The sequence below is a fragment of the Labrys sp. ALF-8 genome (assembly GCF_059699065.1).
In genome coordinates this window covers 1-49,638 of the sequence record NZ_AP048542.1, presented here as the reverse complement: position 1 = coordinate 49,638, position 49,638 = coordinate 1, and the positions used below count along the sequence as shown (strand labels likewise).

79 protein-coding genes (1 of these 79 only partly in view) are annotated in these 49,638 nt (G+C 60.5%); 30 read left to right on the top strand and 49 right to left on the bottom strand.

Features of this window, described 5'->3' with window-relative positions:
• The 21 genes from AC6H34_RS33300 to AC6H34_RS33200 form a co-directional block, all read right to left on the bottom strand.
• Positions 1–297, bottom strand: the 5' portion of a protein-coding gene (locus tag AC6H34_RS33300) for a phage baseplate plug family protein (RefSeq protein ID WP_497541950.1). 9 nt of this gene lie to the left of the window's left edge; only the first 297 of its 306 coding nucleotides appear in the window; its start codon is at positions 295–297; its stop codon lies beyond the left edge, outside the window.
• The gene (locus tag AC6H34_RS33295) at positions 297–929 is read right to left on the bottom strand and encodes a hypothetical protein (protein ID WP_497541949.1); all 633 of its coding nucleotides are present in this window, start codon (positions 927–929) and stop codon (positions 297–299) included. Before AC6H34_RS33295 ends, AC6H34_RS33300 begins: the two co-directional genes overlap by 1 nt.
• A gap of 6 nt (positions 930–935) precedes the next feature.
• Positions 936–3,179, bottom strand: a complete 2,244-nt coding sequence (locus AC6H34_RS33290) for a hypothetical protein (protein ID WP_497541948.1) — start codon at positions 3,177–3,179, stop codon at positions 936–938.
• A gap of 119 nt (positions 3,180–3,298) precedes the next feature.
• Positions 3,299–3,814 (bottom strand): hypothetical protein, encoded by a 516-nt coding sequence (locus AC6H34_RS33285; protein ID WP_497541947.1) that lies wholly within the window; start codon positions 3,812–3,814, stop codon positions 3,299–3,301.
• A 12-nt stretch (positions 3,815–3,826) separates the two neighbouring features.
• Entirely contained in the window at positions 3,827–4,258 is a 432-nt protein-coding gene (locus tag AC6H34_RS33280; RefSeq protein ID WP_497541946.1) for a phage tail fiber protein, read from the bottom strand.
• Positions 4,259–4,289: 31 nt separating this feature from the next.
• A complete protein-coding gene (locus AC6H34_RS33275; protein ID WP_497541945.1) occupies positions 4,290–6,245 on the bottom strand; it encodes a DUF3383 family protein in 1,956 nt (651 codons plus the stop codon).
• Between the two features lie 12 nt (positions 6,246–6,257).
• Positions 6,258–6,986 (bottom strand): phage neck terminator protein, encoded by a 729-nt coding sequence (locus AC6H34_RS33270; protein ID WP_497541944.1) that lies wholly within the window; start codon positions 6,984–6,986, stop codon positions 6,258–6,260.
• Between the two features lie 11 nt (positions 6,987–6,997).
• Positions 6,998–7,381, bottom strand: a complete 384-nt coding sequence (locus tag AC6H34_RS33265) for a hypothetical protein (protein WP_497541943.1) — start codon at positions 7,379–7,381, stop codon at positions 6,998–7,000.
• Positions 7,378–7,824 (bottom strand): hypothetical protein, encoded by a 447-nt coding sequence (locus AC6H34_RS33260; protein WP_497541942.1) that lies wholly within the window; start codon positions 7,822–7,824, stop codon positions 7,378–7,380. Before AC6H34_RS33260 ends, AC6H34_RS33265 begins: the two co-directional genes overlap by 4 nt.
• Positions 7,824–8,177 (bottom strand): hypothetical protein, encoded by a 354-nt coding sequence (locus AC6H34_RS33255; protein ID WP_497541941.1) that lies wholly within the window; start codon positions 8,175–8,177, stop codon positions 7,824–7,826. Before AC6H34_RS33255 ends, AC6H34_RS33260 begins: the two co-directional genes overlap by 1 nt.
• Positions 8,178–8,189: 12 nt before the next feature.
• A complete protein-coding gene (locus AC6H34_RS33250) occupies positions 8,190–8,615 on the bottom strand; it encodes a DUF4054 domain-containing protein (RefSeq protein ID WP_497541940.1) in 426 nt (141 codons plus the stop codon).
• 16 nt (positions 8,616–8,631) lie between these two features.
• Positions 8,632–9,051, bottom strand: coding sequence for a hypothetical protein (locus AC6H34_RS33245; RefSeq protein WP_497541939.1), 420 nt, complete (start codon positions 9,049–9,051; stop codon positions 8,632–8,634).
• A gap of 2 nt (positions 9,052–9,053) precedes the next feature.
• Positions 9,054–10,100: a major capsid family protein gene (locus AC6H34_RS33240; protein WP_497541938.1), complete on the bottom strand. Its 1,047-nt coding sequence runs from the start codon at positions 10,098–10,100 to the stop codon at positions 9,054–9,056.
• A 20-nt stretch (positions 10,101–10,120) separates the two neighbouring features.
• Positions 10,121–10,624, bottom strand: a complete 504-nt coding sequence (locus AC6H34_RS33235; RefSeq protein ID WP_497541937.1) for a structural cement protein Gp24 — start codon at positions 10,622–10,624, stop codon at positions 10,121–10,123.
• Between the two features lie 12 nt (positions 10,625–10,636).
• Positions 10,637–12,439, bottom strand: coding sequence for a DUF2213 domain-containing protein (locus AC6H34_RS33230; protein WP_497541936.1), 1,803 nt, complete (start codon positions 12,437–12,439; stop codon positions 10,637–10,639).
• A gap of 63 nt (positions 12,440–12,502) precedes the next feature.
• Positions 12,503–12,763, bottom strand: a complete 261-nt coding sequence (locus tag AC6H34_RS33225; RefSeq protein WP_497541935.1) for a hypothetical protein — start codon at positions 12,761–12,763, stop codon at positions 12,503–12,505.
• Positions 12,764–12,881: 118 nt separating this feature from the next.
• Positions 12,882–13,709: a phage head morphogenesis protein gene (locus AC6H34_RS33220; RefSeq protein WP_497541934.1), complete on the bottom strand. Its 828-nt coding sequence runs from the start codon at positions 13,707–13,709 to the stop codon at positions 12,882–12,884.
• Between the two features lie 14 nt (positions 13,710–13,723).
• Positions 13,724–13,915 (bottom strand): hypothetical protein, encoded by a 192-nt coding sequence (locus AC6H34_RS33215; protein ID WP_497541933.1) that lies wholly within the window; start codon positions 13,913–13,915, stop codon positions 13,724–13,726.
• A 126-nt stretch (positions 13,916–14,041) separates the two neighbouring features.
• On the bottom strand, positions 14,042–15,637 hold the full coding sequence (locus AC6H34_RS33210; protein WP_497541932.1) for a DUF1073 domain-containing protein: 1,596 nt from the start codon (positions 15,635–15,637) through the stop codon (positions 14,042–14,044).
• 19 nt (positions 15,638–15,656) lie between these two features.
• Positions 15,657–17,210 (bottom strand): phage terminase large subunit, encoded by a 1,554-nt coding sequence (gene terL, locus AC6H34_RS33205; protein ID WP_497541931.1) that lies wholly within the window; start codon positions 17,208–17,210, stop codon positions 15,657–15,659.
• On the bottom strand, positions 17,110–17,565 hold the full coding sequence (locus AC6H34_RS33200) for a hypothetical protein (RefSeq protein WP_497541930.1): 456 nt from the start codon (positions 17,563–17,565) through the stop codon (positions 17,110–17,112). Before AC6H34_RS33200 ends, terL begins: the two co-directional genes overlap by 101 nt.
• 597 nt (positions 17,566–18,162) lie before the next feature.
• Between AC6H34_RS33200 and AC6H34_RS33195 the strand changes: the two genes are divergently transcribed.
• A complete protein-coding gene (locus tag AC6H34_RS33195; RefSeq protein ID WP_497541929.1) occupies positions 18,163–18,372 on the top strand; it encodes a helix-turn-helix domain-containing protein in 210 nt (69 codons plus the stop codon).
• A gap of 894 nt (positions 18,373–19,266) precedes the next feature.
• On the opposite strand, the gene AC6H34_RS33190 is transcribed toward AC6H34_RS33195, so the two are convergent.
• The 11 genes from AC6H34_RS33190 to AC6H34_RS33140 all read right to left on the bottom strand — a co-directional run bounded on the left by AC6H34_RS33190 (position 19,267) and on the right by AC6H34_RS33140 (position 24,066).
• Complete coding sequence (locus AC6H34_RS33190; RefSeq protein WP_497541928.1) at positions 19,267–19,980, bottom strand: hypothetical protein; 714 nt, start codon at positions 19,978–19,980, stop codon at positions 19,267–19,269.
• Positions 19,977–20,159, bottom strand: coding sequence for a hypothetical protein (locus AC6H34_RS33185; RefSeq protein WP_497541927.1), 183 nt, complete (start codon positions 20,157–20,159; stop codon positions 19,977–19,979). The genes AC6H34_RS33190 and AC6H34_RS33185 overlap by 4 nt, the downstream gene beginning before the upstream one ends.
• Entirely contained in the window at positions 20,159–20,371 is a 213-nt protein-coding gene (locus tag AC6H34_RS33180) for a hypothetical protein (protein WP_497541926.1), read from the bottom strand. The genes AC6H34_RS33185 and AC6H34_RS33180 overlap by 1 nt, the downstream gene beginning before the upstream one ends.
• 190 nt (positions 20,372–20,561) lie before the next feature.
• Entirely contained in the window at positions 20,562–21,065 is a 504-nt protein-coding gene (locus AC6H34_RS33175) for a hypothetical protein (RefSeq protein WP_497541925.1), read from the bottom strand.
• Positions 21,066–21,161: 96 nt separating this feature from the next.
• Entirely contained in the window at positions 21,162–21,800 is a 639-nt protein-coding gene (locus AC6H34_RS33170; RefSeq protein WP_497541924.1) for a hypothetical protein, read from the bottom strand.
• The gene (locus AC6H34_RS33165; protein WP_497541923.1) at positions 21,797–22,288 is read right to left on the bottom strand and encodes a DNA N-6-adenine-methyltransferase; all 492 of its coding nucleotides are present in this window, start codon (positions 22,286–22,288) and stop codon (positions 21,797–21,799) included. The genes AC6H34_RS33170 and AC6H34_RS33165 overlap by 4 nt, the downstream gene beginning before the upstream one ends.
• 67 nt (positions 22,289–22,355) lie before the next feature.
• Positions 22,356–22,670 carry a hypothetical protein gene (locus AC6H34_RS33160; RefSeq protein ID WP_497541922.1) on the bottom strand — a complete coding sequence of 105 codons (315 nt, stop codon included), beginning with the start codon at positions 22,668–22,670 and terminating at the stop codon, positions 22,356–22,358.
• Positions 22,667–23,308, bottom strand: coding sequence for a hypothetical protein (locus AC6H34_RS33155; protein ID WP_497541921.1), 642 nt, complete (start codon positions 23,306–23,308; stop codon positions 22,667–22,669). The genes AC6H34_RS33160 and AC6H34_RS33155 overlap by 4 nt, the downstream gene beginning before the upstream one ends.
• A gap of 46 nt (positions 23,309–23,354) precedes the next feature.
• The gene (locus AC6H34_RS33150) at positions 23,355–23,588 is read right to left on the bottom strand and encodes a hypothetical protein (protein WP_497541920.1); all 234 of its coding nucleotides are present in this window, start codon (positions 23,586–23,588) and stop codon (positions 23,355–23,357) included.
• A gap of 29 nt (positions 23,589–23,617) precedes the next feature.
• Entirely contained in the window at positions 23,618–23,863 is a 246-nt protein-coding gene (locus tag AC6H34_RS33145; protein WP_497541919.1) for a hypothetical protein, read from the bottom strand.
• Entirely contained in the window at positions 23,863–24,066 is a 204-nt protein-coding gene (locus AC6H34_RS33140; RefSeq protein WP_497541918.1) for a hypothetical protein, read from the bottom strand. Before AC6H34_RS33140 ends, AC6H34_RS33145 begins: the two co-directional genes overlap by 1 nt.
• Before the next feature lie 90 nt (positions 24,067–24,156).
• Between AC6H34_RS33140 and AC6H34_RS33135 the strand changes: the two genes are divergently transcribed.
• Positions 24,157–24,435, top strand: coding sequence for a hypothetical protein (locus tag AC6H34_RS33135; protein WP_497541917.1), 279 nt, complete (start codon positions 24,157–24,159; stop codon positions 24,433–24,435).
• Between the two features lie 397 nt (positions 24,436–24,832).
• Here AC6H34_RS33135 and AC6H34_RS33130 read toward each other — a convergent pair whose 3' ends face one another.
• The 16 genes from AC6H34_RS33130 to AC6H34_RS33055 all read right to left on the bottom strand — a co-directional run bounded on the left by AC6H34_RS33130 (position 24,833) and on the right by AC6H34_RS33055 (position 34,960).
• A complete protein-coding gene (locus tag AC6H34_RS33130) occupies positions 24,833–25,264 on the bottom strand; it encodes a hypothetical protein (protein ID WP_497541916.1) in 432 nt (143 codons plus the stop codon).
• Positions 25,261–25,554: a hypothetical protein gene (locus AC6H34_RS33125; protein WP_497541915.1), complete on the bottom strand. Its 294-nt coding sequence runs from the start codon at positions 25,552–25,554 to the stop codon at positions 25,261–25,263. Before AC6H34_RS33125 ends, AC6H34_RS33130 begins: the two co-directional genes overlap by 4 nt.
• The gene (locus tag AC6H34_RS33120) at positions 25,551–26,480 is read right to left on the bottom strand and encodes a DUF7146 domain-containing protein (RefSeq protein ID WP_497541914.1); all 930 of its coding nucleotides are present in this window, start codon (positions 26,478–26,480) and stop codon (positions 25,551–25,553) included. The genes AC6H34_RS33125 and AC6H34_RS33120 overlap by 4 nt, the downstream gene beginning before the upstream one ends.
• Positions 26,464–29,034 carry a DEAD/DEAH box helicase family protein gene (locus tag AC6H34_RS33115; RefSeq protein ID WP_497541913.1) on the bottom strand — a complete coding sequence of 857 codons (2,571 nt, stop codon included), beginning with the start codon at positions 29,032–29,034 and terminating at the stop codon, positions 26,464–26,466. Before AC6H34_RS33115 ends, AC6H34_RS33120 begins: the two co-directional genes overlap by 17 nt.
• Complete coding sequence (locus tag AC6H34_RS33110) at positions 29,031–29,621, bottom strand: YdaU family protein (protein ID WP_497541912.1); 591 nt, start codon at positions 29,619–29,621, stop codon at positions 29,031–29,033. Before AC6H34_RS33110 ends, AC6H34_RS33115 begins: the two co-directional genes overlap by 4 nt.
• A gap of 11 nt (positions 29,622–29,632) precedes the next feature.
• A complete protein-coding gene (locus AC6H34_RS33105) occupies positions 29,633–30,247 on the bottom strand; it encodes a TRM11 family methyltransferase (protein ID WP_497541911.1) in 615 nt (204 codons plus the stop codon).
• Entirely contained in the window at positions 30,244–30,552 is a 309-nt protein-coding gene (locus AC6H34_RS33100; RefSeq protein WP_497541910.1) for a hypothetical protein, read from the bottom strand. Before AC6H34_RS33100 ends, AC6H34_RS33105 begins: the two co-directional genes overlap by 4 nt.
• Positions 30,549–30,890 (bottom strand): winged helix-turn-helix domain-containing protein, encoded by a 342-nt coding sequence (locus tag AC6H34_RS33095; RefSeq protein ID WP_497541909.1) that lies wholly within the window; start codon positions 30,888–30,890, stop codon positions 30,549–30,551. Before AC6H34_RS33095 ends, AC6H34_RS33100 begins: the two co-directional genes overlap by 4 nt.
• Positions 30,891–30,937: 47 nt before the next feature.
• Positions 30,938–31,774, bottom strand: a complete 837-nt coding sequence (locus tag AC6H34_RS33090; protein WP_497541908.1) for a hypothetical protein — start codon at positions 31,772–31,774, stop codon at positions 30,938–30,940.
• Positions 31,771–32,697: a 5'-3' exonuclease gene (locus tag AC6H34_RS33085; protein ID WP_497541907.1), complete on the bottom strand. Its 927-nt coding sequence runs from the start codon at positions 32,695–32,697 to the stop codon at positions 31,771–31,773. Before AC6H34_RS33085 ends, AC6H34_RS33090 begins: the two co-directional genes overlap by 4 nt.
• Positions 32,694–33,227 (bottom strand): hypothetical protein, encoded by a 534-nt coding sequence (locus AC6H34_RS33080; RefSeq protein WP_497541906.1) that lies wholly within the window; start codon positions 33,225–33,227, stop codon positions 32,694–32,696. The genes AC6H34_RS33085 and AC6H34_RS33080 overlap by 4 nt, the downstream gene beginning before the upstream one ends.
• Before the next feature lie 11 nt (positions 33,228–33,238).
• On the bottom strand, positions 33,239–33,763 hold the full coding sequence (locus AC6H34_RS33075) for a hypothetical protein (RefSeq protein ID WP_497541905.1): 525 nt from the start codon (positions 33,761–33,763) through the stop codon (positions 33,239–33,241).
• A 38-nt stretch (positions 33,764–33,801) separates the two neighbouring features.
• Positions 33,802–33,978: a hypothetical protein gene (locus AC6H34_RS33070; protein WP_497541904.1), complete on the bottom strand. Its 177-nt coding sequence runs from the start codon at positions 33,976–33,978 to the stop codon at positions 33,802–33,804.
• Entirely contained in the window at positions 33,975–34,244 is a 270-nt protein-coding gene (locus tag AC6H34_RS33065; protein WP_497541903.1) for a hypothetical protein, read from the bottom strand. Before AC6H34_RS33065 ends, AC6H34_RS33070 begins: the two co-directional genes overlap by 4 nt.
• A 378-nt stretch (positions 34,245–34,622) precedes the next feature.
• A complete protein-coding gene (locus AC6H34_RS33060) occupies positions 34,623–34,754 on the bottom strand; it encodes a hypothetical protein (RefSeq protein ID WP_497541902.1) in 132 nt (43 codons plus the stop codon).
• Positions 34,751–34,960 carry a transcriptional regulator gene (locus AC6H34_RS33055; protein WP_497541901.1) on the bottom strand — a complete coding sequence of 70 codons (210 nt, stop codon included), beginning with the start codon at positions 34,958–34,960 and terminating at the stop codon, positions 34,751–34,753. The genes AC6H34_RS33060 and AC6H34_RS33055 overlap by 4 nt, the downstream gene beginning before the upstream one ends.
• Between AC6H34_RS33055 and AC6H34_RS33050 the strand changes: the two genes are divergently transcribed.
• Genes AC6H34_RS33050 through AC6H34_RS33040 form a run of 3 tightly spaced genes read left to right on the top strand, consistent with a single transcriptional unit; the run spans position 34,959 to position 36,621 of the window.
• Positions 34,959–35,393 (top strand): helix-turn-helix transcriptional regulator, encoded by a 435-nt coding sequence (locus AC6H34_RS33050; RefSeq protein ID WP_497541900.1) that lies wholly within the window; start codon positions 34,959–34,961, stop codon positions 35,391–35,393. The two genes, AC6H34_RS33055 and AC6H34_RS33050, sit on opposite strands and share 2 nt — an antisense overlap.
• A 6-nt stretch (positions 35,394–35,399) precedes the next feature.
• Entirely contained in the window at positions 35,400–35,666 is a 267-nt protein-coding gene (locus tag AC6H34_RS33045) for a hypothetical protein (RefSeq protein WP_497541899.1), read from the top strand.
• A gap of 58 nt (positions 35,667–35,724) precedes the next feature.
• Positions 35,725–36,621, top strand: a complete 897-nt coding sequence (locus AC6H34_RS33040) for a glycosyltransferase family 2 protein (protein WP_497541898.1) — start codon at positions 35,725–35,727, stop codon at positions 36,619–36,621.
• Here AC6H34_RS33040 and AC6H34_RS33035 read toward each other — a convergent pair.
• The gene (locus AC6H34_RS33035; RefSeq protein ID WP_497541960.1) at positions 36,597–37,349 is read right to left on the bottom strand and encodes a cephalosporin hydroxylase family protein; all 753 of its coding nucleotides are present in this window, start codon (positions 37,347–37,349) and stop codon (positions 36,597–36,599) included. The genes AC6H34_RS33040 and AC6H34_RS33035 overlap by 25 nt on opposite strands.
• A gap of 287 nt (positions 37,350–37,636) precedes the next feature.
• On the opposite strand from AC6H34_RS33035, the gene AC6H34_RS33030 reads away from it, so the two are divergent.
• The 25 genes from AC6H34_RS33030 (at position 37,637) to AC6H34_RS32910 (ending at position 49,563) form a co-directional block, all read left to right on the top strand.
• On the top strand, positions 37,637–37,993 hold the full coding sequence (locus AC6H34_RS33030) for a hypothetical protein (protein ID WP_497541897.1): 357 nt from the start codon (positions 37,637–37,639) through the stop codon (positions 37,991–37,993).
• On the top strand, positions 37,993–38,205 hold the full coding sequence (locus tag AC6H34_RS33025; protein WP_497541896.1) for a hypothetical protein: 213 nt from the start codon (positions 37,993–37,995) through the stop codon (positions 38,203–38,205). The genes AC6H34_RS33030 and AC6H34_RS33025 overlap by 1 nt, the downstream gene beginning before the upstream one ends.
• Before the next feature lie 4 nt (positions 38,206–38,209).
• The gene (locus tag AC6H34_RS33020) at positions 38,210–38,836 is read left to right on the top strand and encodes a helix-turn-helix domain-containing protein (RefSeq protein ID WP_497541895.1); all 627 of its coding nucleotides are present in this window, start codon (positions 38,210–38,212) and stop codon (positions 38,834–38,836) included.
• Positions 38,833–39,063 carry a hypothetical protein gene (locus tag AC6H34_RS33015; RefSeq protein WP_497541894.1) on the top strand — a complete coding sequence of 77 codons (231 nt, stop codon included), beginning with the start codon at positions 38,833–38,835 and terminating at the stop codon, positions 39,061–39,063. The genes AC6H34_RS33020 and AC6H34_RS33015 overlap by 4 nt, the downstream gene beginning before the upstream one ends.
• Positions 39,050–39,256, top strand: a complete 207-nt coding sequence (locus tag AC6H34_RS33010) for a hypothetical protein (protein ID WP_497541893.1) — start codon at positions 39,050–39,052, stop codon at positions 39,254–39,256. Before AC6H34_RS33015 ends, AC6H34_RS33010 begins: the two co-directional genes overlap by 14 nt.
• Positions 39,257–39,499, top strand: a complete 243-nt coding sequence (locus AC6H34_RS33005) for a hypothetical protein (protein WP_497541892.1) — start codon at positions 39,257–39,259, stop codon at positions 39,497–39,499.
• Positions 39,500–39,521: 22 nt separating this feature from the next.
• A complete protein-coding gene (locus AC6H34_RS33000) occupies positions 39,522–40,445 on the top strand; it encodes a hypothetical protein (RefSeq protein ID WP_497541891.1) in 924 nt (307 codons plus the stop codon).
• Between the two features lie 7 nt (positions 40,446–40,452).
• Entirely contained in the window at positions 40,453–41,604 is a 1,152-nt protein-coding gene (gene bet, locus AC6H34_RS32995) for a phage recombination protein Bet (protein WP_497539919.1), read from the top strand.
• Positions 41,601–42,062: a hypothetical protein gene (locus tag AC6H34_RS32990; RefSeq protein WP_497539920.1), complete on the top strand. Its 462-nt coding sequence runs from the start codon at positions 41,601–41,603 to the stop codon at positions 42,060–42,062. Before bet ends, AC6H34_RS32990 begins: the two co-directional genes overlap by 4 nt.
• Positions 42,059–42,412, top strand: a complete 354-nt coding sequence (locus AC6H34_RS32985; protein ID WP_497539921.1) for an HNH endonuclease — start codon at positions 42,059–42,061, stop codon at positions 42,410–42,412. Before AC6H34_RS32990 ends, AC6H34_RS32985 begins: the two co-directional genes overlap by 4 nt.
• Positions 42,409–42,741 carry a hypothetical protein gene (locus tag AC6H34_RS32980; protein WP_497539922.1) on the top strand — a complete coding sequence of 111 codons (333 nt, stop codon included), beginning with the start codon at positions 42,409–42,411 and terminating at the stop codon, positions 42,739–42,741. The genes AC6H34_RS32985 and AC6H34_RS32980 overlap by 4 nt, the downstream gene beginning before the upstream one ends.
• Positions 42,734–43,009 carry a hypothetical protein gene (locus tag AC6H34_RS32975; protein WP_497539923.1) on the top strand — a complete coding sequence of 92 codons (276 nt, stop codon included), beginning with the start codon at positions 42,734–42,736 and terminating at the stop codon, positions 43,007–43,009. The genes AC6H34_RS32980 and AC6H34_RS32975 overlap by 8 nt, the downstream gene beginning before the upstream one ends.
• Entirely contained in the window at positions 43,006–43,317 is a 312-nt protein-coding gene (locus AC6H34_RS32970; RefSeq protein ID WP_497539924.1) for a hypothetical protein, read from the top strand. Before AC6H34_RS32975 ends, AC6H34_RS32970 begins: the two co-directional genes overlap by 4 nt.
• A gap of 167 nt (positions 43,318–43,484) precedes the next feature.
• A complete protein-coding gene (locus AC6H34_RS32965) occupies positions 43,485–43,964 on the top strand; it encodes a hypothetical protein (protein WP_497539925.1) in 480 nt (159 codons plus the stop codon).
• Positions 43,961–45,439 carry a DUF4942 domain-containing protein gene (locus AC6H34_RS32960; RefSeq protein WP_497539926.1) on the top strand — a complete coding sequence of 493 codons (1,479 nt, stop codon included), beginning with the start codon at positions 43,961–43,963 and terminating at the stop codon, positions 45,437–45,439. The genes AC6H34_RS32965 and AC6H34_RS32960 overlap by 4 nt, the downstream gene beginning before the upstream one ends.
• Positions 45,436–45,663 carry a hypothetical protein gene (locus AC6H34_RS32955; RefSeq protein ID WP_497539927.1) on the top strand — a complete coding sequence of 76 codons (228 nt, stop codon included), beginning with the start codon at positions 45,436–45,438 and terminating at the stop codon, positions 45,661–45,663. The genes AC6H34_RS32960 and AC6H34_RS32955 overlap by 4 nt, the downstream gene beginning before the upstream one ends.
• 39 nt (positions 45,664–45,702) lie before the next feature.
• On the top strand, positions 45,703–46,146 hold the full coding sequence (locus AC6H34_RS32950; RefSeq protein ID WP_497539928.1) for a hypothetical protein: 444 nt from the start codon (positions 45,703–45,705) through the stop codon (positions 46,144–46,146).
• A gap of 2 nt (positions 46,147–46,148) precedes the next feature.
• Positions 46,149–46,379 carry a hypothetical protein gene (locus AC6H34_RS32945; RefSeq protein ID WP_497539929.1) on the top strand — a complete coding sequence of 77 codons (231 nt, stop codon included), beginning with the start codon at positions 46,149–46,151 and terminating at the stop codon, positions 46,377–46,379.
• Positions 46,379–46,804 carry a hypothetical protein gene (locus tag AC6H34_RS32940; protein ID WP_497539930.1) on the top strand — a complete coding sequence of 142 codons (426 nt, stop codon included), beginning with the start codon at positions 46,379–46,381 and terminating at the stop codon, positions 46,802–46,804. The genes AC6H34_RS32945 and AC6H34_RS32940 overlap by 1 nt, the downstream gene beginning before the upstream one ends.
• A gap of 1 nt (position 46,805) precedes the next feature.
• Positions 46,806–47,066, top strand: a complete 261-nt coding sequence (locus tag AC6H34_RS32935) for a hypothetical protein (protein ID WP_497539931.1) — start codon at positions 46,806–46,808, stop codon at positions 47,064–47,066.
• A 175-nt stretch (positions 47,067–47,241) separates the two neighbouring features.
• A complete protein-coding gene (locus AC6H34_RS32930) occupies positions 47,242–47,448 on the top strand; it encodes a hypothetical protein (RefSeq protein ID WP_497539932.1) in 207 nt (68 codons plus the stop codon).
• Entirely contained in the window at positions 47,445–47,621 is a 177-nt protein-coding gene (locus AC6H34_RS32925; protein ID WP_497539933.1) for a hypothetical protein, read from the top strand. The genes AC6H34_RS32930 and AC6H34_RS32925 overlap by 4 nt, the downstream gene beginning before the upstream one ends.
• A 4-nt stretch (positions 47,622–47,625) precedes the next feature.
• Positions 47,626–48,165, top strand: a complete 540-nt coding sequence (locus AC6H34_RS32920; RefSeq protein WP_497539934.1) for a GIY-YIG nuclease family protein — start codon at positions 47,626–47,628, stop codon at positions 48,163–48,165.
• Entirely contained in the window at positions 48,162–48,452 is a 291-nt protein-coding gene (locus AC6H34_RS32915) for a helix-turn-helix transcriptional regulator (RefSeq protein WP_497539935.1), read from the top strand. Before AC6H34_RS32920 ends, AC6H34_RS32915 begins: the two co-directional genes overlap by 4 nt.
• The gene (locus AC6H34_RS32910; RefSeq protein ID WP_497539936.1) at positions 48,421–49,563 is read left to right on the top strand and encodes a tyrosine-type recombinase/integrase; all 1,143 of its coding nucleotides are present in this window, start codon (positions 48,421–48,423) and stop codon (positions 49,561–49,563) included. The genes AC6H34_RS32915 and AC6H34_RS32910 overlap by 32 nt, the downstream gene beginning before the upstream one ends.
• Positions 49,564–49,638 lie beyond the last annotated feature (75 nt).

The following is a 49,638-nucleotide window of genomic DNA, read 5'->3' as shown; positions in this document are numbered from 1 at the left end:
GAAATCACCATCTTCCAGATAGAGCAGGCTGTATCTGGTCCCCAGGCCGTCGTAGGTCGGATTGCTGTTACCCTGGTTATCGAGAAAGGCGAGATCCCCCGTGAACGCGAGATAGGCGGAACGCACGATCGCGTTCAGGTTCTCGCAGATGACCCCGCCGATGATCAGGACGCTGTCGACGAAGAGGTCGAGATAGAGATCGCCCGCCTTGGTATAGACGTTGATCTGGCAATTCTGGCCACCAAGCTGGAGCGTCACTGCCTGGTTCGGGACGGCCTGCAGCGGCACGATCTGCATCAGACCTTGTTCCCGTCATTAAATGGTAGCGCTTTTGCCGTCTGCGCCGCGCTCGGCGTCGTCGCCTGAACCGGGCCCGTGTTGACCTGTGGCGATGCGCCAGGATCTTGCGTGCCTTGCGTCGACATTCCGGCCGTGACACGAACTTCCTCGAGCCAGACGTCGATCACGATAAGACCGGCGCCGCGCTCTGCGCTTCGGCTGTAATCGTAGTGCGTGATATTGCAGCTCGAGTGTACCGTTTCCGGCGTCACGACGTCATAGAGAAGCAGATTGCCAGCGATAGCAGCGATGGAAGCGAGCAGCGCCTCTCGGTTCGAGGCCGAGCCTCCCGCCGAAAATCTGACGCGCGCCTCGAATGGCGTCGAGACCTTGTCATAGGTTTCGAAGGCGCCTTCCTCGACCGGATAGTCTGAGAGGTTCCACTGCTGCCGATAATCGACCGACACGACATTGTCGCAGAGCACAATCGGCGCTCCAGCAAGGTAGATTCCCCATTGCTGGAATCCAAGGAGGCCGAGCAAGACAGACGCGCCATCGGTGGACAGCAAGCTAAGACCCGTGCTCACGATGCTCGCGAACGATACAGAGGGCACCCCCGGAACGTTGGGAACATTGACCGGGAATGCCATCTGAAATCATCCTGGACCGTAGTTCGCGGCCGAAGCCGTCAGCGTGCGATGAAGGGCATCCTTCAACGACGCGGCGATACCAGGGCTATCGGTAGCCTTGGTGTGGATGGTGATCGGGCCAGTAACGTTGGTCTGCACTTGGCTTGACGAGGTCGATGACCGACGATTGTCGGTCCTGGCTCCTGCGCCGTAGAGAGCGGAGAACCTGGCGCCCGCGACGCTTCCACCAACCTGGCCAGCCATGCCAACATTGGGATGCTCGTACGGTGCATAGGGACCGCGCGCCACCCTGGGATTATATGCAAATCGATTTCCTCCGATCACCGGAGCATCTCGATGTCGTTGACCCCAGGGCCCATTATACCAGCCAGCGCGGTATTCGTTCGCGCCATTGGTAATGTCCGGAACGCTGCCAGATGCAATGGCCCGAATACGATCTCGGATGAAGGCCGCTCGCTCTGCCCCGGCCTTCCGGAATCGGCTTGCTGCGTATTGACCTGGTGCCAACGCGACTTGACGCAGGTCTCCACTGGGTCCGTACCCCTTCGTGCCAAGCCGGTTGAACATGTTGTTGATGACAGCGTCAACGCTCTGTTGAGATGAGGTGGCCTCGCCCGCGATGATATTCACGACGTCGTCGCTCAGATCGGCGCCGGATAAGGTGTAGACCGGCCGATACTGGCCTGGCTTGCCAGGAACCGGATTGTAGCTGCCATTCCCGCCGCCAAACATGGTCTTGACGGCGCCACCGACGGCACTGAGGAAGCCACCACCGCCGCCAGAACCGCCGGCACCTGGGGCCGAGCCACCTCCGTTGTCCACTCCCAGCCATCGGCCAAGGGTCTGGAGCCAGTTCTCGCCGCCGCCATGATCGCCGGAGAGCGTGACCGGCACCGGGTTCCCCCGATCGACCTTGCGACCATCAACCGCGAGATCTGATCCGAAAGCGCTGTTCGGCAGAATGGTGCCGCTCGTGTTCGGAATGAACGGCTCCGGGCCATGCTCGCCAACCAGGTAGGCCTGGCCGCCCGTGACGGGGCCGCCAGTGGCGCGCCCGGTCTTCGGTTCCTCGACCCAGTCGTGATTGAGCAGGGTCGTGCCCATGAAGCCCTTGTAATACGTGCCGGGCTTGGACTGCTCGTAGGAATCGTACGGGTCTTCCCTGCTGCCTTTGCCGGACTGCGGGATATCGGCCCCGGTGATATGGCGGCTGGTGGTGCCGTCGCCGTTGTCGACCTTCTGGCCCTGGACGGCCCTGATCGCGTTGTCGGCGATTTTTGCCATCTGGGCGATGGCGCCCAGAATATCCATGACGGTCTGGCCGAACTGCTTCAGGCTGGCTTTGCCATCGTCGCTCGAGATCCACTTCATGAACGCATCGAAGGCGTCCTTGATCTCGGTGGCGTATTCGTCGACTTTCTGGTTGAGCCAACCTTTGTTCGCCTCGACCCAGTCCGACATTCCCTTCGCGATCCGGACGAGGATCGGCTCGACCTCTCGGAACCCCTTCTGGAATAGGCTGCCGATCGCATTGGCGAACTCGTTCCAGGCCTTCTGAAACTCCTGGGCGTTCTTGACGTCGGCGTCCGATGGCGCCAGGTCCTTATTGAGATCGATGACCTTGGACAGCTGGGAGCCGTACTGGATCATCAACTGCAGCGTGCCGCTGTCGATATGCAGGGCGTTCGCATAGAGCGCCGCCTTCTGCGGATCCTGCTGGTAGAGTTTCTGGAGCGCGGCCGACAGCCCGTCGATATAGGCCACCATGCCCTTATCAGTCGGGATGTCGATCTGGGCATCGGCTTGGAGGCGCCAGAACTCCGGAGGGAAATTCGTACCGTTGACCCGGAAATCCGTGACAGCCTGCGACAGAGCAGCGATGGTCCGGGCCGTTGCCTCCGCTGTTCCACCGACCGAACCGACGAGCTTCTCGAAGGCCCCCACATACTGAGGGGTGAGGCCGGCGGTCTTGCTGAAGCGGCCCAGCGCCGCATCTGCGGTGATCAGGCTGGTTGCGAAATCGGCGATGCTCCGGGAGCCGGTGAAGATGGCAAACAGAGCGAGGGCCTCAATCGCGATCTTCTTGATGCTGTCGGCAGCCTTCTGCGCGGATTGTTCGATATCCTTGCCGCTCTTGGTGACCTCCTCCTTCGTCTTCTTGAAGGATTCCGTGGCCTCCTTCTGCCCCTTCCGAAACTGCGTCGGATCGAGGCCAAGCTCGACATAGAAGGCATCAATCAGCGTCGGCATGCGTCAGTCCTTGTTCTCGTTCTCGGCCTCCGCAAGCAGATTGCGATTGTGCGCGTCGATCGTCGCCACCTCGAGGATGTCGTAGACGTCCTCAACCGACAGGTGTTGCTGAAGGTCGATCAGCGCGGCCGTCTTGTTGGTGGAGAGCGAGAGAACTGCACCGATGCTGGCGGGGAGGTTTCGGTACTCGGCGAGGATGATGTCGGGCCCGGCGCTGGCGAGGTCGATTCCGAGCTCTTCGCGCCGAAAGAAAAACCCGTGTGGAGCGTCAGCACCTCCTGGCGCAGCCGGAAGCGGGTCGCGACCTCCTCGATGTCGACGTCGTCCATCAGAGACCTGATCACGTCGGGGTTTCTCGGATCCGGTTTGATGGAAATGCAGCCCATCATCTCGTCGAGAAGAGGCTCGGCGTCCTCGAAGCTGATCCGCATCAGGGCCTGCATGCCGACAACGGCAAGATTGCGCATGCCACCTTGGGCGAAGCCCTCCGGCAGATCGACGCCGGAGCGGGCAACAGCGAGCAAGGCCCGCATCGCCCATTTCTCGGCCTGAGAGGACGGCATTTCCCGGATATGGAAGACCTTGTCCTTGTCGCGGCCCTCGTCGGTGATCCTGATGTCGATTTCCTTACGCATCTAGATCTCCGATCAGTTCGGCGACGCCTGGATTTTCTCCCAGGTCACCGTGTATTTGCGGGGCGTGATCAGCTTCTTGATCGTGGGCAACGTCGTGAACGAAGTCAGGAAGCCATTGGTCATCGTGTAGCGCCGGCCGGTGGCACGAACGTTCGTGGTGCCGTTGGCCGGGTAGGCATCAAGACCCTGTTTCTGCTGGGCGGCCCAGGTCTCGAACAATTGGTTCGAGTCCGAGTCCGCCTGGAGACTGAAAGTCTGCCGCACCGCGACCCAGACGAAGCCGCCCGACAGTTTTCCATCAACGCCCATCTGGGTTTCGACGATTTCCTGCTGGTCGGCATCGTAGACGTCGTCCGCGGCGAACCCTTGCAACTGGATCGGCGCGTTGAACAGGTTCGGGATCGTGAGCGTGATGATCGCGCTCGCGCCGGTAAGCGTAGCCATTGAGGTTTCTCCGAAGTCTTGGATTTGCCGCTTACTGGACCAGCGTGCTGTTCAGCGTGATCTTCTGGATGCTCTCGCCGTCGGCGTACCAGAAGTTGATAGGAGGAGACTGGCGCGCCTGCCTGGTCTGCGGGGCGGCATCCACCACTTGCAGATACCACCCCTGGGCACTCACGACGGCGGCGACGTCGATCCCGGTCGCGCCGGCGGTGTTGTTGATCTCCGCCTTCTGCGCGCTGGAAAGCGTCACGCCAGCCCGGATTGCCCCGAAGTTCAGGCCCGCGTTGATCGGGTCGGCGCAAGCCGCCTTCACCAGGTCGTAGCCAGGCGCGGTATAGGGGATCGAGTTGACGTTGACTTCCAGCTGCATCAGGGCGAGCTGCAGTTCATTGTTCAGCCAGATCTGGTTGATGAAGCTGTCCAGCCACTGGAATTCGCCGGAGACCGTACCTTCCTGGAAGAGCAGGAACTGCTGGTTTGCCGTCGCGTAGGCGCCATAGAAGTTGTAGCCGTTCGCGATCAGGTTGTTCGCAACCGTGGCGCTGGTGACCGCGGCGACAAGGCCGTCCTGTCCGCGATAGGCGAAGGTTATCCGCCCGTTGGCCGCATCGAAGTTGATCGAGGCCGTGGTGCCGCAGACGAAGGCGGCAAGGCCGGCACCGTCGTTGTTGTCCCAGATCGCCGCGGTGCCGTTGAGCGCCTGCGACTGGATGATGTTGCCGAAGCTCGACGCGGCATCGTCGCTCTGGGTCGGCGTGATATCCGTATCCCAGGCGACGTAGCAGTACCGCTTGTTCTGGTTGTTGGTCCAACCAGCGAAGGCAAGCTTCTGGGCATTCCCGTTCCCGCCGTCGGGATCGAACATCGTCATGAAGGTCGCCCAGTTCTGGGTGACCTGGGTGAGAGCGGTCATGAAGGCGTTCGGAGAAGCGGCATCCGCCCCCTGCGACAGGATCGCGCCCGTTGCTTCAGTGAGGAAGATCTGGCTGGCGATCGACCCTGTCGCAAACGCGGCACCAGAAGCCCAGCCGGCGACACCAGAAGTGATGACGAAGCCGCCGGACACGGAGTCGAAGCTGACATCGATCGGGGCGGGCTCTGCGGTGATGGTGCCGCTCGCTGCGGTCTGGGAGGTCTGGACGTAGTAGGTCCCGAGGAGGCCTTCGCCGGTACCGAGCCCGGTGATTATCGTGCCGGCCGTTACCCCTGTGCCAGACAGGACCTGACCAATAGAGACCGTGCCCGATGCTACGGCGGTGACGGTCAGGAGACCATAGGTCGCCGTGAAGGCCACATTCGAGACCGACTGAGCGACTGACACGGCGTAGTCGCCCACACCGCCCGGCGTGCCGCTGATCTGGGAGGTGATCTGGGTCCCGTTGATCACGCCGGCGCCCGCCAGGATCGCTCCGGGGACGATATTGCCGGAGGTCACGGCGTTGACGCTGAGCACGTTGCCGGCGATCGTGCCGGAGAAGGCAGCGGTCTGCGCGGCAATCGATCCCGTAACGGTCGCCAGCGTAGCCGGACTCGCGTTGAGATCCTGCTCGATGATCGCAGCCGCAGCGCTGAAGCTGGTGGCGGTCGCAAGATCGATGTTCGCGGCCGATCGTACATAGCCGTCAATCGCGACCGACAAGGCGCCGGACAGCCCCTGCAACTGCAACAGAGAGAGCTTGTTGACCGGTCCGCCGCGCAGATAACCCTTGGCTGCCGCCGAGTTGTACTGCGTGAACAGGATGGTCGCCGGCTTCTTGGTCGAGTTGTTGAAGCCGTTGAAATAGATCGCCGCGACTCGGGCTTCCTGGGAGGAGGGGCCGAAGTAGCTGGCGACGGAAACACCATCGTTGGGAAACGACAGGACCGCCCCGACAGGTACGCGAGAACTGTTCGTCAGCAGGATGCCGTTCATGACGAGGGCGCTGCCACCCGCGTTCAGCACGTTCGGGATCACGCTCACAAGCTGTGAGGCGGGAATCGTAGCCATGTCTATGTTTCCTCAGGGGGTGGCGTCGGCGTCGATGTGGTGGATGCTGTTGAGCCTGAGCTCGTCGGCGAACTGCTGCGGCACCGTCACGGTCGCATTGACCTGGAGAACGGCGTCGATGATCCAGCGCCATTCGTATTGCTGCTCGGCGTTGACGAACGGCATTTGCCGCGGATCACTGGTGTAGAGCGGGGCGATGTCGAAGCCCGTTGCCGCGAAGAGGTCGACGCCATAGGGATCGCGAAACATCGTCGTGATCGTCTGGGCATTGTCGCCGCTGTTCGGACCGTGCACGTCCAACTGGATCGTGACCTGTGTCGACTGCAGCAGGACAGCGGACCCGCTCGCAAGCTTTCCGGAGGCCAAACTCTGCGCCTGGCTGACGATATAAGTGCCTAACCCGCCGGAGCCAGTGCCCAAGGCGGCTATCGCGGTTCCCATGGCGACGCCTGGACCGAACAACGTCTGTCCGACCGCGATCTCGCCGAGGAGCATGGCGGTGACAGTCAACACCGTTCCGTCAATCGAGCCGATGAAACTGACATCGTTTGGCGTCCGGACGTTGGTTGACAGACGCGCTCGAAGCGTCGGCACCATCAGGACGTAGTCGTTGACCTGCGGCTCCGGCACCCTGTTGTCCTGACCCTGAACGACTTCCACCCCGGCGGGAAGGACGGCCAGCAGGAACGAGCGCAGCGCAACGAAGATGTTGGACTGCGTCGGTACAGGCGCCAATGGCACGGGCTGAGATCCTATTCGTTCTGCAGGGTGATCGCGACCTTGCACCAGTCCGGCCATGCCTCGAGGACGAGGGACGCCAACCAGGTATTCCCCTCCGGGAGCGTGCCGGCCGGGAAGACAATGAGATCGCCGCCGCGCTGATCGGCGCGAACGATGCCCATGACGTTGCCGGTGAGATAGATCGCTCGCCTGACGCCCTGGATGCCTTGGGCATCAAGCAAGGTGATATCGGTATAGGTCAGGGCCTGGACCTGCGCTCTGATCTGGAATTCCGTATAGGTCGGAACCCTGTTGCCATCGTCCTGCGTGGCGTAGCCCGTCGATCGCCGGACAGTGGCCCCCACGAACGGATTGACGATGCCGATCGCGGGGGCGACGATACCGTGCAGATTCATGATTTCACCACGTAGTCGGCGCTGTTCAGCATGTGACCGGAGTCGACGAGCTGTTTCTCGTTGCCCTTCTTGGCGATCGTGACGGGAGAGAGCGGCACGGCGTCGTAATCGATGATCGCCTGTTGCAACTGGCCCTTGATGCCTTCTCCGACACGTCCGAGCGTCTTCTCGGCGTCGTATTCGGTATCCTTGAGCTGAGCAGCAATGGCTTTCGGCCATTCCGGGCTCTTGTCCTGGATCATGCCGCGAAAGAAGGGTCGGGGCGGGATGTTGGAAGCCGGCGCTCCGAACTCCTGGATCGCCGCTACCATTGCGACAGGAGTTCCATCTGGGTAGGTGGCGTCCTCAAGAAACCCGATGTCGACGGCCGAAGCCTTGGATAAGTTCTGGGCGATCTGTGCGAGGGCAGCCTCGAGCTTGTCGCCCCCGCGGACCTTCACCATCACTTGCCGTCCGTCTTGGCCGCGTCGTTGCCAGTCTTCGCGTCCGCATCGTTCGGCTGGGTCTCGGCTGGCGCGGGCTTATCTGCCTCCCTTGGAGGTTCCTTGGCGGGTTCCGTCGCGGCCGGCTCGGCGGCCTTGGGTGCCGGCGGGCTGACTTCAGTGGGCGAGGGATTCGTCGGGGTGGCGGCTGGCGCGGGTGCGCTCGGCGCAGGAGCGCTCGGAACGGGAACCGACGTGCTGGCCTTGCTCTCAAGGGCGGCAAGGCGGGTTTCCAGATCCTCGATCTGGGCACCCATGTTCTGGTTTGCAATCAGAAGGTCACGTACCTTCCGATCCATCGCGTCGATGTCCATCGAGCGGTCTCCTCAATAGCGGGGGTAGGGGTATGGTGTCGGCGGAGGTGCCGGGAAGCTGAACCCGCCGAGCCAATACGGCCGGGCGAGTTGCCAGAACAGGGCGCCGTACTGGGTCTGCGAATACCAGGCCTGGTTTTGCGTCGCGGTGAAATCAAGCTGGACCGAAACGCTGCCTTCTGTCGCCCCGGAGACCCGGCCGACTAGGCCAGCCGACGGCGACGTGGCGGTGCCAAATGAGAGCTGGCAGAGGTGGGCAACCATCAGCCAAAGGAAATTCGTCTGCTGCTGAGGGTCGCTGACGCACCCGATAAAGCCCGCAATTGCCTGTTGAGCCAGGGGCAGTATGCGCCCGTTGACCTGAGCTTCGGTGACGTTCGAAAATTCCGGATAGGCAGCGGACCAGGCCGCGTAGTCAAATGGGACCTGGTCCGCCATGTCTGTTGTCGGCCGATCAGGCCGCCTTCTCGATGCGCCTATTGAACTCCGGGGTCGGGTTCTCCGGATCGTGGGGCTCGAAGCCGACGCGTTCCTTTTCGCGTCCAGCGGTCTCCACCTTGATGGTATCAACCGTGTCGACCACGATGATGTTGCCCGACAGGACGGCCGGATGGTCCTTGTTCTGCTCCATCCATTTCGCCATGAACTCGGCGTCGACCCTTGTCACCGCGAAGCCATTGACGAGCAGGGTGGTGGGCGCCTTGTCAGCAGGATGCGCCCAGCCTTTGAGAGAGACGGCTGGACCGACCTTGTCCCAGCGATCGACCTTCCGCGTTCCGCCGCCCATAACCGGCTCCTGCAAGGTGATCTTCTGCTGGTGCTGGAGAACGAGTCCGTGAGGGAGCTTGCAGCCGACGATGACCATGTTGTCCATGCTCAGACCCCCAGCATCTGGGCGATGGCGACGGGGTACTTGATGACCGCGCCCCAAGTGCCCGACGTCTTCTTCTGCTTCCAGGCCGAGAGCTCGCGGACGATCGCGTGATCGCGCTGCTTCTCGTTGAAGGCGCAGAAGCCGGTGTCGTTGCCGTCGAACTTGTCGGCAATCATCTGGACGACGTTGCCGCCGGCGGTGGCATAGCGGGGCGAGGTCTTCACCTTGAGATTGGGGAAGCTCTTTGCGAGCATATCCGAGACGGTGATGCCGAACGAGTTCGTCGTCGTCATGGCGACTTCCGAACTGGGCGACATGGCCAGGGTGAGAGCGTCCTTGGACTTCACGCGGCCGTTGGTCTGGGCCACCAGCTTGTTGAAGATCGCCTGGATGTCCTGATAGACCTCGTTCGCGGTGGCGTTGATGACGCCGGCCCCGGTGATCCAGGTCGGTCCGCCAGCGGCCTTGGTGGCAGGGCTGAGCGGCGCCGAGAGCGAGGGATCGTTCAGCAGGCCGTAGTTCTGGAGGCCCACCACGCCGAAGTGGTAGGTGTAGTCCATGAACTTGTCGAGGGTCAGAGCCGCGGAGCGCTGCTTCTCCGAAACCCACTGCAGCTTCACGGTTGCCATGCGGTCCTGCTCGAGATCGCCGTATTCGATGATCGTCTGGAACAGGTAAGACTGGCGCTGCGGGAAGGTCGCATTGGCGTCCGAGATGCCGTTGGTATTGTGGTCACCGTAGCTGGAGACCTCACCGGTGTTCTCGACCACCAGGAACATCGCCGTCTGCGACTTCCAGTCGCCTTCCTTGCGCTCGCCGAGGATACTGGCACCCTCGTTGGGAGACTGCAGGATGCGCACGACCTCGGGATCGATGTAGGTCGTGAACAGCGCCGGGACGCCGCTCGATGCGGGATCGCCGGCAAGGGCGGGCTGCGCGTCGAGCGCAACCTGATAGTCGCGCTTGAACTCTTCGGGCATCCAGTCCTGAGCCAACAGGACGATGCCCCACTCCCGCTGAAGGCGGGCAAATTCTGCGTTACGGATCATTGTTGATTTGCCCCTCAGGATCAGATCGTGTCGGTGATCTTGACCAGTTCGTTTGCGGCGCCGGCAGTGGCCGCATAGAACTTGGTCTCGATGCTGCCCGACACAGTGGCGCCGGCAGCGGCGAAGGAGATGGTGCCATCGGCAAGCTTGGCGAAAGCCTTCATGCCGACCGTGGCGGCGCCCGCGCCAGCGTTCTTCACCCAGAAGTCGCCGCCGCTGAAGATGTCACCGACCGGGAAGCCGGCGGGGATGGTGTTTCCGTACTCGGTCAAGTACGTCGTGATGAGCGCCTGCTCGGTTCTCGCAACGATACCGGTGGGAAGGCCCGTACCGGTGTTGTTGAGCAGCCGCGGCACGCCGTTGGTGTCGTTGGCCGCCCAAGCGAAGAGCCCGACTACAGCACCGTTGGCGCCAGCGACGAAACCACCCTCAACGGTGAGGGCGGCATGGCGAGGATTGACCGAGGCAAACTGGCCGGCAACGGCGGGCGCCTGGGTGATATTGACCTGCGTCTGGAAGGGCATCGGCCAGGTTCCTTACTTGAGGCGGCCGGAGTTCGGGAAACGCTTCGAATAAGCGTCCTGAGCGGCGGCATCCATTGCGGGGAGGGTTTCGGCGGTCGCCGGTTTGGGTACCGGGAGGGCTTTGAGCAGCGCCCGGTAGGCCGATTTCGGAACGTCCGAAATGTCAACCTTCATGGCCTTGAGTGCGTGCCCGTAGACCTCGTCCGCGGTGTCGCAGGCGACGGCGATCTTGCCGACATAAGGGCGAACCTCGTCCTCGGCCATGCGCAGATCGGAGAACTGCTGGCGGATACGCTTCTCGACGGCGCTCGTGGAAGAGCGGATCGCGGCGTCCATCGCGGACTTGCTCACCTTCTCCTCCTTGTCGTCATCGTCTTCGTCTTCCGCCTGGTCGTCGTCCTCGTCGCAGGCTTCCTTGTCCTTGGCGCCTTTGTCCTTGGCCTTCTTCTTGTCCTTGTCGTCATCCTCCTCGGACTCGTCCTCGGCCTTCTTCTCGTCGTCCTCGTCGGGATCTTCGTCTTCGCCGCGAGGATCCATGTTGTCGAGCGCGAGGAGGGCCTTGGTCACCTCGTCGAGGTTGGCGTCCTGCGCCAACTTCCCATCAAGGGCCGTTTTGATCGCCGCGACCTTCGCCGCGCGCGCCTTCTGCGACTTGGTCGCCATGCTGTCGTTCTCCATGGGAGGTGGGATTAATGCGCTGTCTTGGACGAGCACGTCCGGGCCAGCGCGGCCCTGTTCAACGAGGGCGAGATGATTGCCCCCGATGTCTCTCATCACGCCATCGTATGGCTCGCCCGCAGGAGTCGTGCCTGGCGTCATGTCCGGCCTGTAGCGATAGCCGCAGCTAAGCTCTCGCTGCGTGCCTGACTGGATCAGCTTGATGGCTTCGCCTTCCCAGATCGATAGAGGCGCGGTCAGGTACGGTGGATCGAAGTTGACCGGGCTTCCGATGGTTCCGACAGTGAGCTCTGAGGGATGCTCGTCGGCATTGACCGGCTGGTGCCTGATCAGAAGCGGCTTACCTTCGAAGGTGCCAGCCGCGCGCGCGAGCTCGTCGGGATGACGATAGAGTCGATAGATCCGGTCCGGGTCGAGGCCTAGGCGCTCGAAATCAGGGATCTCTCGGCCGTAGTAGGGGTTCACCACTGCCTTGCTGATCGGCGTCCGCTCGACGTGGAGATGACCGTCGGCATCAATCGAACGCACGGTAGCGCGATCGAGTGCTATGCTATCCTGTGCGACGACATATTCGCGGGCCCACGCTGCAAAATTGGCGCAAGCCGTTGCGAGATTATCGGGCGATCCCAGCCCGTCGCCTTCATCGATGCTCAGGAGTGCCATCAGCACTTCTTCGACCGCTGGATGAAGCGGCCGCGGCATCATAGAGAGCGGAGCCCATGCGAAACCGGAATGCTCACCGTTCAGCGTGGGCGTGAACTTCTCCTCGACCGGCTTCGCGAAGGTCGAGAAAATGAAACCGTTCGGCGTCATTCGGCGATCGAGCAAGCGCATCGCGCCCTCAGGAGTCGAGCCAATCTCCTCTTTCACCTCGCGCTCGGCGGCCTCTTCCGGCGTTTCGCCTTCCTCGGCTTTGCCACCTGGGAGCGCCCAATGCCCGGCCCAATTCGTCTCTGTCGACGAGCGTCGCAGCAGCAACACGTCGCCATCAGGCGCCACAAAGACGATTCCAGCGGCATGCGGAGCATCAGCATCGCCGACGAATTCTTCCGCGATCTTCTTCGGGATTCCCAGAGTGGAATGCCCGTGGGCAGCCGCTTCCATCGCCCGGCGCTGTTTTTCACTGACGGCCGGCATGTTTCCCTCAAAACAAAAGCCGCCCTGCGGCGGCTGTCGGAGATTGTCGATATTTGTCGGAGTTCAGATTTTCAATTTCGACAATGCTGATGCAGTGCGCTCGGCCTGCTGCTCGATCTCGACGAGCTTGAGGCGGATGGCTTCGAGACCATCAAGGGCCATGCCAGTATCCAGGTCGAGATGAATGGATATCTTGTCTGTTGGTTTCGGATTTGGCCCTTTGCCTTCGAGATATCGCACCTCACGCTCAGGGCCGAGCTTTCCGATTAGTTCCGGCATCCCCAAATTCCCCAATGCCTTGCAGAGTTCTATCTCTGTCGCCACGTCCACATCTTGTAGAGCATGAAGCCGCTGAAGCAGATGATGGCGCTACCGAGAACAGCCCGATACCACTCCGGAAGCCCTTGCGCGCCTTGCGCTGCAAGAAGGATTAGGACCCCGTTCATGAGAATCCCTTGATCACGACCCGGCCAACGCATTTGCAATTTGGCTCTTCGCCGGGGAAAATATGGCGTTTCAACGCAGGATCGTACCAACCTTCGCGGATTTTGTAGCGGACCTTGTCCCGCCCCGCTTTGACGTGCGTGGGGCGGGGATGTCGCCCTCCGCCGGAGTGAAGCCACTCTTCTTCATCCAATCCCAGCTCAAGTTTTAGCGCCCGTCCCATCGCTGACGTGGCCTTGTTATTCTGGTCTCGTGCGATGAAGGCGGCCCGCCGACGCGTGATGCCGTACCGAGCTTCCAACTCCTTCGTCAGACCGCCAAGATCACGACCGGTCTGCACCGATCGCATTACCAGGCCCTCGACCTGCTCGAAATACTGCGCCGGGATGCTCTTGATCAGCGCCACGTTCTGATTGACGGTCGCGTCCAGGACGTCGCGCATGGCGGGCGTCATCTGGAATTTCACTGTAAAGCCGCCGTCTTTCAGTATCTTCCGAAGTGCATCGGAAGATCGGGTCTGCGTCGACTGGGCGAACCAATCGGCGAGCTTCGCTGAGGCCTTATCGAATTTCCTAAGCCAACGCTTCGCCAGATCTTGGATCGTCCGGCGCAGCGAGTCTGCAGGCGTTTCATCCTGCGCGACGCGGGGCTCATTGGCTCGATATGCGGCCTTCAGGAAGTAGACCGTGCTGGCCTGCATCCCAGCAATCAGCCGGTCGAGCCGACGGCGATATTCCGCCTCAATCCCTGCGTTGGCGTGGACCGGACGCAAGACCTTTTCGCTTCGTTCCTGAGGAGAGCGGCGCCGGCGGTTGCTCTGGAGCAAGGTCGGCCTCCGATTCAGTCGATGAGGAAATACTCTACGCCTTTTTCGTCCCACCATTTGCTGGTGTAGACTTTGGCCTGCCTTGCGACTTCATGATCGCCGCCGCACTGAGAAGAAACGACCACCTCAAGATGGTCAGGGACGCCTTCGAGCAGTTTTCTTAGGTCCCCGACGGTGATTGTCTCGCGATCTCTTCCTTCCTCCATCGACATCCTCCGGAGGTTTAAAACCCGGGATCGGTGGCCCCGGGATATCCTTGAACGCAATCTTTTCTGCTTCGTCCTCGCGCGCCGGTTGAGCGGCTGCGATCATCTCGGCAAGGTTGATGTCGATCACGCGTTTTCCCTGGACTTGTCGAAGAGCTTGTCCAGCGGTTTATCGCCGCTTTCCTTGCCCTCGCCAAGTCCTTCAATGGGATGACCGCCGCGCGGCATCAGGCCTTCTTCCTCTTCATCGAGGAGGTCCGGCATATCATCGACGTCAATCGATTGGTAATCCGATTGCGGATCCCGAGCGACGCGTTCACGGCTCTCCTGCGGTGACAGCACGCCAGCGTCGATCAGGATCTGGTCGGTTTCCGCTTTGGTCTTTTCGACCTCGGACTGTCCCTTCTCGTCGAGAGACCATAGCGGCTCAAATTCGAAGTCGATCCCATCGTCGGTTTCGCCCCACAGCGACAGCATGACAATGCCGAGCAGTGCGTGCAGGTTCTGACGAAAGACCTTCTCCTGGAAACTGTGGATCCAGTCGTAGAAGCTGCGGAGCTCACCCTCCGACGAGGCGTTCATGCCCGCAGGCTGAATGCCCAGCAGTTTCACCACCGGGATATGTGAGACGCTCGCAAGGTGCTCCTGCGCCTGGGTCTGGAGGCCTTCAAGACCGCCGAGAGGCGCCGAGACGCTCTCGAATTCCTCGCTCTCCTTGTCGATTGCGAGAACGCTGCGATTCGAGCGGGTGTTGTTGAATAGAGCGATACGCTTGAAGAAACTGTCGCCTGACCCACCTGACAAGATGGCGTCCATCGCCGTCTTGAGTACGAACTGCGTGAACGAGACGATGATTTCCGCGATGCCCTGGCGGACCTTGAGCCAGTTCTCGACGTATGGATACGCCATCTGGGACAGCGAGACACCGCCGAAACTATAGGCCGGCTTCAGGATGTCCGGGACTTCCCGACTGACGAATGTGAACAGCCTGGTCTTGTGGACCTGCTTGCCCATGACGTTCCATGTCTGCGGGTCGTACCAACCGTCCCTGAGCGGGTCAGACCCATTGAAAGCCGTCGGGTAGGTCCAGACCGGTTCAATGACCTTGATGCCCTTCAGTGCACCCTTGCCGATCTTGGCGGCGCTGGCGCTGTCCCAGCCGGTGCCGATCGTCTTCACCAGCTCTTCGGGCTCGTCGCCATTTCCCGTGTCGAGGTAGAGATGGCTACGCCCGAAATAGCCATCGAGCTCAGCTGCCTTCTGGAAGGCAGCGCGGATATTGAGGCGCTTGAATTCGGCATCGAGCTCCGCGATGCGGTCCGCCTTGTCATCGCCATCCTTCGCGGTGAATCGGATCCAGCGCCGCGTGCACTCGGTCGCGATCGTCTCGGACATCATGCGATACTCGGGGCGCTGCGCCATTTCGGCGAGGACCGGATAACCCATGAAGGCTGCGCCCTGATACCCGCTCGCCGCGTATAAGCTCGCTGCCCAGGTATTCACGGCGCCCATGGCGCTATCGAGCGCTATCGCCTTGCCCTTGCGATCCTGCCCCGGCAATGGGGGATGCATGGCAACCTTGAAAGGCTCGACCGGCTTTTCGTCGATACGCGAGGCGGCTACGGCCTCTGCCGAGATGCTGAGCGGGCGCCGAGCAGCCGGAGCTGGTGCCTGCGGTGCGGGGGCTGGCTCAGCCTTCTTGCGCCAGGGCCACCACACCATTTCATCTCCTCGGTTTTGACTATGCCGGCTGCGCCGATGCAATCAGCGCTTCGTCACTGATCTGCATGGCCGGTCTGATGCCGACGAGCTTGCCGAACGCACCCGATGAAGCGTCGACCTGGTCTTTCACGGCCGCACCGGGGAATAGGCAGAGCTCGTCGATGTAGTCCTCGTTCCATTCACCGCGGACCAGGAAGACGTTCCCGACCGCGCACTGGGCTGCGAATGGCTCCGCGCGGGTAGCCTTGTCGCCGGTCTCCGGTTCGGCCGTGACCTTGAATCCGGCGAGCATCGATACCAGGTCGGCGGCCTGCACCTTCCCGGCCTGCCCCGGATCCTGCGGGAGACTGATTGCAACGGGCCTGCCGTCGACGTCCGCTGTGGCCTTGATCAACAGGCGGACGCCGGCACCATCGAGCCTGTCCTTGGCGACATGGCCGACGACGAATTTGCCTTCGGGCGTCTTGCCGATCTTCACCCCTGCTGTGCGGGCGCCGTTGCCGCCTTTGGTGGCGGCAAGGTCCCAATGCCGAACCCACCGGGTATTCGGCGGGGCGGCGTCGATGATCTGTCCGGCGAACCAGACACGCTTGAACATGCCGCCTTCGCGGGGCACCGGACGTTGCTGGTACTGCCCGGCCCAAACGAACTGCTGGGCTTTGAACGGCACCAACCCGTCAGGGGTGAACCGCAGCGGGTTCATCAGCTCGCCGTCGAAGCTCCGCGGATCGCGCCAGGGCAGGGGCGTTTCGCAGACGTCGTCGGCCTCGAATTCCATCGGAATCCGGAGATGGATGAAGCCCCATTTCCGAGCGAGCAGCGCGCCCGTCAGGTCGCCTTCGTGAAGGCGCTGCATGACGACGACGATCGCGGATTTCTCCTGATCGTTGACGCGGTTGAGTCCGCCTTCCAGGAACGACTGGACAGCGGCGGCACGCTCCTTCTCGGACTCGGCACCGTTGACGCTGTGCGGGTCGTCAATCGTGAAGCGGTCGCCGCGCTTGCCGGTAATCGAGCCGAAGGCCGAACCCTCCCGGAAGCCGGTGTCTGCATTCTCGAAGCTCTTTTCCGCGGTGCGGGTGAGCTTCACCTCCGGCCAGAGGGTCTGATACCACTCCGACAGGATCAGGTTGCGGGTCTTGCGGGTGTCGCGCGTGACGTTCGTGATTTCGAACGAGGTCGACAGGAAGCGCATCGCGCGCATGCCCATCGGTCCCCATTCCCATGCCTGCCACAGCACGGAAACGATTGTAGACTTTGACGAGCCCGGCGAGATGTTGATGATCAGGCGAGGGTGCAGCTTGCCGAGTGTGATCGCCTCGAGGTGATCGCACATCGCCTGGAGCTCCCACCCCCAGATCAGCTTGGTATTGGGCTCGATGACGTGCCAGGCTTCCTTGACGAAGCCGGCGAAGGTTTTGCAGCGCTGGCGTGTGGCTTCCGCATTCTGTGCGAGCTCGCGCTGTTCGCGCTCAACCTTCCGGCGTGCCCTCTCCGCCCTGATCTGCTCCAGCAATGCCGCCGGCGGCGGCAAGCGTAGCGATGACAGGTTCGAGGGCGGCAAGCTGCTCATCGGTCAATTTCGTCAGATCCAGTGTTTGGATCGGTCCTCCGCCAGGCCCGCTGTGATGCAGGGCTGTGGGCATCTTGGAATGAATGAAGGGAGCGGCCTCTTTGGCGGCGCTCTCGGCGGCCTTCGCGCGCTCCATCAGGACTGCGTGGTCACGTTTCACGGGCGTCTTCCTGCGCTCCGTCAGGTAGGCGGAATAGTGGTCGCGGGCGAGGTTCATCAGGATCTGGAGCGGCGACAGACCGCCCTCCAGTGCCTTCTCTTTCTGGGCCTGGTTGAACTTGTTCTGGATGCCCCTCTTGCGGCCGGCACCAGGTTGCTTGCCGCCGAAACCGGGGCGTGGTCCACCGACGGGCATGGTTGACTCTCAATACAAGGCTGGATGGCGTAGAGCCAAAACGAAACCCGCCACGGCGGACCGGGCGGACTTCAGTTTGTGCATATTTTGCATCAACTGGGGCGTGGCTTGGCGCATCCCCCCACTTAGCTCGGCTGGCCTATGTCTTCAGGTGACACGGACGAAGAAAAACCGCCTAAGTGAGTGATTTGCGGTAAAAAACTTACACAGGAGTTTATTTAGGGCTTGATAAAGCTTACTGAGTAAGCTAGAAAAGAATCACCGGGGCGGCGAATGGGCGCCACCCCGGCTGAGGAAAAAGAGATGAAGTATCTTCCGATCTTCGCTCTCGCTCTTCAGGTCACCTTGCTGGCGCTGTTCCTCTGGAACATGATCCATCACTGGTGATCCTGCGATCCACCGGGCGGTCTGACCACTGCCCGGTGGACGTAGCCCAAATCATAGGAGCAAACCCTTGATTATTCAAGAACGCACCTACTGGAAGATCTCGATAGGCCTTTCCCTGGTTCTGTTGGGATTGATGGCCGTGCAGTACCTGCATGGTGGCTAGAGCAAGGGGGCCAGCGCAAATGCTGGCCCTTTTGTCTGGAGGAACGAATGACCCCCGAAGAATTCAAGGCCTGGAGAAAAGCGCTCAAGCTGAGCCAGGATGAAGCGGCTTCAGCTCTGGGCATAGGCAAAAGCACTGTTCAGCTCTACGAGCGCGGGCATAGGGCAGAAGACGGCAGGTCTATCGATATCCCGAAAACTGTGGCGCTGGCTTGCGCTGCTGTCTTCCACAGGCTTGGGCCTTGGAATGGGAGTTAACTGCCGCGGCTTTCACCGGGCGGTGGGAGCAAAAGAAAACCCGGCGAGCGCTTGGCTGCCGGATGGGTGGCCGGTCTTTCGTCATGGGAATCCCCATAACGTAGTTATATCAAAGCGTTAAAGGTGGCCGGGTGGTGAACTATCCGGAAATTCCGGAAGGTTCATGCGGGCCGGACTCGAAACCGGCTGTGCCACTCATATCGATTTACGGGCTTGTGGGTAGCATACCGCCGACTAGCGCTTCCTTCAGCGCCGCCGCATGAATTCAGTGTTCCGGAAATTCCGGATAACTCGATCATGCGGGCGTGCAATCCAAGGTTACCCAAGGATCCCGCCCTGCCGTGACAGGGCGTTGGCTCCCCCGCCCGCATGAATTAGGTGGAGCGCCGACAACCATACGGTTATCAGGCGCCCCGAGGCTCGACTGTGTGCGAGCGAACAAGAGAATAGGGTAGGCGCGTTGCCTGTGAGGGTCTCGGAGTCGAACCGAAATGCCGTTCACCTCAAAAGCCCCTTGAGCTTGCAATCTCTCGGGGCCGTCTGGCCAGACTGGCAGCTGCCTTGCGAGCAACCCGCGCCATAATACGCTGCCCGTTCGGGCGAAACTGTCCGTCCCCGTCAGTCACAGATAAGGGGCCGGTCGCCCGGGCCATCTGCACTCAAGCCGCGAAAAATGGGCGGCCGAGGAGCTTATTGGAATAGGGCGCTTCGCGTGGAAGGCGCTAGGCCTTGAGGGCGCTGTGGGCGCCAAGGGAGTGTGACCGGTGTCCCGTCCGCAACTCTCGCGAAGCTGACAAAAGAGGTGCCGTTTTTTCGGCGCTTTGTCATCCTCGATTTCACTGCCCAAAAACGCGTAAATATCACCCGCATGCGGGGGTATTTTGCTCGCTGAATTTAGGTTCGGGAAAGGCCATCGGCGATCATCCGTGCGCCTCTCCAGCGCCATTCATCCACGCCACCTTGCGTGATTACCATGTCCGGGAAGGCCTCTTTGGGGTCGACGATGACATACTCTGCGAGGAGTCCGGCTTCTTCGAGACTGCGCTGAAGACGGATCGTGGCATTCGCCCTGATTCTCTCGGCTCGTTCGGGAGTTGCGCCGACAAGTCGCTCATTCGCCCAAGTCGCGACTTGGCGAGCGATCTCTCGCCGCTCTATGGCACGCTGAGCATTGCGCTCTGTTTCCATAAGGCGAGCGATCTCGGTAGCACGCCTGTTACGGGCGTGCAGGGCGGCACGAATACTGAGACCTGATGCCTTGCACATCGCCCAGAGCGTCAGCGCGTCGGCTGCCTTGGGCAGATCCGACAGGAACTCTGCGGGCCAGCGCAAAGCCTCTTCCATTCGAGAGACCTGCTCGATAGACGGAGGACGTCTTGTCGGAGGCATATTGTCGTTCCGGCCGAACAGATCGTCCATCAATTGCCCGATATCGCGGAATGTCGCGGGCCAGTTCGTACCAAAGCCTTTTGGTCCGCCAGCATCGGGAAGGCGCCTCAGCGTTTCGAAGGCATCAACCATACAAGCACACACCCACTTCGCTCGATCAGCGCGGGCAGGGGAGGACAGGTCGATATTGAGGGGTGCGTAGTCTTCGGCGAATCTCATTGATGTCCCTTCACACAAACCAGCTGCCACGCTCCGCGGACCAGCACTTCTCCTACGCCACAGGACGGCATTGAGTAGATCCCGTAACCGACCAGCACGGCACCGAGGACGAGGAAACCGAGAAGCATCAGCTGGAAATTGCGAGTGTGACGTTTCATATCCTCTTCGAACTTTCTCATTACCCCTCCGTCGCTCGATCTTCCGCCGCGATCTGCTCGAGCAACGTGACGATGCCGTCCGGTGTGAGCGAGTTCGGATTAGGGCAGGGGTCTCCCGTCGCCGACTTCGGCAGATCGGTCTGCCCGCAGATGACACAGGTCCGGACGATGGGCGCTCCGGGATCGGACGTGACGCGCAGGACATGCGTGATGATCGGCTGTTCGTCGCTCAATCTCCACCTCCCCGCCCGTCAGGGTCTTCCGTGGCTGACGCGAAGTGTTGTTTTTTCCACTCTTCGTAGTATGAGTCACCACTTACTGTGAGCCACGCTTCTATGATCTGAACGAATGTCTTCTTCGAGACGGGGGAGTTTGTGTTTTCGCGATACAATTCGTACGCTTCTTCTATCTCCTCAAGCGCTGTCATCCCTTCCGCTCCGTGTCAGGTTCTTCCGGCGTGAGGGCGCGGATGCGACGGGCGGCTATAAAGCACCCGAAGCTTTCAGGGGTTTTACCTTGCGTTTCAGCCTCTACAGCCGCCCTCTCCCGCATTTCCGCCTGCCCCGCCGCATGGCCGGTGGCGTAGGCCTCGGCGCGGGCTTGGGCTTCGCGGGCGGGGGCGGCGTTGAGATGGCGCAGGAACAAGCTGGCAATATAAGGATCAACCGTCGCCACCATAGCGCCGCTGTCCAACATGCGCGCAAATGAGCCTTGGCCTAGAATGCTGATCAACTTGCCGAGGTCGCAAGCCGCCAATGTCTTAAGTTCGCCCTCGTCCAAAGGTCCCGGTAGGCCGGTGTCGGTCATGGCTTGGGCTCTTTCAAGGTAGATGTCTATCTCTTGCGGATCGCGAAGTTCTCGCTGGATCAGATAAACAACGCGCTTCACGATGCACTCAACCGGCTTGCCTGCATCTTCAACGAACACAGTGTCGCCAACTCGCGGGCAAGATAACCACCTGCGCATTGCATGCTTTCTGCCGTCTAGGAAAAGATCGACTGCGAGGCTTGTGGCGTACTCCATCTACCCAGCCCTCCCCGCATCTGGCGCGGCCTTTCCAGCACGGGCGCGGGCGCGGAGAATGTCGAGCGCTTTGATGCTAGAGTTCCGTTCTAGGATACGAACGCACGCTCTCGTTTCTTCATTCACCGCTTCCGCCACCGCTGCCTCTCGCTCGTCTGGCACGCTGATGCTTGCCAAGAAGTTGGAAAGCCCCTTGAGCCAGCCGGCCGATACCGTGACCGGGCCGTGTTCGGCTTCGTCCAGTTTCACACGGACATTGTGCCGGGCGTGGTCGAGTTCCCACGTCGCGATTTCGCGCTCGTCCGGCACGCTGGTGGGAGGGGCGGCTTCAAGACAGACGATGACCTTTTGCAGCAAATCCACTTTCTCTTGGTAGTGATTGGCGGCGAGCAAATTTTGCCATGCCTTCAACTCTCCCACCATTTGTTCATGCGACAGAGAGACATCCCTCGCCGGCTGGGCGGACAGGGCGTCGAGATAAGCGCGGATGGCAGTTTCTGCTAAATTCGCCGCCACTAGCCAGTTGGCCGGACAATCCGAATGTAGGTACACCGCATCCATTGCGGCGGTCCTGGCATTCTCATCAAGCGCCGCCACAACCCCAGCCGGCAGCTTCGGTGTTTCGGGTGAGGTGGTCATGCTGCTACTCCTGCTGGCAATCCGAGGATGCCCAAGCCTTTGTTGTTGGCGTTTATCAGAGCGCTTCTTGCCCGCGAGCCAGCAGCCCACAGAGCGGTACCGTTCGACGGCGATACGCCTTCGCTACCGTCTGGTCGGATGAAGCGTATCTTCGGGGTGAAGAGCACAAGATCGGCTCGGACCCATGCTCGCCTGAACCATGGTGCGCTGGTCCGATCCGGCGTTAGCGCGATACCGTTCCCATGAGCAAAGAACTTGTCGAGCCATGGCTCAAGTCCATTGCGACCGCCGAATGGTGGGTTCATCCAGACGAAACCGCGCCAATCCATGGTCAGGCTATCCGAGAAGACAAACTCATCTGCTGGCACGAATGTCTTGGCATCACGCGGTGCCGCAACGTCCATATCGAAGCCGACGTCGAGCGCGTCAAAGACATAGGCGGGCGTATACCATTCATCGGACGCGCCAGGGGTATCCCAGTGGGCCATCCCTACTCCCCCTTGGCCCATGGACCAGTGACGTGAGCCCAGCCGCCGCACTTGCACGCTGACAGTTTCATGGCGTCGCCTCGCTGCGTTTTTTAACGTATTCGGCTAGAGCGCCTTTGCATTCAAGCAGATCTATGGCTTTCTCGTAATCTTCTTCCACAAGATCTAAAACAGCATCGACAAAGTTGTCTGATGTATCACCTTCCAATTTCGCTATTTCCCAAGCTCGGTCAAAAGCTATTTCTTCGTTCGATATCTTGAAAAGCTCTTTGATGCCATGCCCGCACCTATTGTAAGCGGCGGCTTCGGAAACCGATCCGCCTTGTATGAACTCCCAGCCGACAACAAGCTCAATTAGCTCGCGGCGCTCTTTCTTATTCATGGCTGAGCGCTCCTAAGATCATGCAAGGTGCAGTCAATACAATCGATCAGGTCTCGATATTGGCGCCAATTTGGGAAACGCTCTTCGATCTGGCCGATGACCTGATCGGCTATTGCATCCGCTTCCACGGCGTTGCCCGCGTCCTCCGGTGTGGGGTTGGAGGCGAGGAAGGCGCGTGCTTCAACAAACGGCTTGGGGTAGTTGTGTCTGTCGATGCCTGTCGCATCCGCCATGCAGACAAAAATGTCCTCTGCCTCGTCAAGCAAAGCGGCCAGCCGCTTGGTTGCGGCGGCGAGTTGTGCTTCTACCTCACCGCGCTTAGCCGCCTCTGCCCACAGAGCGTCCTTCCACGTCTTTCCATCTGGCGCATATCCGCCGCTGTCGCGTGCCTTCCAGCGCTCGATCTCCGCATCCTTCGCGGCGAGTTGGGCCCTGAGGTCGTCATAGGCGTTGACGGCTTTGACGATGAAGGCCGCGTTAGCGCGCGCGCTTTCGTCCGTATCGCCGCATGAAAGAGCAGCCCATTCGCCTGTTGTGCCCTTGATCCATGCGCTGCGACCTGTTTCGGGTTCAGCCTCCCAAGGCGTCGCCGTGTGCTTCGTCCCAGTCATTGCCGCGCAGTCTGTGGGGTGGGTCATGCCGCTTCTCTCTGGCTGCGAGCCTTGTCGTGGGGGTGAACTGTCATCAGACTGCCTCGTCCATCTGGGACGCGCGGTCAGCATCGGCCTGCTGACGGTCGGGAGAGGCTGGCGGAATAAGCCGATCTCCGATTTCGAAAAGCTCACCGTCAGTGACGGGTCGACGGATATTCAACACAGCCCATTTGCCGCCTCGAAACTCGGCGGTCTCCCAGGTTTGGGAGTCGACACAGACCCAGTAAAACCCGTCTTCCCGTTTCGTCATCCGCTCAGCGCTCATGAGTAGCTCCGTTGGTGTCGTGGGGCATGTCATGCGCTTAGTTCCTTCAGCTTCTTACGCTCGTGCGGATTAAGCTGTACCGGCCGCTCATAGACGCCCGCCTGGACCAGCGTTTCGATCACGACCGGGCGGTATGACAGGGACCGTCGCGCCTGCTTCTGGCCGGTGTCTTTGTCATTCTCGACCTGCTTGTCGGCATCGCCTGCGCAATGAGCGTCCAGACGAGCGCGGTAGACCGCTAGAGTGATACGATCGATATCGGCTGCGGTGAGCATCACGCGGCCTCCACCATCTGGCGGGACTTGTCGTAGGCGGTGGGCCGGCCGTAGAGCAGGCTGCGGAACTCATCGCCGTCGTAGCGGGCGCGGAGAGCACGCATATAGGCCTTACGGAGCCAAAGACTGTTGAAGGACTTGGTGTCGGTCAGGCGTTCACAGTCGTCATAGACTTCAAAAACCATGAGTTTGTAGCGTGACATCTCTCGCCCCTTTGTCCGGTGTTGACCTAAAATCAACGTGACGCTATTTATCTACGCCACGCGCATTTTCGCGTCAACAGGAAAATCAACGTGACGTTGATCGTTTGCAATGCTCCTGAGGAATCGCTATCGCTTCCGCCCATGGACGATGAACCCTGGCAGAAGCGAGCGAAGGCGGCTGGCCTGACGCAGAAGGCGTTGGCCAAGCTGCTCGGTCATGCAGAGAACACCGTCTCGCGCCAGCTCCGGGGACATTGGGAAAGCGGCATCCCGAAGCACATTCGATTTGCGATCATCGCTTGGGAGCATCTCGATGAGGAAGCTCGATCGAAGGTGCTGGCATGGGCCGAGAGCGCTGAAGCCGAGTAGCCCCATCACCGCTTCTCCCAACGCTCGATTGCTGCTGCGAGCCCAGTTGCGATTGCTCGGCCGAGCACGGCATTCATTGAAGACTCGTCTTTGGCCCATCCATCTGGCAGCGCGTTGAGATATGCCTCCACGAAAGCGGCTTGGATGAGCGGTCTCTCGGTTTCATTTTCTCGACACGGCCCGGTGTCGCACCGCCAACAGGGATATCCCCGCGCGAGAAGCCCTTTCGAGCAGGGCGCTACAGGTCGATATGCAACTACATCGGACTGGGAACCGCGATGTTCCCAGATGATTTCATCGGCCTTTACATCCGCCCATTCACCTTTGCGCGTCTGAATTTCGACCTTCTGACCAACTGCGGGACATTGTCCGCCGGTCCAAATTATCCAATCTGCCATCATCCGCGCTCCCCATACCGGCGCGTCGGCATCGCGTCCTTGCCGAGCCTTTTCTGAGCGGCTTCCTTCGTCGGCGCCGTCGCACGGAATATCCGATGCATCATGGTGCCCTCGGGCAGATTGGCGTCGTCGCACAGCCCGCGGATGATGGCGTAATCGCGCTCCGTGACGTGGAACATGATCACCCGGCCCTGGCCGCGTTTACGGGGCAGGGCAGAGGCAGCTACGGCGCGAGCAATCCGCGCCGGCCGCTCTCCCATCACCTTGGCGATCTCCGGGATTCTCAGCCCTTTGGCGAAAAACTTCATCACTTCCCGGCGGAATTCACGGCGTGATACGACCTGAGATTGTTTTTCACACTCCGGCGATGTGGCTTCTGGGGCTTGAGCCTTGCGGGAGCGAGGTTCTTTCTGGGGCACGGCGGCGATCATGCGATGGCTCCGAAGGTTCGCTTGATGAGGTCAGTGAGGTGGGGCTTGCCGCCTGAATGCGTGATGCGGACTTCACGACCGCGGGCGGCCCGGTGGGTCTGGTTGAGGGCCTTGCACAGCGCTCTCGATGCAGACCAGGAGGCGGCCTGCTGGTTGCCGAAGATCACCACCATGCCGGCGTCGTCTCGGACGTAGGCGGTACAATCGACGCCGTCCTTCGCGTAGGTGAACTGGCCGAGCCAGCCCCGGCCGTACCGATCTTTGACGGCTCGAAATTGGTGGCCGATCATGCTGCATGCTCCATAGCGTCCAAGACGTCGTTCCAATCCGTGTCTGGTTTCGGGGGGATCTCGACATCGACAACGAGGCCGGTCGAGCGAAGGCGCTTGGCCAGCGCGAAGGCGGCAGCTTGGCCCGTGAAGCTCCGGTCGTGATCGGCGAAGACCACGATGCGGCTGACGTTGGCCGGCGGGATCCATTCGGCGAGAAAGCCTGCTGTCAACGCAGACCAGCAGGGGATACCGAACAGCCTGTTCGCCGAGATCGCGGTCTCGATGCCCTCAGCGATTCCGAGCGTGTCGGTGTATTCCGCCAGGCGGACGGCCGCGCCTTTGGGCACGTGACCGTTCATGATGCGCCGCACGTCCTCGACCGGCGCTTTCTGCCCATCCTTCGTGAGGTAGGTGCGGTGCGCGATCGCTGCGCGGCCGTTCACATCCTGCATCATCGCGATCATCGCTGGATGGAACGTCGGCGGCTCTGCGTTGTAGCGGCACCTTGCTGCCGTACGTAGACAAAGCGGGAATTCCGTCATGCCCGTGCGGCGGTTGATATAGCGCCAGACAGGATCACCGGCCGTGACGGGGTTGGAGCTGCGCCACAGACGCTTTACCGCCTCTCGCTTGTCCTCGTCGCTGCGTTCCTGCCTGGGCGTATGGACCGGTACAACGCCAATGATTTCCTCGACGCGGCGGGCGGCCTCCTTGAAGGGCCACCCGTTCAATTTCATGAGCAGCGACAGGCCGTCACCCGACCCGCAGTGCGAACAGTACCAGCTGCCCGTGCCCCCTTTATCATCCCACCGCCAGCGGTCCTTTCCGCCGCCGCAGATCGGGCAGGGCCCATGCCGATTTACGAGATAGCTGGGCGACACACCGAGCGCCGGCAGGATGCCAGCCCAGCGCCCCAGCGCGCGATCCTTAAGCGGCTCTGGCATTGGCGCCTCCGTTCCGCTTGGCCCACTTGATCTGTTGGTGCCTGATCCAGCCGAGCACGTCCGATTCAGGCTCGAGCACGCCATCATCGAGGCCACGGGGCCATACGCCGAACTTCGATTTGTACTGCGCGAGCACCCACTTCTCGGTCTTACCGTGGCTGTCGGCATAGCCGCGGAACATGTTCATCCAGCGCTGCTTGGTGGCCTTGTCGGCGCGCTGCGCGACGTCGTCGAACTCGATCAGCTTCCCATCGTCGACCGTGACCTGTGACTGCTGAACTGGAGCGAACCCGCACTGAGGGCAGGCGTGCACGCCGATCGGCTTCAGGAAATGGCACCTGACGCATTCCTTCGGCAGCTTCTCGTTGCGCTTCTGGAACCGTTTTTTGCCGGGAGTGGAAACATCGAGGGTTTCGTGGTGGATGTCGGTCACGAATCCGAGGTTGAGGTGGCTGTCACCGTGATCGAGGACGATCAGGTCTTCCTTGCCCTCAGCCGTGCGCAGACCTCGACCGATGATCTGGCAGTTACCCATGACCGTGACTTTCCCGCGACGGCGGGTGACGATCGTGCCGGCTTCGCTTTCAACACACCAAACGCGTTCTTTGGTCGAAGGCTTCAGTTCTATTTTTGGTCTAGGCCCGCGATTGGCGCTCGAGTATCCGCCGCATGAGCGCCAATCCTTGTCCGTAATGGTGATGTAATACATCTCACCCTTACGGCTTGGGCTTTTGTCCTGTCGAAGATTCGCAGTCAGGCCATTGATGGCGCAAAGAGCCTGAAGGCGATCCATCAAAACTCGGCGGGCAGAGCAAATCTCCAATGACTGAGGAGTATAGTCTACGCCTAGTTTTTTGGTTCCATCGCCGTCCCAAAGACCGGACAGCAAAGCCAATAGTTGAGCCTTAGACATCTGAAAAAGAGCAGGCGCGAAGTCCTTATCAAGGTATGGAATGAGGTGCTGGTATCCCGTGGTTCCGCTTATGAACTCGTAGGGTGTCTTGCACTCGTTCCCGGCGATCGCAGATCCTAGGCGCTTGTGAGGCGCTGGTTTGCCGGCAGAGAAGGTGAAAACCCAACGCGGGTATCGCTCTTGGAAGGCAGGGGACGACGCGTGGAGTTTGATCCGTCTCTTGGCATATCCAATGCCGCATCCCTGCAAGGACGCCTCAATCCGAGCGATAATCTCAGGATGGCGCTCGGACTGAGTTATCGCCCCCTTTGTTGCAGTCCAAGTGCCGTCGGCCATCATCATGCCAACGAAGTAAAGCTCGTCGAGAGTCAGCGGAACGCCAGTCTGCTCCATCGACACGGCAGTAGGGATTCTCACCCCATCGCCATATCCGACCATTTCTCGGGCTTCCGCGATACGGAAACCTCGGCTGTCATTCCCTCCTCTAAAGATCATTCTATGGCGATCGGTAACGCGAAAATTCGCTCGAGGCGCGTCGTATTCCACCCACGATTCAGTGGGCTCCATTTCCCGTTCGACAACGGCGTTTACATTGCTCCAGCGCCCGCGCGTTTGGTCCGCGCCGTCACAAGCGGCGACACAATCACCGACGCGAATTTCACCGATACCCTTCCATCCTCTCGACGTGAGGATTTCCGTTTCCGCATCTAAACAAAGCAGCTTTTCCGACTTCGTGCTTCGGGCTAGGATGATGCACCGGACATCCCAGTCGACTCCGGTCGTGAGCGTCCCGACGTTGACGACCATTTTGACGTCGCCGGACTGGAACCTCTCCCCGATTTCGCTGCGCTGTTCTCGGGTGGTGTAGGCGTCGATGTAGGCTGTCCGGACGCCCCTGGCGGCGAACTCCTGCTCGAGCGTTTTGGCGTGAGCTCGGTCGACGGCGAAGCACAGCGTCGAGCGGTTTTCGCCAAGCTGCAGCCAGCTCTCGACGATGTCGGCGCTGAGGTGCTTTTTGCTGAAGACCTTCGCGAGATCGGCCTCGTTGTAGTCGTCGCCGACCGTCCTGACGCCGGTCAGATCGGGATGCGACGGGGCATAGACCTTGAACGGGGTGAGGTAACCGTTCTCGATCAGCTGCTTCGTCGTGGCGGCAATCAGCAGGTCGTCGTAGTGATTTCCGAGCCCTTTCGTCCACGGTGTTGCGCTCAGGCCGACAAACGGCACGCCGCGCCAGTCCGCCATCTGCATCCACTTTTTGACGAAATCGGACATCTCGTGCGCCTCGTCGATCACCACGATGTCGGCCGGCGGGATATTCCGACGCGCCAGCGTCGGCAGGCTCACGACCTGCACCGGACGCGCCCAATTCGCCATTTCGTGGTCGCCCTGGATGACGCTGACGTCCCGGATGTCCTCCTGCCAAAACGACTTGACGGTCTGATCGATCAGCGACAGCGCGGGCACCCCGAAGATGACCCGCTTGCCCTTTTTCAGGGCTCCGTCGACGATCGCCGCGGCGAGTTTGGTCTTGCCGAAACCTACGCTGGCCTGAAGCATCGGCCGTCTGTGGCCTGTCCTCAGGGAGTGCTTGAGCATCTCCAGCGCATGCACTTGGTGGGGGTAGAGCGTGCTGATCATGGCCGGCCACTCCCCATTGCGGCGAGGGCACGTTCCGAGATCGAGGGTTCCTCGCCATGGGGTTCGGTGGCTTCCCCTAGAGCTACCTCCCTTAGGTCTGAGCTACTGAGACTACCTGGATAGGACGAACGTAGTGAGTGTGGTTGTGGTTGGTTCAGCCCGGCTTCGGTTTTGCTATGGTGTTTGCTTGCCCCGTTGCTAATAGCATTGCTTGAAGCATTGCTATTTTTTTGCTTCCCGTTTGCTTGGCTTGTCGCCGAAGCATTGCTTTCATTTTGCTTGGCCTTTCCGCGGTTCAAACCACCCGACCGGCCGGCCTCAGCTCGCCTTTGATACTTCTCGCTAGCCTCTGCGAGTTCCCGGTCAATCCGAGGATGGATCCAACCTGGCTCGAAGAACTCGGCGATGGTGTCGCGACTGTCACGCCATTCCTTCTCCGTCATGGCGGTCAGGCGCATGATCTGGCGCTCGTCGTTCGGCAGAGATCCCTTGTCCCAGTAGGACATGATCAACAGCAGGTACGCGCCATGCTCTGCGGCCGACAGGTGACGGGTCGCGGTCAGGTAGTCACCGATATAGAGAGGCATCCACGGGCGGCTCATGCTGCCACCTCTGTGTACCGGGACGGCGCATAGAGGATCTTCGGTACCTGGCTGTCGCCCATCCAAGAGCGTTGCCAAATGTACCAGGCATGGTTGTCGGATGGTCCCGACGACTTCGATCCCGGCTCCGGCTCGAACCACTTGATCCGCCTCGTCAACACGATCTTGGCGGCCCAGAGCGGGCAGTCTCGAAAGAACTCAGCGCGGGTCTTGGCGCTGTCGAAATCGACCGGCAGCAGGAGGGCAAGGAAGCCGTAGTCGCGGATCATCCGCAGGCCTTGGCGAATGAAGGCCTCTGCCGTCTTGTTCTGGCGCCCGTAGGGCGGGTTCGTGACAATTCCTTCGTAGTGGGTGAACTCGCAGCAGTTTCCGCCCGTGAGGAAGTCTGCCGTGCGATACAGGCGGTTGTACCCATGGTCGTGTATGTCGGTCGATGACACCACGGCGCCGGCAGCGATCAGTGCCTCGGACATGAGGCCAGTGCCGCATGCAGGCTCCCATATCGTGCGCCCACGCAACACGATGTGCTCGGCAAGAGCATCGATGACCCAGGCTGGAGTAGGATAGTGCTCGTGCTCGACGCGAGCGAAACCGGAGACGCGGGTACTCATTCGGCGCCCCCAAGGATTGCGTCGAAGAGGTCGTCCTTGACGATGATCGTGAGGATGCGGAGAGCCAGCAGGTTTGCGCTCCTGTCGCCTCTAGCCAACGCCTCGCGTTCCAGGTCTGCGTGGATATCCCTGGTCAGTTGAAGAGGCGGACCGGAGACGGTCCGGCCGACGATGCCCATTTCCTTGCGGACGCGCGAAGCAAGCACCGAAATGCTATTCGGCTTCACGCCAGGGTTTTCGACGATCATTTGCGATGTCGATTTGCCTTCATAGAGGCCTTCTGCGACGATCTGGCTAACGCTCATGCTGCGAACCTCGCCTGAGCGATGATCGCGTTGAGCCGGGCTTTCATTTCGCCCGAGAGCATGTAGCCCCGCCCCCAGATGGTGGTGATCTCGACTCCGAAGGGCGAAATCTTCTTGCGCAGCTTGCAGACGAAGACATCGACGATCTTGATTTCAGGGATCTCGCCGTCGTGGCGAAACGAATAGAGCGTATTCATCAGTTGCTCTTTGGTGCATGTTTCCCGGGCGAGCAGCGTGCCCAGCAGCCGGCTCTCTTGACCGGTGAGCCCGAACACCGGAGGAAGTTCAGCAGCCATGCCGAGGTCTGCCTCGAGCTGCCGAACCCGTTCCCTCAGCATGTCGTTTTCGCGCTCCAGGACTTGGACACGCGTATTCTCGTTAGGTGTCATGCTGCCCTCCGGCGCTTGGGCAGCATCTTGAACCAGTCGATCGCCAAGGCCCTGGCGGAGGGCATCTTCTGTCCCTTGCGGACGTTTGCCTCCGCATGGGCCATCCACTCCTTCGGGCCCCGAGAGCGGATGAGGTAGGAAAGCCCCTCAGGGTCGATCGAATCCTTCCATTCCGGTTCGGTCAGGAGTTCCTTGACCGCAGCGATTTCGATCGCAGGGATCGGAGCGCGCTTGGCGTCGACCAGGATCTTAAGCATCCTCGCCGAGAACCTGACACCCTTCGCCTCGACGATTGTCCGGAGCGTGGTGACGGCCATCGTGTCGCCGACGTCGCATGCTTCGCTCGGCGCCGGATTGCGAAGAATACGTACGCCGGCCAGCTTGCAGGCCTCCTGCATGGCAAGCGCGATTTCATCACCGGCTGCCAGCGCTGCGTGGTGCAACTGCATCGGCGTCATCGCGATGCGATCCTGGTTGTGCCGGACAAAGGCAGTGGCTCGATCGGCGACCGCGTCGGCCTCGACGATCATCACGGGGATGTTCCGAACATCCGGCCGGGACGCCGCCGCTATCGCCGTATGCTGGCCATCGATCACCATGAGGTCGCCGGACGCTGTGCGAGCGCACACCGGCGGCTTCATCGATTTCCAGTCCCAGTTCTCGGCGATGCGCCGAATGAGCTTCCAGGACTTGTCAGAGAGATCGCGCTGATAGGTCTCTTCGACCTGCAGAGAGGCTGGCTCGACCCACTCGAAGATCGGCAGTGCGCCGACGATCGACTGAAAGGTCACGTCCGGCATGGGAACCGAGGCGATGCGGCGGAGGATATTCATGCCGCCTCCTGCATGTTGAAGTATTGACGGACGCGAGCAGCCATCGAGCGGAACTCCATGCGATCGAAAAAGCGGATGAGGCGGATGGGATCGAGTGCTGGCATCGCGAGCTGATCGATCCCGAAGGGGATTGGGACATCGTCGAGTAGGGTGACGAGCTGGTGCGCCAGCCGGATCGCGTCGATGTTGGCCGCGATGGCATCGCGGAGCTTCGGCCGGCTGATTTGGCCAAGAGAGGCGATCACGGCCTCGGCCGATCCAAACTGACGGATAAGGTCGGCCGCAGTCTTGACGCCGACCTTCGGGACGCCCGGGATTCCGTCGGTCGAGTCGCCGGCCAAGGCCTGCACTTCCGGAACGAGACTGGGCTCGACACCGAATTTGGCGAGTACCTCGAAGGCGTTGATCATCTGCTCGGAGCGGTGGCCGTAATAGCGAGGATCTCCGACCGCTGGGGAATAGATCGTGACGCCCGGTCGTACGAGCTGCATCATGTCCTTGTCGCCGGATACGATCAGCACGTCATGCCCAGCCTCCACGGCAAGGCGGCTGTAGGTGGCGATCAGGTCATCCGCCTCGAAGCCGCTGAGTTCGATCGGCCAAAGCCCGAAGGCAGTGACCGCCTCGCGGAACAGGGGCATCTGCAGCGTGAGATCGTCGGGACGGGCAGGGCGGTGCGCCTTGTATCCGTCGTGCAGCATGTGCCGGAACGTCTCGCCGGCTGCGTCGAAGATGACGCCGACATGGGTCGGCTGGATCTGGTAGATGCCTCTCGTCAGCCAGTTGAACAGGATCTTCGAGAAATCACGGACGGCGCCGACCGGTACACCGTCGGAGCGGTATCGGAAGTTCGCGTCCATATGCTCGGTGCGATGGAAGCAGCGGTGAATGAGGCCTGAGGCATCGATGAGGGCGATCGTCATGCCGCACCTCCGAATTCGAAGGCAGGCTCAACGAGAGGCCGAAGGACGGTGTTGCAGGATGCCCACCAGATACCGATGCTGTCTGCTTCGTCGTCGGACCTCGGGGCATATCCCAAGAGGTGGCAGCGCTGCATCGTGCCGGCTTTGATCAGCGCGCGGCGGGCGTTGTAATCCTTGATGTGTCGGGGAGCGTTGGTGGGCGCTCCGAATTTCTTGCGCCATTCCGACGGGGCGATTTCATCGCAGGGGATGCCAGCTTGCGCCGCCACCATGCGGATCACGGCGATCAGGCCGTACGACACGCGGCGCTGGGCATTCGAGGTGTTCGGGCCCTCCCAAGGGCTTTCGAAGACCATCTTCCGGACGCCGTTCGCGACGACGATGTTCAGGAGCTCGCGGCGGTAGGCATTCAACCGTGCGCCGCGGTCCTTGATGGTGCCAAGGCGGATCACGCCCGATATGGGCATGCCGCCGGGCTCGCCATGAGCGAACCCGGTATCAGTTCCTTGATCGAGCCCCAGCACCCGCATGACGGCTTGCCTTAGGCTGCCATCGGCGGTTCGGGAGGAACCGGCTGCTCGTCGGTCTGCTCAGGCGCGGCCTTGACCGGCTTTTCGTCGAGTTGACGGATGCCTTCCAGGATCTGCCTTTGGCTCGCCTGATAGCCATCCTGCCACGCCTGACCAGCATCGCTCGTCGGATCGTGCGGGCAATCGACGCGGTTGCCACCGTTGGCCGAACATGCCCAGCCGTCGTCGAACCATTTAGCCTTGCGCTGACTGTCGGACAGCTCGGATATGTCATCGTCCGCCGCGTCGAGGAAACTCAGTTGCGAGCCGATCGGCAGACGCATGAACTTCATATAGGCCAGCGTGGTGTTGTGCTCGGCGCGGGCCTCTTCGTCCATCAACTCCGCGATCTTGAGCGCCTTGTCGGCGGCCTTTAGATCGATGCCGTCGGCCTTCGCCGTCTTGCGCAGCGTGCGGATCGCGTTGACGGCCTCGTCCTTCGTCTTCGTCGCGGCCTTCAATCGGCTGACGAACGCCAGAAAGATCGACTCCGGCACATTGGTGAAATTCGAAACGGACTCATGCACGGTCACTGTCAGTCTCCCATCGGTTTGGGGTTGGAGAGTTTCGATTGTTCGTTCAGCCGGTCAGCTCGATCGGTCCACACCGCAGAGCGGAGCAGGTGGTACCGGCCGGCGCGCTGGTGGTTGGCGGCGCGGCGCCGCGCGAACTGGAAGACAAGAGCGACAAGGAGCGTGCGCAGCCAGATCACAGAAGCGCCTCCATCCGGCGCTGCAACTCGGCCTGCTCGGCGCGAAGGGCGGCGATTTGCTCGTCACGTACGGCGCTATCCAGCCAGCCCAGGCCCTTAGGGTAGGCGGCCGCCAAGAGTTCGGGACCGTACGCCGCGATCAGCGTAATGATCGCTTCACCGCTTGGGCGGCTTTCATTGGAGAACCATTTCCGGGTGGTGTTGAATGCAATCCCGGTCTTCGCGGTGACGTTTTGCGCCGCCTTCTCTCGGAACTGCTTGCGCAACCATGCAATTATGCGGGCACTCGAAGCAGAACAAACCCCGACCGCGGTCTCAACTTGACCTGACGGCACTCTCTTTCGACCAGACATTCCAAAGCTTCCCTGTGATGCTGACTGCATCACAGGCGAGTGCTCGGAGAGAGTGGAGACACCTTGCATGATCTGAACTCACGAAGTGGCGAGACGCTCGGGCGGCAACTTGGCGGTTAGGCGCGAGAGCGAATGGAAAGAGCCGGGCTCCAGAGGAGACCCGGCTTGAGCCGCCGCAGGGAGGATGTGCGACGGAGGAATTTCATGGCGTAGTCCGGCGGAATGCTTGGCCGATCGCGGAGGCCAGGACCAACTGGGCGGCGAGGTAGGTGAGTGCGATCTCGAAGTAGATCATTGCCAACCTTTCTCTTCGATCGGAGGGTTGCCGTTCGTGGTGCTAGACGAATGGATCAGCTCGACCAGCGAGCAGAGGAGCGCAAGGCCGAGGCAGATGCAGACGAAGATGAAGGAGGGGTCGGTCATGCTGCGTTCTCCCGAGGATAGAGATCGGGGCGCAGTTCATGGCGAGGGATGCCGGTTACACGCTCGACTTCGAGGACGCGCTCGGCGGGTAAGCGTTCCTTTTCTAGCCAGCGCATGACCGTAGAAACTTTGATGCCGAGCATTCTTGCCAAGGATGCCTTGGCGCCGCGCTCTTTCAGGGCTTCTGAGAGGGTGTGATTGCTCATGTCGTACCTAGTTGCACAACTAGCAACAAAACACAAGTCCGAAGTTGCAGAATGCGATAACGACAAAGTTGCGCAACGCGCATACGCCTACCCTATGAGCAACATCACGGAAATTCACAAAGGCAAGCAGCCCAAACGCCCCCACCACATTGAGGAATGGGCGGAGCGCCGGCATCTGACGCAGGCCGATCTGGGCCGCGAACTCGGTGCCGATAAGAGCGTGGTTTCACGCTGGTACAATGGCACGACGCCAGGAGAAGAATGGCAGAAGAGGCTGGCCGATCTTTTCGAGATAGATGTTGAGGCACTATTCCGTCATCCCGACGAGGATTGGCTTGCCAAGTTCTTTGCGGGGCGCGCGGCTGATGAGATAGAGCGTATTAAGGCGACGCTCGAAGCTGCATTTCCCCGGAAATCTGGGACTGGCGGGTAACACCCGATGCCCAACATCACCTATTATGTCGTGCTGCCATTCGTTCGCACCAGCGATGGTGACTTGCTTGGGCTGGAAGCGGAGGAAGCTCCGTCCAGCTTGGCGGCGACGGGGAGGGCGCGGGGTAAGGTTGGGCGCGAACGGGACGGCCATAAGATCGTCGGCGCTATTGCTTTCTCGCGTACCGGAGATCCGCAACTGGGAGATTTCGATGATGCGGTAATCCTGGCGCGCTACGGCGAGACCCCGGAAAGCATCGAGGGGATGGAGTGACGCCTACCGTGAGAGAGACCGAATATTAAAGGCCAAGGCATTCGAAAGCAGACAATCAATGACTCCTACTATTTCAATAGGTATGCCTGTCTACAATGCGTCACCAGCTGTCATAGATGCACTGCGAGGCATTCAGCGCCAGACCTTCAAAGATTTTGAAGTTATAATATCAGACAATAGCTCTACCGATAATACCGGAGAGATATGTCAAGCCTTTTGTAAAGATGACAGCCGGTTTAGGTATGTTCGCCAAGATCAAAATATAGGAATGGTGGCTAACTTTGAATTTGTTCTGAAAGAAGCCAAGGCACCGTATTTTCTCTGGCGCGCTTATGACGATTATTCCAGCGATAATTACTTAGAAGTTTTGCTATCGGCTCTGAAGGATACGCCACGAGCGATATTGGCGGTCACAGATACCCACTGGTGGAGCGCGCCAGAGGATTACGAAAAATGGTTCTGCGTCACCAACTCGTTGAAGACCAACGTGGATAGGGCCGTTTTCCTACATTTGCAGCGGTGTTGTTCGGGTTGGTTCTATGGATTGTACCGAAGGGTGCCGCTAATAAGTCACTGGGAATATTGCCGGGACAATATCGGGTATTCCAACTATAACGGCGATCTTATCACCATGGCCAAACTAGTGACTGAGGGCCGGGTAGTGTCGGTGCAAGGCGCATCAATGCACCATCAGCGCTTGACGCTAAAACCGTCTCCGCTCTGGGAGTTTTCGCTCGATCAACGAATCGCAGCATTCAAGCTGGTTTGGCGGGTGGGCGCTGAAGGGCTAGACGGCCTACCCATTAGCTATTGGAAAAAGAAGCTGCTGCGCCCGATGCTTCTATACTTCATCAATAAGCGAATTATCAAAGTGAAGCCGCTTTTCAGAGAATGGGTATTGCGCCCCTTTCAGGGGCGCCAGATGCGGGATCAGTCTTTAACACAGCGAAGGTAGCCGCCAGGAGAGCTCGAGAAAATCAGCTTTCCGTTGATCTCTCGGTCTATTTCGAAGCGGTCTGTTTCCGACAGATATTCGTTGAGCGCGGCGAGAGGCTCATTCCCGCGCAGCCATATTTTGGAACGATTCGTCGGTGTCTCATCGGGCTCCAGATGACCCAGAATCGTATCGGCGACAACCAAATATTGGTTCTTTGTTACGAGATCGCCGTAGGCCCTGAGTTCGTCCAATACGTGCTCGCGACTATGGTCGCTGTCCAGGATGACCATTACAGACGAACCGGTCGGTATCTGCGATACGACCTTTGCGATAGTCTTTGGGTCGGTTGATGGCCCCTCAACAAGCGAAATTCTATGGGAGAGCGGATGGCTCTCAATCGACTGTCGATTGTGGCGCCGGATGTCGATATCGACGCCGATTACTTTCCCTTTATCCATCAGCTGAAGCATGGCGGCGAGGAAAATGAGAGATCCGCCTCGGGCCACCCCTGTTTCGATAATAATATCAGGCTTCGATTTCCAGATTACCTCCTGCGTCGCCATGACGTCAGAAGGCATTTGTATTATAGGCAGCCCAAGGAAGCTCCACAAATAGTTGTAATCATATCGGTCAGCGATACGTAACAGCTCTATAGATTTCCAGAGCGCTCGTTGGTCCTTTCCCAAAGCAATTGATGACACTATCTTTTTCTTTTCGAATTCTTCGCGGTCGTCGTTAGTCATAATGTTAGCTTCTTTACACAATTCCTTGGAAGATGGGTGCTTGTATGAGAGGAATCGTTATTTTTCAATACATGATGTTGCTGCGATTTTTGATGGACCGGATTGTGTCACGTTCACGTCACGCCGTAAGGCGGTGAGCACTTCAGTGGACATGAGCATAGCCTGCGGTCTTTTTTTGCTAGGAGCTCCATAGCGAAAAAAAGTTGCAAGATGCGCAATTAGCGCTTGATGAGAGTTGCAAGTTGTGCAACTAATCCCTCCATACCCGCTGCGGCGGATGGAGAGACCCGATGCCCAACCTGAAAATCCTCACTGCTACCGAGGCCCGCGCAATTGGATGCGGCGAGACCGATAGCGTCACTTTCGGGTTGGCCATTGAGAAAGCCCGGGCAGGCAAGCCGGCTTTCTGGTCCGCGCATAGCTATCACACCTCCAATCTGACGAGCGCTGCCTTCATCGCGAACGATGAGGGTCTCGACGAGGCATGCAGGTACGTCGTCGCCGGTGCTCTCGATCGCGGCTGGAACCACTTCGAATGGCTCGCCCGATTCCTTGACCGTCTTCACCCCGCCAATTCAGCCGCCCGCACTGAGATCCTGTTCGCTCAGTCGCAGTGGCTCGCGACCTTCGATGAAAGGGCTGCCTGATGGACTATTTCACCTTCCACCTGCACGGCCGCCAGTCGGCGGAAGCGCTTTCGAGCGGCGGCACATCGTGGGTCGAGATCCGCAGTGCGATCGGCACGGTCAATCTGCCGGCCGACAATGCCGAGCACGCTAAGCGCATTGCAGACGCGATCAACGGCGACAAGGCGCAGACGGCGCCAGTCCGCGCTTCGATCCTCGATGCTGCGGAGTAGGGCGATGAGCGACAATACCTTGGCGCTTCGCCTGAGGACGGCGCGGATCAATGCGCGCTTCAAATCTGCCGCTGATGCCGCGCGTCGTCTTGGCATTGGCGTTAGCACTTATGCCGCTCACGAAAACGGCCAGAATTCATTCGGTCCCGACGAGGCCGTGAAGTACGGAGCAGTGTTCGGCGTAGCTCCCCAATGGCTCTTATTGGGTTTGGGCGAGGAAAGCGCCGACATTGTAGGCGAGACTATCGCCGATCGTATTCGATCATCTCTTCGGCATCATAACCTTTCCATCAGAGAAGCCGAAAGGCGCGCCGGACTGGCCGAAGGGGCGATCACCAATATTACCCGTTCTTCGGCGAATGCAGACTACTCCCCTCGTGTGGACACTGCGATCGCCATTGCGACAGCGCTCGATGTGGATCTTGCATGGCTTGCGACAGGCCATGGCAAATCCGAAGTCCCCAGTTCGGCACCGGCCACTGCAGAGCTACGCGATCGGTTCGCCTGGCAGGCATTGAGCGGAATGCTCGCATGCGAAAACGAGCAATTCGCCTACCAACCGTCAGATGCAGCGGAGCGAGCCTACCAGTTCGCCGATGCGATGTTGAAGGCGCGCGAGGTGAGGCGATGAACCGTCCAACCCACCTCGTCAGCCGGTCAATCTTCGATGCGTCACTGATCATCGCCGGATCTGAGCTGTGCCTCGATGGCGAACGTACCGACCTTAACGGCGTCCTCGACGCGCTGGGTCGCGCCGGCATCGATCTCAGCCCTCCTGAACTGAACATCGTCATTGAGCGGGCTCGGATGGAGCGCGCCGCTCGTAAGTCCATGGAGATGCGTCATGCCTCCCATTGAAGTGATCAGGATCGCGCTCGCCGAGTATCAGGACTGGCGCTGGCAGAAGATCGTCGGCCCCGTGGTCGACAGGTTCAAGAAGCTGTCGACGAAGCGCGAGATCGCAAAGCAACGCCGCCGCCGGGTCCGCGACTACGACAAGAGCCTCGTTCGGCTCCGGGTCCGCCAACTCCAGTTGGAGGCGAGCCTTTGAATGTCGGTGATCGAAATCAGGCTCGTCGCCTCGGACCGGGTGCAGGCGGCAGTGAACTTTGCCTGCGAGAAGGTCGACGCGATGACGCCGCCACAGGCGACGGAATGGGTCAACCGCCAGTGGCTCAAGGTCAAGGTGACCGAGCCCGACAGCAAGGACAAGTCGGATCTCCTCATCGGCTTGGCGACGCTGAGATCCGTCATTCGACACCGCCAGCAATGGTCGTTGGCTCAACCGCTCTGAAGATCGTGAAGGGATTGAAATCATGAACGTCTGGCAGTTTTGGCAGGACTCCCTCGCTGGCCGTGCGCCGGAGGTCAAGGAAGGCGATATCCACACGGGATTCTTCCGAACCCGTCGCCTCGACCCGGTCGCGATCTGGCAGGCTGACGGCGTCTGGTACGCCAAGATCGGCACGAAGGTCATCACGCAGGAGCCGGACGTCGCCGATCTGTTTGCGCAGGTCTGCAGGGCACCCGTGAAGCACCCCGACTATATGGCGAAGATGGTGGGCGAGCCGTGGCCGGACGAGACCGCGTTGCCGCCGAAGGAAGCGGTGCAGCCGGCGACCGAAGAACAGCAGCCCCAGCCCGGCATCGGTCACAACAGCGGATCGACGCTCGATCAGATCGTCGCCGACATGGCCGAATGGGATGCGATGGCTCGCAAGCTCATGGCGGCCGGCCCGATCACCGACCAGGCGACAGCCGATAGGATGTCCGACATCGCCACCAAGTTCGGCGAGTTCGAAAAGGCCGCAACCGCCGAGCACAAGGCCGAGAAGGAACCGCATCTCAGCGCCGGACGAGCCGTCGATGCGAAATGGAAGCCGGTTATCGACAAGGCGGCGCGGGCGAAGCAGTCGGCGAAAACCGTCGTGGGCGACTTCCTGAAGGCCGAGAAGGTGAGGCTCGAAGCTGCAGCGAAGCTAGCTGCCGAAGCCGCCGGCGTCGATGAATCGGTCGTCGACCTTGGTACGGCCCGAGCCGGGCAGAAGCGCGCCGTCGTTCTCAAGACCCGCAAGGTGACCGAAATCACCGATCTGAAGGCGGCAGCGGCTTTCTTCGCCGCGATGGCCGAGCCGCCGACCGAGTTCGTCGAAGTCGTGCGCACCCTGTCCGGCCGCGTGATCGCCGCGGGCCTGACTGTGCCCGGCACCGAAGGCAAAACCCAGCAGTACGCAGCCTGAGGCAGCCATGAACCAGATCGTGCCGGTCGCGCAGACCACAGCAGTTGCCCAACTCTCCGACGGCGAACTTATCCAGGCGATGGAGAGCTCGCTCTATCCCGGCGCGAAGCCTGCTTCGATAGGCTTGGTGCTGACCTACTGCCGGGCGCGCAATCTCGATCCGATGATGAAGCCCGTCCATATCGTTCCGATGTGGGTGAAGGACGCCGCAAGCGGCAAGGGTGCCATGCGTGATGTCATCATGCCTGGCATTTACAGCTATCGCGTCGACGCCGCGCGCACCGGCCAATATGTCGGCAAGAGCGAACCTGAATACGGCCCCATACAGACCGAGACGCTGAGCGGCAAGGAGGTACGCTTCCCCGAGTGGTGCAAGATCACGGTCTATCGGTTGATCGCCGGCAAGGAACGCTCTTTCACCGCCAAGGAATTCTGGCTGGAGAACTATGCGACGGCCAGTCGCGAGACGCTTGCCCCGAACGCGATGTGGACGAAGCGTGCCTATGGACAACTGGCCAAGGTTGCCGAGGCCCAGGCGTTGCGCATGGCCTTCCCCGAGGCGGTCAGCAATCAGCCGACCGACGACGAAATGGAAGGGCGAGTGATCGAGCATCAGGCGATAGCGCCTCCCGCTCCACCCGAGCCGCCGCCTGCACCACCGCCGGCATCACAGGAGGTCACTGGCGAGATCGTTGACGAACCCGCGCCTCCCGCACCCGAGCAGCCGCCCGAATGGTCCTTCACGGACTACGTCGCCGGCCTCGACAAGGTGCTTGCGGTCGCCAAGACCGAGGACGAGCTCAAGGCCGCATGGAAGGGACGCGAGCAGCCCACACGCAAGCTCGTGACAGCCGAAATCACTGAGATGACGGGGCTGCTCGACAAGCACAAGGCACGCATTGCTGACGCCAAGCCTGCCGAGGAGACCGCCCCGCCGGAGCCGCCAGTTCCTGAGCCGCCTGCGCCCGACCAGGTCGGCGAACCGGCAACGCATGCTGCGGCGCTCGCTGTCCTTGAACAGGCCCGGGCAAAAGCGAAGGAGGGGTTGAAGAAGTTCAATTTCTGGCTCGGCAAGCTGACGAACGATCAGTTCGAAGACCTCGAGCCGCATCTCGATCAACTCCGCTCGGAAGCGGCCAAGGTCCAGGTAGGTGCATGATGGCAATCGAACTCGTCATGGTGCGCCGCGGTGCATCCTTGGTGGTCGCCAGCGCCTACGACCGCGAGGAGCTGGAGCGCTTCCCGCAATCGGTAGCGCTCAGAGTCACGGTAGACCGCCCCGCGCCGCTCGATCTCACCCGCCTGTACCGGGCGCTGTGCTCGAAGATCGCCCAAGCGACCGGCCACTTTCCGGACGGCAACTCCGTCCACACGGCGTTGATGCTCCGTGCCCACAAGATCACGGCGGTCTATGTCGCCGCCGACGGGTCGATCGCGAAGGGTACGCCGCTGCCGACCGGCGATTGGTCGCTGCCGGAGTGGCGCTCCTACTTCGATTTCGTCTGGCCGATCATCCTCGACGAGATCCTGCCCGGCGTACCGGAAGGGACATTGCGAGACGAGATCGAGCAGATGGCCGGTGTGCGTCTTGCCAAAGCTCGCGAGGCGGCAGCATGAGGGCGCACAACTTTACGCGTAAGCAGTGCCGCGACATCGCTCTTCGAGCCAACGGATGCTGCGAGTCATGCGGGGCGCGCCTGAAGGTCGGCGAAGGCGATGCGGATCATGTGTTGCCTGTCGAACTCGGCGGCGAGAGCGTGATCGAAAACGGGCAGTGGCTTTGCAGGGTTTGCCACAAGGCCAAGACCGCACAGGACATTGGACGCATCCGGAAATCGGATCGTCAGCGCGACAAGCATACCGGCGCCTATCGACGTACGGGCAGGCCGATGGACGGCAGCCGCAAGTCCCCTTTGAAGAAGACGTTCAACCACGGCGTTGTTCGCCGCGACGGAGCATCCTCATGAACGAGCACCAGTTCTACACGCACGCCGACGCGCTCGCTGACAACATCGTCAATTCCTTCACCGATGCCGTGGTTTCGGCACCGGACGGCACCGAGATGTCGGCCCTGGCTCTGACCGGCCTCAAGGCCGCGCTGGAGGCAATGACCATCGTCACGATGGGCGCCTACCAGATCCCGAGCGAGAAGACGGCCGACGTCAGGGCAGTCATCGTCACGACGCTCAACGCCTCGACGGGAGACGCCAACGCCTGTGACAAAGCGGTTGACCACATGATCACCTCGCTCAACGCAATGTCGGGCGCCCGGATGCAGGAGGCGGTCAATGGCTGAGATCAGCATCCACAAAGACGGCTCGATGTCGATCAAGTTCAGCGGCCCGACGACGGTGGAATCCACTGGGAGTGCACCGCCGGCTGAGGTCGGGCAGATCGATCAGCGCGCGATCATCGAGTCACAGAAGGTTGCGCTCGAAGCGGCCAAGCAAGCACTTGAGCAATGGCGCTATGTGGAGATCGGCCAGTATCTCGACACGATGTCTTTTCTGGCGATGAAGGCGCAGACCGAGAGCGCGATCGAGAAGATCGAGGCGCTGGCATGACCGTCCTCCGCCACTACAGCAATGCCGCTATCAAAAAGGTTCGGTCCACCACGCAACTGGATTTCGATGATCTCGCTTCGTATTCGAAGCCGCGCGGATTCTGGGTCTCGATTGTCGGCGAGGACGATTGGGAATCATGGTGTCGGTCAGAAGGCTTCCGCGATGTCGGGAAGCAGCTGGCATACGATGTCATTTTGGCGCCAGACGCCAATATTTTGCGCCTCTGCTCTCATGGGGAACTTACTGATTTCCAGAGACGCTTCGGGCGACCCAGTGCGGCATACTTCCATGGCCTCACGATAGACTAGGGAAGTGTCGCCCAAACCTACAGCGGCATTATCATCGCTCCTTACATCTGGTCGGCTCGCCTCGAACTCAACTGGTACTACGGCCGGGATTGCGCCTCTGGGTGCATCTGGGATTCGAATGCCGTCGCGCGGCTTGATCTGCTCCCATCATCGGTTGGGGAGGCGGCATGACCGTCCTCCATCCCTGCCACAACTGCCACCGCAAGGCGGACTGCAGCATCCGGAAGAAAACGCTCGCCGCGCTGAAGGGGCATAGCATCACGAAGGTGACCATGAAGTGCTCGTTGCCTCAGAAGGATTTTCCGCCGGGCTCGGTCGTCGACGTGAAGGCCTTCGAGATAGTCGAAAATCCCAACGAATACGGCGAGCTTACGCTCAAGAGCATGATCACGCGCCGCGGCATCGTCCGCGCTTGGCATGAGCGCAAGGCGATTGTCGTGCTCGACAAGGATCAGGAGATCCAGAAGCCCGAGGATGGTTCAGGCGCGATCGGCTACCTCAAGGTGGCGTCGGAGCGCCTGACAGCGACCGGGCTGCCGGCCGTCGAGCTCTGTTCATGCGGCCTATCCCAAGAGCGGTGCGAGGCGAACGACTACCCGTCCGTGCGGGATGGGCAATTCAGTTGCAGCCAGAGGTGGGCGGAATGAGCGCACTCGTCCCGCGCGCGACCATTGATCAAATTGTCGCGAACAGAAACCGAGCCTTGTCGCTCTACACCGATGCGCACAGCGCCCTGGGTACAGCCGCCTCGGCATTGCAGGAGGCATTAAGCGCGACATTGGTGGCCGCTCCTACCCAAACCGGCATCAATCATCATGCTAAGGAGGAACGTAGTGGCTTCCTCTCCGGCCTGGATCTTCCTATTCGGGATGATTTTCTCGGCGCTGCTCGGAGGATGATCGACACGGATGTCTGGGCGCATTTGATCCGGATGACGGAACTCGACACTCTAATGGACAAACGCGCCAAGGATGAATTCAGGTCGCAACTTCAAAAGGACCCGCCAGAAGTCACGGTCGAGAATGTCATAGCGACGCTGGAGCAATTCGCCCTGGACGCAGGCACGATCTTCAGGCGCGGAATCGCGATGTGCTTCTCCAGCTTGGATCGACGCTTTCGCTCACACGATGGATGGAAGATCGGCAGCCGAGTCATCCTGACCCGCGCGTTCAACGAGTATGGCTCTTGGAACTACTACCGAAATGAGCGCGATACGATCCATGATATCGAGCGCGCCTTTATGGTCCTGGAGGGGAAACCCGTACCGCTCGTTCATGCCGGCCTAGTCGCTGCGATCGAGGAATCGCGTGCCGGCCATTACGGCGCCAGACAGTCCTTCGTCGAGACGGAGTATTTCCGGGTGCGTTGCTTCATGAATGGCAATGCGCATCTGTGGTTCAAGCGAGATGACCTGCTCGACAAGGTGAACCAGCTTTTAGGCGAATACTATGGTGCCCCAATTCCGGAAGAACGCGGTCCGGATGAAGATTGGGGATTGCACACCCCAAAGACGTCGTTGGCCAAAAACTACGGGTTCTATCCGACTCCAGACGCGGCGACGGAACGGGTTGTAGATGCCGTGCCGCTCTATCGCCAGAAGGACGAGCCACCGCTGCGAGTGCTTGAGCCGAGCGCCGGCACCGGCAACCTCGCCAGGCCGCTGGTTAGGAAGGGGTGCATCGTCGACTGCGTCGAGATCAACGAGGAGAGAGCGGCCGGCTTGCGCCGCGAGTGGATCTACAATTGTGTGCAACGGGCAGATTTTCTTGCTCTCCAGCCTCCGCGTGATGGTCTGTACGACCGCGTGGTGATGAACCCACCATTCGACCGAGAGCGCGACATTGACCATGTCGTGCATGCGCTGAAGTTCTTGCGCCCCGGCGGAATTCTAGTGGCGATCATGTCGGCTGGCACCGAGTTTCGAAGCACCAAGAAGACGACAGCCTTTCGAAAGCTGATGATCGACATGAACGGGCAGCATGTCGACCTTCCTGCCGGCTCTTTCGCCAGCGTGGGAACCTATTGCAACACCATCATTGTCAAGGTGCGGAAGCCTGATCCGAGCACTCTGTCTCGACACCATGATCCCTACTTTGGCGCAAGGTTTGAGGTCGACGCATGAGCACGCACCCCGCCAACGCGAAGCCGAAGCCGACCTATTTCCGCTTGATGGAAGGTCCCTGGGAGAATTGTCTCGTGCCTTGCATCGTCCGCAACAACCCGGATGGGGGTGACCCACCCATCATCGCGACCTTCGCCAGGATCAACGACCTTGATGGGCTTCGCATGCTGGTCGAGCTCGCAAATCAGGCGTTGGGCAGCCAAGAAATCGGAGAGGCGGAATGACGGCCTCCCAAGAACCCGTGCAGAACATCGGGCCGGTTGTTGCCGAAAGTGATCACCGGCTTGCACGAAATGGCGGGACGGATCGTAAACGCGGTTGTCCGTGCGGCAGGGGGATTTGATGAACCTCCGCTGCTTCATCTTCGGTCATGCATGGCGCCTGCGCTGGTACTGGGCCAGCCCGACCGGGCCGCGCCAACGCCACCGAGGAGTCACCACCCGCTGCGAGTGCATGCGCTGCGGGAAGATCCTCACCGATTTCTCGACACCGCCGAGGCAGAAATGAGAGCGAGCGCTTGGATCACATGGGCCGCGCAGCCCAAGACCGCAGAAGGCCAGGTCGTGCCGGCGATCGATCCGAACTGGATGGTCGAGGTCATGCGTAAAGGTGGTCTTCAGACCAAGGCGCAGGCGCGTTTCGTCCGATGGGAGAAAGACGCCGAGTACGGCGAAGTCGTCGCCTACCGCATTGTGTGGGAGCGATGACGATGGCAGAGGCTACGATCCTGCGCGCCACCAGACTGCCGCGTCCTACCCGTCTTTGCACCGAATGTCCGAGTTGTGGCGCTGAGCTCGACTATGAGCCTGCCGAGGATGATGCCGGCGCTTTCTATGCCGAGCATGACTGGCCGACCTGCGAGGCCTGCAACATTGTCGTGGAGGTGCATCCCGTCCGCATTATCGAGGCCTTGGGCGTTTATCTGGCGAGGGGGAATTGATGCCGATCCGCCCCGAAAATCAAGCGCGCTACCCGGCAGACTGGTCCAAGATCAGGCAGGACATATTGCGTCGCGCAGACCACCGCTGCGAGTTTTGCGGCGTCGAGAACCATGCGCTGGGAGGACGAACGCGCGCAGGTGTCTTTCACAAGGCCCGGCCGACTGGCGACAACGGCTTGCGCCTCACTTGGCCGCGCGAGGGCGATCACGCCTGGTGCGAAGGCTATGACATCCAACTTCGCATTATCCGCATCGTTCTGACCGTCGCGCACTTGGACCACCAGCCGGAGAACAGCGACCCGGCAAATCTCAAGGCGCTCTGCCAAAGGTGCCATCTCTCCTATGACGCCAAGCACCATGCCCACAATGCATCGATCACGCGCGCCGAGAAGCGCGGGCAGCCTGACATGTTCGGGAGGAAATAGGATGGCACGCTCCTACGTCGTCATCACGTCCCAGGCGATATGCACCGACGGTGGCCCGATCTCGATCGAGCACTACTGCGACGGCACGCATTTCAAGCTGCTGGAAGACGCCAAGCGGCACGGATTCGAGATCCGAGGCTCCGACGATTTCAATATCGGCGTCGTCGAGGGCCGCAAGCTCGTCGACCTCCTCTGGATGGACAAAAGCATCCGCGAGGATCTCACGACATTGGCGCAGATCGGGAAGGAGATCGGGCTGTGACCCGCTTCCCAATCACCCGCTACGCCTTGGCCCGCTGGCTAGTCGCCATGGCGAAACGTGTCATCCCGGCGGATGACGAATGGCCGCGCGATAAGCTGTTCTGGGTCGACCACAGCTTGGGCATGACATTGAACCGCCTGCGCGGGAAACCGCCGTGGGGACCAGGAGAGAGCAGATGACAAAGAGCAAGAATCTTACAATTCGTCTGTCGGACAGCACTGCGGCACGCTTGGCCAGCCTGACGTCGATCATACCCTACGCGATATCCGTGACGAGTATCGTCGAAAGAGGGATCGAACTCGCCGCCGATGAGCTGGAAGTCCTGGCAAAGGCCTCAGCCGAGCACGCAGGCGCCAGGAAGCGCGAAAGGGAGTCGGCATGACCAAGCGCTACCTTATCGCGCTCGCCGCCGGCATCTGCCTCTGCGCTGCGTCCCTGCCGCCTGTCGCAGCGATCGGCGTGGCGCTGGTCGCGGCCGGCCTCGGTGGCCTGATCCACGACACGCGCGAGATGATCCCGGGCGATGACGAATCCTCCTGGGGCGGGGGCGAGTGACACCATGAGCCGCCGTCCACGCCTGCCTGCCCTCGACGAGATCCGAGACGATACCCCGCTGCAGCTCCATATCGCTGCACAACTTGCATTTCCCGACGGGACAATGTCTGTGAGCGGCTTGCGCAAGGCTCTGGCGAACGGAGCCCTTGAAGCCTGGCGCATCGGCGGCAGGCTCTACACGTCCCTTGGCGCGATCAAGGCGATGCAGCACGTGTTGGAACAGCGTCAACAAGCGAAAGCTGAAAGGCAGGTCAAGCCGCGGGAGACAGGTCGCAGGAGCGTCTATGTCATGGAGAGCGGGCGATACGTGAAAGTTGGGATCGCCTTTGACGTTGCCAAGCGCCTTGCCGACTTGAATGTCGCGTCACCTGTGGAAGTGACATGTGCGTTTTCAATCGAGGTGGCTGAGAAGGACGCTCGTCTAATCGAACGCGCTGTACATGCGCGGCTTTCCTCCAGTCGACGCCGAGGAGAATGGTTCGATTGTTTTCCCAGTGAAGCGATCGCGATTGTGAAGGACGTAGCTGGCGAGATGGCTCGATGAAACACACCCGCGCCGTCGAATCCGCCACTACCATTGTGCTGCCTCTATCACCGTCACCGCGCCGAGGCCTCTCATGTGAGGAAGCGGCTGCTTATATTGGCATCGGCCAGACGAAGTTTCTCTCGCTTGTCGAAGAGGGCAAAATGCCCAAGCCGATCAGGATAGATCGACGCGTAATCTGGGACATGCGCGCTCTCGACGCGGCCTTTGACCAGATGCGGGACGATCAGTCCCCGCAATCCCCAGGAGACGGCGTTGACGACGGTTGGGGCGATGAAGCACCCTGAGGGGATGGAAATAGACCTTCAATACCTTAGCGAGGAGAAGACGCGTCACGGCCGGCGTGTGATCTATGCACGTGTCAAAGGCAGGCGCATCCGGCTCAAGCATCCCGTGTCGTCGCCAGAGTTCGTCGATGAATACCGGGCTGCTGTGAAAGAGCTGCATTCCGATGCACCTCTACCGGAGAAGAAGGCCACAGGCCGGCAAGAATTCGCGCCCAAGACACTCGGCTGGCTGATAGATCGGTATTTCGTCGAATCGCCGAAGTACCTGACCATGAACCCGATCGGCCGCGGCCGACGGCGCAAGATCCTTGAGGCCATGAAGGAAAAGAGCGGGCATCGTCCCATGCTCATCCCGGCCGAGAACATCGCGAAGGGCATGGCAAAACGCGCCGCGGTACCAGGCAACGCCAATGATTGGCTGAAATCTATCAAGGCGCTCTACAGTTGGGCATCATCGCTAGCGATCGTTCCGTCGAATCCTGCAGGCGGCATCGGCAAGATCCAGACCGACACCGAGGGCTTTTACACCTGGACGATCGACGATCTCCGGGCATACATCGAGCGGCATCCTATTGGCACGATGCCCTATCTCGCATGCATGCTGCTGCTTTTCACGGGATTGCGGCGCTCCGACGCTACGAAATTCGGGCGCCAGCACGCGCGCAGCGGCAAGGTGAAATTCAAGACCAGCAAGACCGGAGCGGAACTCATAACTCACACGCCGTGGCCCTTGGTGCAGGCGATCGCGGCAATGCCTGAGACCGACCAACTGGCCTATCTGCTCAACGCCTATGGCAAGCCGTTCGCCTCCGGGGCTTCCTTCGGCAATTGGTTCAAGGACCGCTGCGTCGAGGCAAAGCTGCCAGACTGCTCCCCGCATGGGCTTCGGAAGGGCGGCGCTACGATCTGCTCGGAGAACGGCGGTTCGGAAGTCGAGCTCGAAGCGATGTACGGATGGTCGAACACGCGCCAGTCAGGCACCTATACCAAGAAGGCGAGGGCGCTCCTGCTGGCCACGAAGGGCTTCGAGCGGATCGCAGAGACTCTTGTCGCAGAGGGGATTCTCACGCCGACCGCAGAACAAAGGAACGACAGAAGTGTCGCACCTTGAAGCGTGGTTCGAATAGGTGCGACAAAATCGAGCCGTAACCTATTGAAATATATAGGGGTGAAAAGGAGAATGGCG

What these genes read in the sequence shown, in the direction of transcription:
- AC6H34_RS33295 (WP_497541949.1), bottom strand. Translation starts at nt 929, where the DNA reads ATGGCATTCCCGGTCAATGTTCCCAACGTTCCGGGGGTGCCCTCTGTA.
- AC6H34_RS33290 (WP_497541948.1), bottom strand. Translation starts at nt 3,179, where the DNA reads ATGCCGACGCTGATTGATGCCTTCTATGTCGAGCTTGGCCTCGATCCG.
- AC6H34_RS33285 (WP_497541947.1), bottom strand. Translation starts at nt 3,814, where the DNA reads ATGCGTAAGGAAATCGACATCAGGATCACCGACGAGGGCCGCGACAAG.
- AC6H34_RS33280 (WP_497541946.1), bottom strand. Translation starts at nt 4,258, where the DNA reads ATGGCTACGCTTACCGGCGCGAGCGCGATCATCACGCTCACGATCCCG.
- AC6H34_RS33275 (WP_497541945.1), bottom strand. Translation starts at nt 6,245, where the DNA reads ATGGCTACGATTCCCGCCTCACAGCTTGTGAGCGTGATCCCGAACGTG.
- AC6H34_RS33265 (WP_497541943.1), bottom strand. Translation starts at nt 7,381, where the DNA reads ATGAATCTGCACGGTATCGTCGCCCCCGCGATCGGCATCGTCAATCCG.
- AC6H34_RS33260 (WP_497541942.1), bottom strand. Translation starts at nt 7,824, where the DNA reads ATGGTGAAGGTCCGCGGGGGCGACAAGCTCGAGGCTGCCCTCGCACAG.
- AC6H34_RS33255 (WP_497541941.1), bottom strand. Translation starts at nt 8,177, where the DNA reads ATGGACATCGACGCGATGGATCGGAAGGTACGTGACCTTCTGATTGCA.
- AC6H34_RS33250 (WP_497541940.1), bottom strand. Translation starts at nt 8,615, where the DNA reads ATGGCGGACCAGGTCCCATTTGACTACGCGGCCTGGTCCGCTGCCTAT.
- AC6H34_RS33245 (WP_497541939.1), bottom strand. Translation starts at nt 9,051, where the DNA reads ATGGACAACATGGTCATCGTCGGCTGCAAGCTCCCTCACGGACTCGTT.
- AC6H34_RS33240 (WP_497541938.1), bottom strand. Translation starts at nt 10,100, where the DNA reads ATGATCCGTAACGCAGAATTTGCCCGCCTTCAGCGGGAGTGGGGCATC.
- AC6H34_RS33235 (WP_497541937.1), bottom strand. Translation starts at nt 10,624, where the DNA reads ATGCCCTTCCAGACGCAGGTCAATATCACCCAGGCGCCCGCCGTTGCC.
- AC6H34_RS33230 (WP_497541936.1), bottom strand. Translation starts at nt 12,439, where the DNA reads ATGCCGGCCGTCAGTGAAAAACAGCGCCGGGCGATGGAAGCGGCTGCC.
- AC6H34_RS33215 (WP_497541933.1), bottom strand. Translation starts at nt 13,915, where the DNA reads ATGGAGGAAGGAAGAGATCGCGAGACAATCACCGTCGGGGACCTAAGA.
- AC6H34_RS33210 (WP_497541932.1), bottom strand. Translation starts at nt 15,637, where the DNA reads ATGGTGTGGTGGCCCTGGCGCAAGAAGGCTGAGCCAGCCCCCGCACCG.
- terL (WP_497541931.1), bottom strand. Translation starts at nt 17,210, where the DNA reads ATGAGCAGCTTGCCGCCCTCGAACCTGTCATCGCTACGCTTGCCGCCG.
- AC6H34_RS33200 (WP_497541930.1), bottom strand. Translation starts at nt 17,565, where the DNA reads ATGCCCGTCGGTGGACCACGCCCCGGTTTCGGCGGCAAGCAACCTGGT.
- AC6H34_RS33195 (WP_497541929.1), top strand. Translation starts at nt 18,163, where the DNA reads ATGACCCCCGAAGAATTCAAGGCCTGGAGAAAAGCGCTCAAGCTGAGC.
- AC6H34_RS33190 (WP_497541928.1), bottom strand. Translation starts at nt 19,980, where the DNA reads ATGAGATTCGCCGAAGACTACGCACCCCTCAATATCGACCTGTCCTCC.
- AC6H34_RS33185 (WP_497541927.1), bottom strand. Translation starts at nt 20,159, where the DNA reads ATGAGAAAGTTCGAAGAGGATATGAAACGTCACACTCGCAATTTCCAG.
- AC6H34_RS33170 (WP_497541924.1), bottom strand. Translation starts at nt 21,800, where the DNA reads ATGACCACCTCACCCGAAACACCGAAGCTGCCGGCTGGGGTTGTGGCG.
- AC6H34_RS33165 (WP_497541923.1), bottom strand. Translation starts at nt 22,288, where the DNA reads ATGGCCCACTGGGATACCCCTGGCGCGTCCGATGAATGGTATACGCCC.
- AC6H34_RS33160 (WP_497541922.1), bottom strand. Translation starts at nt 22,670, where the DNA reads ATGAATAAGAAAGAGCGCCGCGAGCTAATTGAGCTTGTTGTCGGCTGG.
- AC6H34_RS33155 (WP_497541921.1), bottom strand. Translation starts at nt 23,308, where the DNA reads ATGACCCACCCCACAGACTGCGCGGCAATGACTGGGACGAAGCACACG.
- AC6H34_RS33150 (WP_497541920.1), bottom strand. Translation starts at nt 23,588, where the DNA reads ATGAGCGCTGAGCGGATGACGAAACGGGAAGACGGGTTTTACTGGGTC.
- AC6H34_RS33145 (WP_497541919.1), bottom strand. Translation starts at nt 23,863, where the DNA reads ATGCTCACCGCAGCCGATATCGATCGTATCACTCTAGCGGTCTACCGC.
- AC6H34_RS33140 (WP_497541918.1), bottom strand. Translation starts at nt 24,066, where the DNA reads ATGTCACGCTACAAACTCATGGTTTTTGAAGTCTATGACGACTGTGAA.
- AC6H34_RS33130 (WP_497541916.1), bottom strand. Translation starts at nt 25,264, where the DNA reads ATGATCGCCGCCGTGCCCCAGAAAGAACCTCGCTCCCGCAAGGCTCAA.
- AC6H34_RS33125 (WP_497541915.1), bottom strand. Translation starts at nt 25,554, where the DNA reads ATGATCGGCCACCAATTTCGAGCCGTCAAAGATCGGTACGGCCGGGGC.
- AC6H34_RS33120 (WP_497541914.1), bottom strand. Translation starts at nt 26,480, where the DNA reads ATGCCAGAGCCGCTTAAGGATCGCGCGCTGGGGCGCTGGGCTGGCATC.
- AC6H34_RS33115 (WP_497541913.1), bottom strand. Translation starts at nt 29,034, where the DNA reads ATGATCAGCACGCTCTACCCCCACCAAGTGCATGCGCTGGAGATGCTC.
- AC6H34_RS33110 (WP_497541912.1), bottom strand. Translation starts at nt 29,621, where the DNA reads ATGCCTCTCTATATCGGTGACTACCTGACCGCGACCCGTCACCTGTCG.
- AC6H34_RS33105 (WP_497541911.1), bottom strand. Translation starts at nt 30,247, where the DNA reads ATGAGTACCCGCGTCTCCGGTTTCGCTCGCGTCGAGCACGAGCACTAT.
- AC6H34_RS33100 (WP_497541910.1), bottom strand. Translation starts at nt 30,552, where the DNA reads ATGAGCGTTAGCCAGATCGTCGCAGAAGGCCTCTATGAAGGCAAATCG.
- AC6H34_RS33095 (WP_497541909.1), bottom strand. Translation starts at nt 30,890, where the DNA reads ATGCTGAGGGAACGGGTTCGGCAGCTCGAGGCAGACCTCGGCATGGCT.
- AC6H34_RS33090 (WP_497541908.1), bottom strand. Translation starts at nt 31,774, where the DNA reads ATGAATATCCTCCGCCGCATCGCCTCGGTTCCCATGCCGGACGTGACC.
- AC6H34_RS33085 (WP_497541907.1), bottom strand. Translation starts at nt 32,697, where the DNA reads ATGACGATCGCCCTCATCGATGCCTCAGGCCTCATTCACCGCTGCTTC.
- AC6H34_RS33080 (WP_497541906.1), bottom strand. Translation starts at nt 33,227, where the DNA reads ATGCGGGTGCTGGGGCTCGATCAAGGAACTGATACCGGGTTCGCTCAT.
- AC6H34_RS33060 (WP_497541902.1), bottom strand. Translation starts at nt 34,754, where the DNA reads ATGACCGACCCCTCCTTCATCTTCGTCTGCATCTGCCTCGGCCTTGCG.
- AC6H34_RS33050 (WP_497541900.1), top strand. Translation starts at nt 34,959, where the DNA reads ATGTCGTACCTAGTTGCACAACTAGCAACAAAACACAAGTCCGAAGTT.
- AC6H34_RS33055 (WP_497541901.1), bottom strand. Translation starts at nt 34,960, where the DNA reads ATGAGCAATCACACCCTCTCAGAAGCCCTGAAAGAGCGCGGCGCCAAG.
- AC6H34_RS33045 (WP_497541899.1), top strand. Translation starts at nt 35,400, where the DNA reads ATGCCCAACATCACCTATTATGTCGTGCTGCCATTCGTTCGCACCAGC.
- AC6H34_RS33040 (WP_497541898.1), top strand. Translation starts at nt 35,725, where the DNA reads ATGACTCCTACTATTTCAATAGGTATGCCTGTCTACAATGCGTCACCA.
- AC6H34_RS33030 (WP_497541897.1), top strand. Translation starts at nt 37,637, where the DNA reads ATGCCCAACCTGAAAATCCTCACTGCTACCGAGGCCCGCGCAATTGGA.
- AC6H34_RS33025 (WP_497541896.1), top strand. Translation starts at nt 37,993, where the DNA reads ATGGACTATTTCACCTTCCACCTGCACGGCCGCCAGTCGGCGGAAGCG.
- AC6H34_RS33020 (WP_497541895.1), top strand. Translation starts at nt 38,210, where the DNA reads ATGAGCGACAATACCTTGGCGCTTCGCCTGAGGACGGCGCGGATCAAT.
- AC6H34_RS33015 (WP_497541894.1), top strand. Translation starts at nt 38,833, where the DNA reads ATGAACCGTCCAACCCACCTCGTCAGCCGGTCAATCTTCGATGCGTCA.
- AC6H34_RS33010 (WP_497541893.1), top strand. Translation starts at nt 39,050, where the DNA reads ATGCCTCCCATTGAAGTGATCAGGATCGCGCTCGCCGAGTATCAGGAC.
- AC6H34_RS33005 (WP_497541892.1), top strand. Translation starts at nt 39,257, where the DNA reads ATGTCGGTGATCGAAATCAGGCTCGTCGCCTCGGACCGGGTGCAGGCG.
- AC6H34_RS33000 (WP_497541891.1), top strand. Translation starts at nt 39,522, where the DNA reads ATGAACGTCTGGCAGTTTTGGCAGGACTCCCTCGCTGGCCGTGCGCCG.
- bet (WP_497539919.1), top strand. Translation starts at nt 40,453, where the DNA reads ATGAACCAGATCGTGCCGGTCGCGCAGACCACAGCAGTTGCCCAACTC.
- AC6H34_RS32990 (WP_497539920.1), top strand. Translation starts at nt 41,601, where the DNA reads ATGATGGCAATCGAACTCGTCATGGTGCGCCGCGGTGCATCCTTGGTG.
- AC6H34_RS32985 (WP_497539921.1), top strand. Translation starts at nt 42,059, where the DNA reads ATGAGGGCGCACAACTTTACGCGTAAGCAGTGCCGCGACATCGCTCTT.
- AC6H34_RS32980 (WP_497539922.1), top strand. Translation starts at nt 42,409, where the DNA reads ATGAACGAGCACCAGTTCTACACGCACGCCGACGCGCTCGCTGACAAC.
- AC6H34_RS32975 (WP_497539923.1), top strand. Translation starts at nt 42,734, where the DNA reads ATGGCTGAGATCAGCATCCACAAAGACGGCTCGATGTCGATCAAGTTC.
- AC6H34_RS32970 (WP_497539924.1), top strand. Translation starts at nt 43,006, where the DNA reads ATGACCGTCCTCCGCCACTACAGCAATGCCGCTATCAAAAAGGTTCGG.
- AC6H34_RS32965 (WP_497539925.1), top strand. Translation starts at nt 43,485, where the DNA reads ATGACCGTCCTCCATCCCTGCCACAACTGCCACCGCAAGGCGGACTGC.
- AC6H34_RS32960 (WP_497539926.1), top strand. Translation starts at nt 43,961, where the DNA reads ATGAGCGCACTCGTCCCGCGCGCGACCATTGATCAAATTGTCGCGAAC.
- AC6H34_RS32955 (WP_497539927.1), top strand. Translation starts at nt 45,436, where the DNA reads ATGAGCACGCACCCCGCCAACGCGAAGCCGAAGCCGACCTATTTCCGC.
- AC6H34_RS32945 (WP_497539929.1), top strand. Translation starts at nt 46,149, where the DNA reads ATGGCAGAGGCTACGATCCTGCGCGCCACCAGACTGCCGCGTCCTACC.
- AC6H34_RS32940 (WP_497539930.1), top strand. Translation starts at nt 46,379, where the DNA reads ATGCCGATCCGCCCCGAAAATCAAGCGCGCTACCCGGCAGACTGGTCC.
- AC6H34_RS32935 (WP_497539931.1), top strand. Translation starts at nt 46,806, where the DNA reads ATGGCACGCTCCTACGTCGTCATCACGTCCCAGGCGATATGCACCGAC.
- AC6H34_RS32930 (WP_497539932.1), top strand. Translation starts at nt 47,242, where the DNA reads ATGACAAAGAGCAAGAATCTTACAATTCGTCTGTCGGACAGCACTGCG.
- AC6H34_RS32925 (WP_497539933.1), top strand. Translation starts at nt 47,445, where the DNA reads ATGACCAAGCGCTACCTTATCGCGCTCGCCGCCGGCATCTGCCTCTGC.
- AC6H34_RS32920 (WP_497539934.1), top strand. Translation starts at nt 47,626, where the DNA reads ATGAGCCGCCGTCCACGCCTGCCTGCCCTCGACGAGATCCGAGACGAT.
- AC6H34_RS32915 (WP_497539935.1), top strand. Translation starts at nt 48,162, where the DNA reads ATGAAACACACCCGCGCCGTCGAATCCGCCACTACCATTGTGCTGCCT.